General features: G+C 65.5%; 55 protein-coding genes, 1 pseudogene and 1 riboswitch (1 of these 57 only partly in view). Of the genes and pseudogenes, 24 read left to right on the top strand and 32 right to left on the bottom strand.

Annotated features, from left to right (window positions below):
* The 3 genes from FHX47_RS07390 to FHX47_RS07380 all read left to right on the top strand — a co-directional run.
* On the top strand, positions 1-1685 hold the 3' portion of the coding sequence (locus FHX47_RS07390; protein ID WP_183358288.1) for an FAD-binding monooxygenase. 220 nt of this gene lie to the left of the window's left edge; 1685 of the gene's 1905 nt are visible here — the last part of the coding sequence; its start codon lies beyond the left edge, outside the window; it ends in the stop codon at positions 1683-1685.
* Between the two features lie 1777 nt (positions 1686-3462).
* On the top strand, positions 3463-5103 hold the full coding sequence (gene istA, locus FHX47_RS07385; protein ID WP_183358287.1) for an IS21 family transposase: 1641 nt from the start codon (positions 3463-3465) through the stop codon (positions 5101-5103).
* Complete coding sequence (locus FHX47_RS07380; RefSeq protein WP_183358286.1) at positions 5096-5857, top strand: ATP-binding protein; 762 nt, start codon at positions 5096-5098, stop codon at positions 5855-5857. Before istA ends, FHX47_RS07380 begins: the two co-directional genes overlap by 8 nt.
* A gap of 347 nt (positions 5858-6204) precedes the next feature.
* Here the strand turns inward: FHX47_RS07380 and FHX47_RS07375 are convergent, their stop codons facing one another.
* The 4 genes from FHX47_RS07375 to FHX47_RS07360 are packed head-to-tail and all read right to left on the bottom strand — an operon-like array spanning position 6205 to position 9585.
* The gene (locus FHX47_RS07375; RefSeq protein WP_183358285.1) at positions 6205-6645 is read right to left on the bottom strand and encodes a YtoQ family protein; all 441 of its coding nucleotides are present in this window, start codon (positions 6643-6645) and stop codon (positions 6205-6207) included.
* A 20-nt stretch (positions 6646-6665) separates the two neighbouring features.
* Positions 6666-7565, bottom strand: a complete 900-nt coding sequence (locus FHX47_RS07370; RefSeq protein ID WP_183358284.1) for a 3-hydroxyacyl-CoA dehydrogenase family protein — start codon at positions 7563-7565, stop codon at positions 6666-6668.
* A gap of 5 nt (positions 7566-7570) precedes the next feature.
* A complete protein-coding gene (locus tag FHX47_RS07365) occupies positions 7571-8377 on the bottom strand; it encodes an enoyl-CoA hydratase/isomerase family protein (protein WP_183358283.1) in 807 nt (268 codons plus the stop codon).
* Between the two features lie 5 nt (positions 8378-8382).
* The gene (locus tag FHX47_RS07360; protein ID WP_183358282.1) at positions 8383-9585 is read right to left on the bottom strand and encodes an acetyl-CoA C-acyltransferase; all 1203 of its coding nucleotides are present in this window, start codon (positions 9583-9585) and stop codon (positions 8383-8385) included.
* Positions 9586-9721: 136 nt separating this feature from the next.
* On the opposite strand from FHX47_RS07360, the gene FHX47_RS07355 reads away from it, so the two are divergent.
* On the top strand, positions 9722-9976 hold the full coding sequence (locus tag FHX47_RS07355) for a ribbon-helix-helix domain-containing protein (RefSeq protein ID WP_183358281.1): 255 nt from the start codon (positions 9722-9724) through the stop codon (positions 9974-9976).
* Entirely contained in the window at positions 9976-10353 is a 378-nt protein-coding gene (locus FHX47_RS07350; protein WP_183358280.1) for a type II toxin-antitoxin system VapC family toxin, read from the top strand. Before FHX47_RS07355 ends, FHX47_RS07350 begins: the two co-directional genes overlap by 1 nt.
* Before the next feature lie 48 nt (positions 10354-10401).
* Here the strand turns inward: FHX47_RS07350 and FHX47_RS07345 are convergent, their stop codons facing one another.
* The 3 genes from FHX47_RS07345 to pdhA are packed head-to-tail and all read right to left on the bottom strand — an operon-like array spanning position 10402 to position 14169.
* Positions 10402-11856: a dihydrolipoamide acetyltransferase family protein gene (locus FHX47_RS07345; protein WP_183358279.1), complete on the bottom strand. Its 1455-nt coding sequence runs from the start codon at positions 11854-11856 to the stop codon at positions 10402-10404.
* A 1-nt stretch (position 11857) separates the two neighbouring features.
* Positions 11858-12901, bottom strand: a complete 1044-nt coding sequence (locus FHX47_RS07340; protein ID WP_183358278.1) for an alpha-ketoacid dehydrogenase subunit beta — start codon at positions 12899-12901, stop codon at positions 11858-11860.
* Positions 12901-14169: a pyruvate dehydrogenase (acetyl-transferring) E1 component subunit alpha gene (gene pdhA, locus FHX47_RS07335; RefSeq protein ID WP_183358277.1), complete on the bottom strand. Its 1269-nt coding sequence runs from the start codon at positions 14167-14169 to the stop codon at positions 12901-12903. The genes FHX47_RS07340 and pdhA overlap by 1 nt, the downstream gene beginning before the upstream one ends.
* Before the next feature lie 172 nt (positions 14170-14341).
* Between pdhA and FHX47_RS07330 the strand changes: the two genes are divergently transcribed.
* Both FHX47_RS07330 and paaZ read left to right on the top strand, forming a co-directional pair.
* Positions 14342-14878, top strand: coding sequence for an Lrp/AsnC family transcriptional regulator (locus FHX47_RS07330; protein WP_246328097.1), 537 nt, complete (start codon positions 14342-14344; stop codon positions 14876-14878).
* 254 nt (positions 14879-15132) lie between these two features.
* Positions 15133-17268: a phenylacetic acid degradation bifunctional protein PaaZ gene (paaZ, locus tag FHX47_RS07325; RefSeq protein WP_183358276.1), complete on the top strand. Its 2136-nt coding sequence runs from the start codon at positions 15133-15135 to the stop codon at positions 17266-17268.
* Between the two features lie 6 nt (positions 17269-17274).
* On the opposite strand, the gene FHX47_RS07320 is transcribed toward paaZ, so the two are convergent.
* Together FHX47_RS07320 and FHX47_RS07315 are read right to left on the bottom strand one after the other, a co-directional pair.
* Positions 17275-17676 (bottom strand): type II toxin-antitoxin system VapC family toxin, encoded by a 402-nt coding sequence (locus tag FHX47_RS07320; protein WP_221206210.1) that lies wholly within the window; start codon positions 17674-17676, stop codon positions 17275-17277.
* The gene (locus FHX47_RS07315; protein WP_183358274.1) at positions 17673-17903 is read right to left on the bottom strand and encodes a hypothetical protein; all 231 of its coding nucleotides are present in this window, start codon (positions 17901-17903) and stop codon (positions 17673-17675) included. Before FHX47_RS07315 ends, FHX47_RS07320 begins: the two co-directional genes overlap by 4 nt.
* 101 nt (positions 17904-18004) lie before the next feature.
* Between FHX47_RS07315 and FHX47_RS07310 the strand changes: the two genes are divergently transcribed.
* Positions 18005-18484 (top strand): DUF2975 domain-containing protein, encoded by a 480-nt coding sequence (locus FHX47_RS07310; protein WP_183358272.1) that lies wholly within the window; start codon positions 18005-18007, stop codon positions 18482-18484.
* Positions 18484-18711: a helix-turn-helix domain-containing protein gene (locus tag FHX47_RS07305; RefSeq protein WP_183358271.1), complete on the top strand. Its 228-nt coding sequence runs from the start codon at positions 18484-18486 to the stop codon at positions 18709-18711. Before FHX47_RS07310 ends, FHX47_RS07305 begins: the two co-directional genes overlap by 1 nt.
* A gap of 24 nt (positions 18712-18735) precedes the next feature.
* On the opposite strand, the gene FHX47_RS07300 is transcribed toward FHX47_RS07305, so the two are convergent.
* The 16 genes from FHX47_RS07300 to FHX47_RS07225 form a co-directional block, all read right to left on the bottom strand.
* A complete protein-coding gene (locus FHX47_RS07300; protein WP_183358270.1) occupies positions 18736-19122 on the bottom strand; it encodes a hypothetical protein in 387 nt (128 codons plus the stop codon).
* Entirely contained in the window at positions 19119-19742 is a 624-nt protein-coding gene (locus tag FHX47_RS07295) for an ArsR/SmtB family transcription factor (protein WP_183358269.1), read from the bottom strand. Before FHX47_RS07295 ends, FHX47_RS07300 begins: the two co-directional genes overlap by 4 nt.
* Before the next feature lie 111 nt (positions 19743-19853).
* The gene (locus tag FHX47_RS07290) at positions 19854-20162 is read right to left on the bottom strand and encodes a winged helix-turn-helix domain-containing protein (RefSeq protein ID WP_343064335.1); all 309 of its coding nucleotides are present in this window, start codon (positions 20160-20162) and stop codon (positions 19854-19856) included.
* Complete coding sequence (locus tag FHX47_RS07285) at positions 20159-20590, bottom strand: hypothetical protein (protein WP_183358268.1); 432 nt, start codon at positions 20588-20590, stop codon at positions 20159-20161. Before FHX47_RS07285 ends, FHX47_RS07290 begins: the two co-directional genes overlap by 4 nt.
* Before the next feature lie 97 nt (positions 20591-20687).
* Positions 20688-21506 carry an SDR family NAD(P)-dependent oxidoreductase gene (locus FHX47_RS07280; RefSeq protein ID WP_183358267.1) on the bottom strand — a complete coding sequence of 273 codons (819 nt, stop codon included), beginning with the start codon at positions 21504-21506 and terminating at the stop codon, positions 20688-20690.
* Positions 21507-21569: 63 nt separating this feature from the next.
* Positions 21570-22340 carry an enoyl-CoA hydratase/isomerase family protein gene (locus FHX47_RS07275; RefSeq protein ID WP_183358266.1) on the bottom strand — a complete coding sequence of 257 codons (771 nt, stop codon included), beginning with the start codon at positions 22338-22340 and terminating at the stop codon, positions 21570-21572.
* Positions 22341-22367: 27 nt separating this feature from the next.
* Entirely contained in the window at positions 22368-23540 is a 1173-nt protein-coding gene (gene paaE, locus FHX47_RS07270; protein WP_183358265.1) for a 1,2-phenylacetyl-CoA epoxidase subunit PaaE, read from the bottom strand.
* Positions 23540-24076: a 1,2-phenylacetyl-CoA epoxidase subunit PaaD gene (gene paaD / locus FHX47_RS07265; RefSeq protein WP_183358264.1), complete on the bottom strand. Its 537-nt coding sequence runs from the start codon at positions 24074-24076 to the stop codon at positions 23540-23542. Before paaD ends, paaE begins: the two co-directional genes overlap by 1 nt.
* A gap of 28 nt (positions 24077-24104) precedes the next feature.
* A complete protein-coding gene (paaC, locus tag FHX47_RS07260; protein WP_183358333.1) occupies positions 24105-24899 on the bottom strand; it encodes a 1,2-phenylacetyl-CoA epoxidase subunit PaaC in 795 nt (264 codons plus the stop codon).
* Between the two features lie 47 nt (positions 24900-24946).
* On the bottom strand, positions 24947-25303 hold the full coding sequence (gene paaB / locus FHX47_RS07255; RefSeq protein ID WP_183358263.1) for a 1,2-phenylacetyl-CoA epoxidase subunit PaaB: 357 nt from the start codon (positions 25301-25303) through the stop codon (positions 24947-24949).
* 37 nt (positions 25304-25340) lie between these two features.
* The gene (gene paaA / locus FHX47_RS07250; RefSeq protein ID WP_183358262.1) at positions 25341-26375 is read right to left on the bottom strand and encodes a 1,2-phenylacetyl-CoA epoxidase subunit PaaA; all 1035 of its coding nucleotides are present in this window, start codon (positions 26373-26375) and stop codon (positions 25341-25343) included.
* 155 nt (positions 26376-26530) lie between these two features.
* Complete coding sequence (locus FHX47_RS07245; RefSeq protein WP_221206209.1) at positions 26531-27175, bottom strand: hypothetical protein; 645 nt, start codon at positions 27173-27175, stop codon at positions 26531-26533.
* Positions 27136-27774: a TetR/AcrR family transcriptional regulator gene (locus tag FHX47_RS07240; RefSeq protein WP_183358260.1), complete on the bottom strand. Its 639-nt coding sequence runs from the start codon at positions 27772-27774 to the stop codon at positions 27136-27138. The genes FHX47_RS07245 and FHX47_RS07240 overlap by 40 nt, the downstream gene beginning before the upstream one ends.
* A 62-nt stretch (positions 27775-27836) precedes the next feature.
* A complete protein-coding gene (locus FHX47_RS07235; protein WP_183358259.1) occupies positions 27837-29216 on the bottom strand; it encodes a phenylacetate--CoA ligase family protein in 1380 nt (459 codons plus the stop codon).
* Positions 29213-29644 (bottom strand): hotdog fold thioesterase, encoded by a 432-nt coding sequence (locus tag FHX47_RS07230; RefSeq protein WP_183358332.1) that lies wholly within the window; start codon positions 29642-29644, stop codon positions 29213-29215. The genes FHX47_RS07235 and FHX47_RS07230 overlap by 4 nt, the downstream gene beginning before the upstream one ends.
* A gap of 202 nt (positions 29645-29846) precedes the next feature.
* Positions 29847-31058, bottom strand: a complete 1212-nt coding sequence (locus tag FHX47_RS07225; RefSeq protein WP_183358258.1) for an acyl-CoA dehydrogenase family protein — start codon at positions 31056-31058, stop codon at positions 29847-29849.
* Positions 31059-31191: 133 nt separating this feature from the next.
* Here FHX47_RS07225 and FHX47_RS07220 point away from each other — a divergent pair, with 133 nt between their 5' ends.
* Positions 31192-32952: an AMP-binding protein gene (locus FHX47_RS07220; protein ID WP_183358257.1), complete on the top strand. Its 1761-nt coding sequence runs from the start codon at positions 31192-31194 to the stop codon at positions 32950-32952.
* A 64-nt stretch (positions 32953-33016) separates the two neighbouring features.
* The gene (locus FHX47_RS07215; protein WP_183358256.1) at positions 33017-33526 is read left to right on the top strand and encodes a MarR family winged helix-turn-helix transcriptional regulator; all 510 of its coding nucleotides are present in this window, start codon (positions 33017-33019) and stop codon (positions 33524-33526) included.
* Positions 33527-33531: 5 nt separating this feature from the next.
* On the opposite strand, the gene FHX47_RS07210 is transcribed toward FHX47_RS07215, so the two are convergent.
* The 3 genes from FHX47_RS07210 to FHX47_RS07200 all read right to left on the bottom strand — a co-directional run bounded on the left by FHX47_RS07210 (position 33532) and on the right by FHX47_RS07200 (position 36823).
* On the bottom strand, positions 33532-34308 hold the full coding sequence (locus FHX47_RS07210) for an enoyl-CoA hydratase (RefSeq protein ID WP_183358255.1): 777 nt from the start codon (positions 34306-34308) through the stop codon (positions 33532-33534).
* A gap of 3 nt (positions 34309-34311) precedes the next feature.
* Complete coding sequence (gene mmsB, locus FHX47_RS07205) at positions 34312-35247, bottom strand: 3-hydroxyisobutyrate dehydrogenase (protein ID WP_183358254.1); 936 nt, start codon at positions 35245-35247, stop codon at positions 34312-34314.
* 79 nt (positions 35248-35326) lie between these two features.
* Complete coding sequence (locus tag FHX47_RS07200; RefSeq protein ID WP_183358253.1) at positions 35327-36823, bottom strand: CoA-acylating methylmalonate-semialdehyde dehydrogenase; 1497 nt, start codon at positions 36821-36823, stop codon at positions 35327-35329.
* Positions 36824-36981: 158 nt separating this feature from the next.
* Between FHX47_RS07200 and gluQRS the strand changes: the two genes are divergently transcribed.
* The 5 genes from gluQRS to FHX47_RS07175 all read left to right on the top strand — a co-directional run bounded on the left by gluQRS (position 36982) and on the right by FHX47_RS07175 (position 42433).
* A complete protein-coding gene (gene gluQRS / locus FHX47_RS07195) occupies positions 36982-37962 on the top strand; it encodes a tRNA glutamyl-Q(34) synthetase GluQRS (protein WP_183358331.1) in 981 nt (326 codons plus the stop codon).
* A 2-nt stretch (positions 37963-37964) separates the two neighbouring features.
* Positions 37965-39146 carry an acetyl-CoA C-acetyltransferase gene (locus FHX47_RS07190; RefSeq protein ID WP_183358252.1) on the top strand — a complete coding sequence of 394 codons (1182 nt, stop codon included), beginning with the start codon at positions 37965-37967 and terminating at the stop codon, positions 39144-39146.
* Between the two features lie 101 nt (positions 39147-39247).
* Positions 39248-39364: riboswitch (SAM riboswitch) on the top strand.
* 51 nt (positions 39365-39415) lie between these two features.
* Positions 39416-40750, top strand: a complete 1335-nt coding sequence (locus FHX47_RS07185) for a bifunctional o-acetylhomoserine/o-acetylserine sulfhydrylase (RefSeq protein WP_183358251.1) — start codon at positions 39416-39418, stop codon at positions 40748-40750.
* Between the two features lie 9 nt (positions 40751-40759).
* A complete protein-coding gene (gene metX / locus FHX47_RS07180; protein ID WP_183358250.1) occupies positions 40760-41911 on the top strand; it encodes a homoserine O-acetyltransferase MetX in 1152 nt (383 codons plus the stop codon).
* Positions 41912-42202: 291 nt separating this feature from the next.
* Positions 42203-42433 (top strand): hypothetical protein, encoded by a 231-nt coding sequence (locus FHX47_RS07175; RefSeq protein ID WP_183358249.1) that lies wholly within the window; start codon positions 42203-42205, stop codon positions 42431-42433.
* A 23-nt stretch (positions 42434-42456) separates the two neighbouring features.
* Here the strand turns inward: FHX47_RS07175 and FHX47_RS07170 are convergent, their stop codons facing one another.
* Positions 42457-43308, bottom strand: a complete 852-nt coding sequence (locus tag FHX47_RS07170) for an SGNH/GDSL hydrolase family protein (protein ID WP_343064337.1) — start codon at positions 43306-43308, stop codon at positions 42457-42459.
* A gap of 149 nt (positions 43309-43457) precedes the next feature.
* Between FHX47_RS07170 and FHX47_RS07165 the strand changes: the two genes are divergently transcribed.
* Positions 43458-44114 carry an alpha/beta hydrolase gene (locus tag FHX47_RS07165; protein WP_183358248.1) on the top strand — a complete coding sequence of 219 codons (657 nt, stop codon included), beginning with the start codon at positions 43458-43460 and terminating at the stop codon, positions 44112-44114.
* 145 nt (positions 44115-44259) lie between these two features.
* Here FHX47_RS07165 and FHX47_RS07160 read toward each other — a convergent pair whose 3' ends face one another.
* Positions 44260-44508 carry an RNA-binding S4 domain-containing protein gene (locus FHX47_RS07160; protein ID WP_183358247.1) on the bottom strand — a complete coding sequence of 83 codons (249 nt, stop codon included), beginning with the start codon at positions 44506-44508 and terminating at the stop codon, positions 44260-44262.
* A 104-nt stretch (positions 44509-44612) separates the two neighbouring features.
* On the opposite strand from FHX47_RS07160, the gene FHX47_RS07155 reads away from it, so the two are divergent.
* The 5 genes from FHX47_RS07155 to FHX47_RS07135 all read left to right on the top strand — a co-directional run bounded on the left by FHX47_RS07155 (position 44613) and on the right by FHX47_RS07135 (position 50816).
* On the top strand, positions 44613-45617 hold the full coding sequence (locus tag FHX47_RS07155) for a DMT family transporter (protein ID WP_183358246.1): 1005 nt from the start codon (positions 44613-44615) through the stop codon (positions 45615-45617).
* Positions 45618-45668: 51 nt separating this feature from the next.
* Positions 45669-47045 carry a glycine--tRNA ligase gene (locus FHX47_RS07150; RefSeq protein ID WP_183358245.1) on the top strand — a complete coding sequence of 459 codons (1377 nt, stop codon included), beginning with the start codon at positions 45669-45671 and terminating at the stop codon, positions 47043-47045.
* A 74-nt stretch (positions 47046-47119) separates the two neighbouring features.
* Entirely contained in the window at positions 47120-48079 is a 960-nt protein-coding gene (locus FHX47_RS07145) for a GNAT family N-acetyltransferase (protein ID WP_183358244.1), read from the top strand.
* 137 nt (positions 48080-48216) lie between these two features.
* Positions 48217-49398, top strand: coding sequence for a tRNA dihydrouridine synthase DusB (dusB, locus tag FHX47_RS07140; RefSeq protein ID WP_183358329.1), 1182 nt, complete (start codon positions 48217-48219; stop codon positions 49396-49398).
* Positions 49399-49493: 95 nt separating this feature from the next.
* The gene (locus tag FHX47_RS07135) at positions 49494-50816 is read left to right on the top strand and encodes a deoxyguanosinetriphosphate triphosphohydrolase (protein WP_183358243.1); all 1323 of its coding nucleotides are present in this window, start codon (positions 49494-49496) and stop codon (positions 50814-50816) included.
* Between the two features lie 57 nt (positions 50817-50873).
* Here FHX47_RS07135 and FHX47_RS07130 read toward each other — a convergent pair whose 3' ends face one another.
* Complete coding sequence (locus FHX47_RS07130) at positions 50874-51371, bottom strand: aminoacyl-tRNA deacylase (protein ID WP_183358242.1); 498 nt, start codon at positions 51369-51371, stop codon at positions 50874-50876.
* A gap of 95 nt (positions 51372-51466) precedes the next feature.
* Between FHX47_RS07130 and dnaG the strand changes: the two genes are divergently transcribed.
* Complete coding sequence (dnaG, locus tag FHX47_RS07125) at positions 51467-53389, top strand: DNA primase (protein WP_183358241.1); 1923 nt, start codon at positions 51467-51469, stop codon at positions 53387-53389.
* Between the two features lie 52 nt (positions 53390-53441).
* Complete coding sequence (locus tag FHX47_RS07120) at positions 53442-55607, top strand: prolyl oligopeptidase family serine peptidase (protein ID WP_183358240.1); 2166 nt, start codon at positions 53442-53444, stop codon at positions 55605-55607.
* 18 nt (positions 55608-55625) lie between these two features.
* Here FHX47_RS07120 and FHX47_RS07115 read toward each other — a convergent pair.
* Positions 55626-55851 (bottom strand): annotated as a pseudogene (locus tag FHX47_RS07115) (sodium:proline symporter); the annotation flags it as partial.

Here is a 55851-nt window from a genome sequence, read left to right as displayed (position 1 = left end):
CCGACGGCATACAGGCCCGCAGCGTGGAGACCTTCCAGGCGTTCACGTTCGCCAACCAGCTGACCAGCGAGGCGTATCACCTCACGGAGATGGCCTTCTGGAAGCCGGACCCGCAGAACCCGAAGAACATTGTGCGCGCCGCGCAGAAGGTCGATGATCCACAGGGAATCTCCGAGTTCCCCCACCTGATCGTGAACCAGGCCCGCATCCTGGACTACTTCGCGCAGTTCATGCTCAACTCGCCCAGCCGCATGACCCCGGACTACGGCATCGAGTTCCTGAGCCTGACCGACACCGGCGAAGGCGATTACCCGGTGGAGGTGCGGGTGCGCCACACCGCAGCCGAACGCGAAGGCGAGGAGCGGATAATCCGGGTGAAGTACGTCCTGGGTGCTGACGGGGCGCGCAGCGGTGTGCGGGAGTCGATCGGGCTGAAGCTGGACGGCACGCAGGCCAACCACGCCTGGGGCGTGATGGACGTGCTGGCCACCACCGACTTCCCCGACATCCGGCTGAAATCAGCAATCCAGTCGAACTCCGGCGGATCCATCCTGCTGATCCCCCGCGAGGGCGGCCACCTGTTCCGGATGTATGTGGACTTGGGCGAGGTCACCAAGGAACGTGCCGGCGAGATTCGCAAGACCACTCTGGATGAGGTGGTCGAGAGGGCCAACGAGATTCTCCACCCCTACACGGTGGACGTGAAGCACGTCGCGTGGAACAGCGTCTACGAGGTCGGCCACCGGCTGACCGACAGGTTCGACGACGTTCCGGCTGACCTCACCGGTGAGCGGACCCCGCGGGTGTTCATCGCCGGCGACGCCTGCCACACCCACAGCGCCAAGGCCGGCCAGGGCATGAACGTGTCTCTGCAGGACGGGTTCAATCTGGGGTGGAAGCTGGGCCAGGTGGTCTCCGGGCGCAGCCCCGAAGCGCTGCTGAGCACCTACTCGCAGGAGCGTCAGGTGGTGGCCCAAAACCTGATCGACTTCGACAAGGAATGGTCCACTATGATGGCCAAGCGGCCCGAGGACTTTGAGAACCCTGCGGAGCTGGAGGAGTTCTACGACAAGACCTTCGAGTTCCCCGCCGGGTTCATGACCGAATACGAGCCCTCGATGATCACCGGTTCCACCGACCATCAGGATTCGGCCACCGGCTTCCCCATCGGCAAACGGTTCAAATCGGAGCGCGTGGTTCGGGTCTGCGACACCAACCCGCTGCAGCTGGGCCACCAGGCCACGGCGGACGGGCGCTGGCGGATCTATGCCTTCGCCTGCGATTCCACCCCGGACGCGCCGGCGGGGGAGACCTCTGCGATCCGCCGGTGGGCGCAGTGGATGGACGAGTCCGCGGACTCACCGGTGAACCGGTTCACCGCCGCTGATGAGGATCGCAGCGCGCTCTTCGACATCAAAGTCACCTATCAGCGCAAGCACACCGACTTCGAGGTGATGAACGCCCCGAAGATCTTCACCCCGGAAGTGGGCCCCTACCAGGTGGTCGATCTGAACAACGTCTTCAGCATTCATCCGGACTATGACATCTTCGATGAGCGCGGCATCAGCCGCGACGGTGCGGTCGTCATCGTACGTCCGGATCAGTACGTGGCCCACGTGCTGCCGCTGGGGGCCCGGGAAGAACTGACGGACTTCTTCGCCGGCGTCTTCAACGACGCTGACTGAGCCGAGCAGCGCGGGTGGGCAACGTGGGTGGTTAGCGGCATCCGGCGCCGCGGCGTGCCGTGGAAACCGGCTCTTCGCAATCCAGGGTGTACTATATTTAACTGGAGTGCTTATCCAGTAAGTTCAGCTACTCGAGTATTCCAACGGTTAAGGGTACATGGAAATAGGACACTGTCCTATGCATATGAGAAGGGTAATTTCACCTATGCTTTCAAAGCCTTCACATCTTCTTTTGCTGGGCTTAACGTCAAGTCTCCTACTCACCGGAATGGCTGCACCCCCCCCCACCTTCAGAAATAACAGGACCGGCTGATCCGGCCTTCGATTTGGCGCAGTTGGATTTACCTTCATCGCCAAACATAACTCCGGAAAGCGACCCTGGACCTATTCTGTTTACCTCAGATGATTCTGAGGAGACTATCAATTTTCCTCTCGCTACCCCTCAAGGCAGTGATGTATCCCTAGCGGAGGATGGCCGCCTCTTAATCAAAACCTCAGACACAGTTGTGGGAAGCTTTGAACAAGCGTGGGCGCTCGATGCGTCCGGTGATTTCCTAGAGTCGAGCTACGAGTACGTGGATGGGAGTATTCGGCAGACCGTAACGTTTGACGAGAATACTGAGTTTCCGGTCCTCATGGATCCAACGCGGGAGCTGGACACACAGGCGAGCGCGATATCTTCCTCCGGTCTGGGGTCGCCAGGCGGCTCTCTCGGGAATACAGGCGGAAACATGAGCATAGCCGCAGCCCCTATGTATGGAATACCCAGCCACTATATCTACAACCCTTCTCTTGGTAGTCTCCATGATTACTGCACGAGTTCCCCAGATTCTTATTTTGATGCCGACTTCAGGGGTCCGTGCGCAAGTCATGACCTGTGTTATCAGGCTGCCGGCGATAGGTCAGTTGCGTGCGACGACGCACTGTGGGTTCGACTCACGGGAAACTGCATTTCGGCGTATGGTCAATGGAGCCCACAGCGCTATGCCTGCTCGGGAGTAGCTAAGACATATCACGGTGTAGTAACTGCGGTGACGGCGGTTTCTTGATCACAGTGGTATATCAAATACGTGAGCTTTGTATGATCCTGAATTGGAGGTCATCTTGAGGCGCGGACTAGCTAGCCAATTCGGATTTATCCTGGCTCTGATTGTGATTACGGCAGGGTTGTGGTGGGGATGGTTCGCGTGGGACGCTAGCTATCATCGCGACCCTGTGACGGGTGAGATCTCTGGGCCGTATCAACTTTGGCAAGGTATAGGGTGTGGGGTGTGTTGGGTGGCCCTAGTGATACTTGCCGACAAATTTGTCCGCGCATGGGCCATTCTGCTCGTGATGCCATTGTCGTTTACTGTTGCTTACGCGTTCACGGTACTTCCACCCGACCAAACCGGTCTGGCGGGCGTCGGCGTCATAATGGTGGCCGTCGGGACGTTTCTTGGAACCCTTGCGGTAGTTGGGGCAGTTCGGGGAATTCGACGTATAAGGATTCTTCGGGGCAGGGGTGGGCACCGCGCGGAGGATGTTGAGTAGGGTATGAAAAAAGGGCCGGGGGCCTTGATGATGTGCTGCGACCAAATTCCACATCAGCAGAAGAGCCCTGCGCTTGCCCTTCGATGAAGTACAGCTGTTGTGTATAGAAGGGCCTTTCGGTAGCACGCGCGTAACGACCGGGTAGCAGTGCTGTAAGGATCCGGTAGCGTTTCGGGCTGGGCTGTAACAGGATTGCTTTCACCCTCACGGCAACTGGTGTCGTGGGTGAGTGAAAGGATCGATTATGGCCGATTATCGGCTTGTGATGTCCCTGCTGGTGCAGGGCTATTCCTACCGTGAGATCGAAGCGATGGCCGGGTGTTCGCACCGGACTATCGCCAAAGCCCGCAAGGTCGTTGAAGAGCGCGCCCTGACCACCACCGAGCAGGTTGAGGGCCTGGGCGCCGAAGACCTTGATGAACTCTTCACCGATGGCAGGAAAGCCTCCTCGGAGCTGTTCATCGAGGTCGATGTTGACGCGGTGGCCAACGCCCGACTCGGGCGGAAGAAGCCTCCGCTGAAAGTGCTATGGGCCAGATACCTCGACACTGATGCTCCTGCTGGGGTGCGCCATTATGGGTATGAGAGGTTCTGCCAAATCGTGGCCGAGCATGTGCGCACCCATGATCTGACGGCCCCGATCGCTCATGTGCCTGGCCATACGATGCAGGTCGACTGGGCGGGGACGAAAATGAGCATCGTCGATCCGATCACCGGCAAGGTCACCGGGGTCTCGGTGTTTGTGGCCACCCTGCCGTTTTCAGGGATGCTCTTCGCCCGCGGCTATCTGGATGAGAAGCTGGCCTCCTGGCTGGATGCGCACCGTAGGGCCTTTGAATACTTTGACGGCGTGGCCCAAGTCATCATCCCTGACAACGCCTCCACAGCGTCGAATGCGATCAGCCGGTACGACAAGACCCGGGAAGTCAATCGTGCCTACGCTGATTTCTTGGAGTATTACCGCACCGCAGTGGTACCGACCAGATCGTACCGACCCCGCGAGAAAGGCCATGTGGAATCTGGGGTCAAGATCGTCACCAACTGGGTGATCCATCGGTTGGCGGATCGGCGTTTCGCCACTGTCGAGGACCTCAACGAGGCGGTCGCCGATGCTGTGGAAGTCATCAACGATCGCACTCCCTTCCGCGGGGAGAACACCAGCCGCAACCAGTGGCTTGCGACCAGCGAGCATCACCAGCTGCTGGACTTGCCGGCCAAGCCCTGGCAGCCGGTGACCTGGCGCAAAGCCAAAGTCCACCGCGACTGGCACATCCAGCTGGACACCATCAAGTACTCGGTGCCTCATGCCTTCGCCGGCCAAAGTGTGGAGGCTCGCATCAGCGGCTTCGACATCGACATCATGGCCGATGGCGCGATCATCGCCACCCACCGGCAAGGCGCCCAACGCCACGGGTACGTCACCAACCCTGAGCACGCTCCGGCCTACTACGAGGCAGTATCCGGACTGTGGACCCGGGCCTATTTTCTGCGCCAAGCAGCCAAAGTCGGCCCCTACACTGTCGAAGCGCTGACCAGCCTGCTCGACGCTAAGGCCATCGAAGCCCAAGGCTTCCGGGCATGTATGAACATCCTCAGCCTCGGCAAAGGCACCAACCGGCTCCTGCTCGAAGCCGCCTGCCAGCAGCTCTGCGACACCGAAGAACAGCGGCGACGACCGGTCAGCTACACCGCGGTCAAACACCGCCTCACTGCCATACGGGCCCGCGGTGATCAGCGTCCCACAGTCACCGAAGCCCCCGCTGCCTCGGCCTCGGCGCCGCTGGCCCGTGACACCAGCCGAGCGCATCTGGGTGGGGCTGATCAGTTCAGCCTCGACGCCCTGGGCCACACCAACGAGCCAAACACTGGAGTAGACCATGATTGACCAGCACTTAAGCATCGATGACATGCCAATGTTCACCAGACTGCGGATGACCGCCTTCGGCGAAGCCGCCATCGACCTCGCCAATGACCCCGCCTACGACGAATGGACCTTCTCCCAGAAGATCCGCCACGCCCTGGACCAAGAGAACACTGCACGGGCCGAACGCCGGATCCAGAAGCTGCTCAAAGCCTCCCGGTCACCGAACCTCACAGCCTGTGTTGAGGAGATCCACTACTTGCCCGGCCGTAACCTCAACCGCGAGGTCATCGGGCGTCTGGCAGCCTGCCGGTGGATCGAGATGAGCACCAACCTGATCGTGTTGGGCCAATCCAGCGTCGGCAAGAGCTACCTGGCCCAAGCACTGGTCAACGCCGCCTGCCGCAACGACTACACCGCACGCTACTTCCGCCTCGATGACCTGGCCAACCAGCTGGCGGTCTACCACCGCACCGACCCACAGCGGCTGGCGTTCCTGGCCCAGATCCACACCTGTGACGTTCTGGTATTGGATGACTTCCTGACCACGCCGATCACCGGTGAGGCCGCCAGCGAACTGCTCAACATCCTCGCCGCCAGAGAAGGCAGAGGATCCACACTGGTCACCTCCCAGTTCGACCCCCAGGACTGGTACAAGTCCCTGCACGACGCAGTCATCGCTGAATCGATCCTCAACCGCATCGTGTCCACCGGCGAACTCATCCAACTCGACGGCCCCAACATGAGACGCCACACCCACACCCCCGAACAGGACTGAGGAGCAAAACCCCAGCCGAAGCGGGGGCGCGGTCACCACAGCGCTATCCGGTACCCGCGCCCCCGCTACCGGATCACTACACGCCCGCTACCGAAAGCCCCTGCTAAACATGTTGCAGGCGCGGCCGATGTGTGTAGCCAATCGACGCTCGATGGCATCGCGGGAGAGAGCATCGCCACGTGGGCCTGGGACCTGACTCGTGTCACGTTAGTGGCTCATCGCAGATAAGAGCCAAAAGGGGGTTGAAGTCCACTGAGTACCCCAAACTGGTCGGCGCATTCACAGTGTCACCGTATCGGTCGGCCTGAGTCCGGGGCCCCGTGCCTACCCCCTGCTAGGTTGCAAAGCTATTCGTAGACGTATGCCAAGATGTCTACGGCTTGGTCAACTGTTGACACCGTGACGTTGGACTTGCGGGAGAGTTCCTTCAGCGGGTGGATGAAGGCCTCAGGCCTGATCATGATCGTCGACTTGCCCAGGGCGATCGCGGTGCTTAAGTCCATGGCAGTGTTCCACTGCTTGTACTGCTCACCGAATAGGGCGACAACAATGTCAGACTTCTTCAGCAGAACCTCGGTGCGAAAGTTGTTGATGTCTGACGCCGCCAGGTCACGGAAGTACGCGTTGGGCTGGGTGCCCTGAACGTCCTCGCCGATGTTGTCGGAACGCTCGTGCACCAGCTGCGGGGACACAAACTCGAGATCAAGTCCCTTCTGCTGGGCCTTCTCCATCAGATCATCTCGCCAGGCGGTGTGAATTTCACCGGCCAAATACACAGTGAGTCGCATCCAATATTCCAATCATTGGTCTATTCGTAGGTGAAGAAGCCTTGGCCGGTTTTGCGGCCCAGCTCCCCGCGGGCCACCATATCGCGCATCAGCTGTGGTGGCGCGAAGCGTCCCCCCAGCTCGGAGTGCAGGTACTCGGCGATGCCCAGGCGCACATCCAAGCCGACCAGGTCGGTCAGCGCCAGTGGGCCGATGGGGAACTTATAGCCCAGCACCATGGCGTCGTCGATGGCTTTGGGGTCGGCTACGCCGTCTTCGACCATGCGGATGGCTTCTAGGCCGATGGCCACTCCCAGCCGGGAGGAGGCAAAGCCGGGGGAGTCGCTGACCACCACCGGTGTCTTGCCCAGCTGCTGCACCCACTGTGAGGCTTCCTCGGCGAGCTGCTGGCTGGTCTGTTCAGCCAGCACCACCTCCACCAGTTTGGAGGCTGGCACCGGGTTGAAGAAGTGCAGTCCGCAGAAGCGGTCCGGGCGCTGCAGGTTCTTTGCCAGATCAGACACGGAGAGCGATGAGGTGTTGGTGGCCAGGTAGGCGTCGTCGCCCAGCTGCTGCTCCACCCGGGTCAAGGCCGCAACTTTGAGGCCCTGATCTTCGGGGACGGCTTCGACCACCAGGCCGCAGCGGGCGAAGTTCGCGTAGGCGGTGCTCACGGTCAGCCGTTCCGCGAAGTCATTGTGCTCGCCAGTGATCTTCCCACGCTCCAGGGAGGCCTGCAGGTCGGCCTCGATGCGCTGCCGGGCGGCTTCGGCACCGGCCTCGTTGACATCGACGACGACGACCTCCTCAGCCCCGGAGATCAAAAACGCGTGGGCGATGCCAGCACCCATGCGGCCGCCTCCGAGCACCCCCACGCGGGCGGGCACCTCCACGGTGGGCTGTGCGGTCTCAGTGGGCTGGTGATTGGCGGGCTCGCTCATCTGTATCAGGATTCCTTCGTGCCGTTGTTCGTGGGCTGCTCTGCTCGCTTGGCCTTCTTGTCGAGGAAGGCCTGCATCCGGTCGAACTTCGCCTCAGATTCGAAGAGGATGGCCTGGGCGAGGTTGTCCACATGGGGGTGGGCCTCCCGCGGCATGGCGAAGACCCGTTTGGAGACCTGCACGGCCAGCGGATCCTGTCGGCCGATGCGGTCGGCAAGCTCGTGGGCGGCGCCCAGCAGCTCGTCCGCCGCGTGCAGTGAGGAGACCAGCCCGTGGGCCAGCGCCTCGTCCGCGTTCAGGATCCTGCCGGCGAAGAGAATCTCTTTGGCCATGGCCTCACCGGTTAGGTCCTTCAGCCGCCACAGGGCGCCTGCGGCGGGGATGATCCCCAGCCCCGTCTCGGGCTGACCGATCTTCACCTGATCGGTGGCAACCCGGAAGTCCGCGGCCCAGGCCAGTTCGGCGCCGCCGCCCAGGGCGAAGCCGTCCAGCGCGGCGATCACCGGCATCGGCAGCTTGGCCAGCCGGTCGAAGGCGGCGGAGTTGATCCCGCGCAGCGCATCATCACGACGACGCTGACGCAGCTGGCCGATATCGGCTCCGGAGGCGAAGATGCCTTTGCCGCCGGATTCGGTGCCCGAGAGGATCAGGATCTTCGGACAGGCCTCCAGGTGCTCGCAGACGGCGTGCAGCTCCGTGATCATGGTCGAGTCGATCGCATTGCGCACCTCGGGCCGGTTCAGCTGCGCGTGCAGCCGATCCTCGCCCTCAGTGACAGTCAGCGCAGTGAAGTCTTCAGCGTCCAGCTGCATCAGGCTCAGACCTTCTCGATGAGCATGGCCGATCCCTGACCCACACCCACGCACATCGTGGCCAGGCCCCGGGTGAGCCCGTCGTCCTCGAGCCGGCGCAGCAGGGTCAGTACGATGCGGGAGCCCGAGGAGCCCAACGGGTGGCCCAACGCGATGGCGCCGCCGTCGGTGTTGACGATCTCCTCATCCAGACCCAGCCGGCGCATCGAGGCCAGCGACTGGGTGGCGAAGGCTTCGTTGAGCTCCACGGCCTGAAGATCATCCAACTGCCAATCGGCGCGTTCCAGTACCTTCTGCGTCGCCGGGACCGGCCCGATTCCCATCACCTCCGGGGGGACTCCGGCATTGGCGGAGCCGACCACCCGGGCGCGGGCGCTCAGGCCGTACTTCTCCACGGCGCGCTCGGAGGCCACGATCACCGCTGAGGCACCGTCGTTGAGGGAGGAGGAATTGCCGGCGGTGACCACACCGCCGGGGGTGACCACCGAGCGCAGTCCGCTCAGACCCTCCAGGGTGGTCTCGGGCCGGGGCCCCTCATCAGTGTCCACCACGGTGACCGCGCCCTTACGGCCAGCCACCTCCACCGAGGTGATCTCCCGGGCCAGCCGACCGGAGTCAATGGCCGCCGTCGCCCGCTGCTGAGAGCGCAGTGCGAAGGCATCGGCGTCCGCACGGGAGATGCCATCAACCCGGGCGACCTCCTCTGCGGTCTCCGGCATGGAGAAGGTGCGCTTATCGTGCTCCAGGTGCTTGGGGTTCACAAACCGCCACCCGATGGAGGTGTCCACCACCTCTCCGGGACCGGCAAAGGCCTTCTGCGGCTTCGCCATCACCCACGGTGCCCGCGACATGGACTCCACCCCACCGGCGACGACGATATCGGCGGCACCTGCGGCGATCATCTGCTGCGCCGAAGCAATCGCGGACATGCCCGAGGCACACAGCCGGTTCACCGTCATACCGGGGACCGTGTCTTCATAGCCGGCCAGCAGCCAGGCCATGCGGGCCACATTGCGGTTCTCCTCACCGGCGCCGTTGGCGTTGCCCAGAATCACCTCGTCCACCTCAGCAGAGGGAACACCGGACTCCTCCACCACCTGGCGGATCACCAGGGCGGCAAGGTCATCGGGACGCACTGCGGAGAGCGCGCCACCGTACCGGCCCACTGGTGTGCGGGTTCCTGAGACGAGAAAAGCGGGTTGGGACACGGCAGACCTCCGATTAACTGACCGATCGTTCACTAATACCTTGTCATGGGGCGACTATGGCGTCAATCACGGGTCATAGCCTGATATCGATTCTAGTGCAGCACCTTCTGGCAGACACATGATGTATGATTACATCATGATGCGGACTCAGATTTCGCTGACAGTTGAGGAGCGTCGGCTGCTGGACGCGGAGGCAGTGCGGTCGGGCAGGTCGATCTCTGCTCTGATCCGAGATGCCGTCACCAGGACCTACGGGTCCGGGCGCGACGCAGAAGCGGATCTCCAAGCCATTGAGGCTGCGCTTGGGGCTTGGGATGGGCGGGGACCCGAGGGCGCAGCCTATGTTGAGCGCCTTCGCTCCGGCGCGCGTTTGGACGAGGCAGCTGCGTAATGACCGTCGTCGTCGACACCTCCGTTCTCATCGACGTCCTCCGCGGCGACCCAGCGGCCGCTGCGGCTCTGCGGGATGCGCGGGCAGAAGGTCCCCTGCATGCCAGCGAGGTGACCAGGTTGGAAGTATTGGCCGGTATGCGGCCTCGGGAGGAAGAGGCGACCCGGGGCCTGTTCAGCGCCTTCGACTGGCACCCACTGGACGGCAGGATCGCCGAGATCGCGGGCGAACTCGGACGTCAGTGGCTGCCGGGCAACCAGGGCATCGACTCCGCGGACCTGGCGATCGCCGCCACTGCCCGGGCCCTCGATGCGCGGCTGTTCACCCGCAACGTCAAGCACTTTCCGATGTTCAGCAAGCTGGCCGCGCCGTACTGACCATAGTGACCGTACCGAACTGCCCCGTACTGAACCACTCGGGTCGCTTCAGAGATCGGCCAGGGCGGCGGTGGGGTCTCCCATACAGGTCGCCACGAAGTTGAGGAAGCCTCCGGCCGCACCGCCGTCGCAGACCCGGTGGTCGAAGGCCAGCGTCAGGGTCGTCACCTTCCGCACCGCCAGCTCGCCGCCCACGGCCCAGGGCCGGTCGATGATGCGGCCGATGCCCAAGATGGCGGCCTCGGGGTGGTTGATGATCGGGGTGGCGCCGTCGGAGCCGAAGACGCCGTAGTTGTTGACCGTGAAGGTGCCGCCGGACATCTCCTTGCTGCTGATCTGGCCGTCGCGCGCCGATTCCGCCAGCCGGCGGATCTCGGTGTTCAACCCCCGTGCGGAGAGCCGCTGGGCCTCGCGCACCACGGGCACCACCAGGCCGGTCTCGGTCTGGGCGGCGAAGCCCAGGTTGATGCCGGCGAAGTGCACGATCTGATCCCCGGCGTCGGTGTGTTCGATCCGCGCGGCCAGCTCCGGGTAGCGCTGCAGACCGGCGACGACGAAGCGGGACAACAATGCCAGCACCGAGGGTGCTTCCTGGCCGCTGTCCTTCAGCTGCGCGCGCATGTCCAACAGTGCGGTGACGTCGACGTCCTGCCACACCGTGGCCTCGGGAATCTCCCGGCGCGACTGCGACATCTTCGCCGCGATCGCCTTACGCATGCCGGTGACCGCCACGCGCTCGCGGACGGCCAGGCCAGTGCGGGAATCCACAGCACCAGCGGCTGCCGCAGCATCCTGCTGGGCGGCATCTCGGGCGGGCTCACGCTGCGGTGCCCCGGCCCCAGCCGCCGCAGGCTGTTCGCCGGCTGCGAGTACATCGCGGCGCATGATGAGGCCTTCAGGACCCGAACCGCTGATCGAGTGCAGCTCCACGCCCTGCCGGCGGGCCATGCGACGCACCAAGGGAGAAGAGACCCGCGGAGCCTGTGCCGGTCCAGGAGAGGTCGTCGAACGCTGTGCCGCCGAACCCTGTGCCGCCGCATCTGTGGGCCGTTGCGTGTCCGCGCGTGGGGCACCGGAGCGCTTACGCCGACGTCGTGCGCTGCTGGCCTGGGAAGTGCCGTAGCCGATCAGCACGTTCCCTGATCCCTCGGTCTCCTCATCTGTGTCCTGGGATTCGGGAGCTGCAGTCCCGGCCCGCTCCTCCTCGCGGTAGGACAGGGCGCCTGCCCGGCCGTCGGTGGAGGAGTCAGCGGGGGAGTCGGCGTCGTCCTCGGTGGTGACGGTGATCAGCGGGTTGCCGACCTCCAGGGTGTCGCCGGTGCTGCCGTGCAGGGTGTGCACGGTGCCGGCGTAGGGGCTGGGCACCTCGATGGAGGACTTGGCGGTTTCGACCTCAGCGATCGGCTGGTCGACGTGCACGGTCTCGCCCTCAGCGACCAGCCAGCTCAGCAGTGTGGCCTCGGTCAGGCCTTCGCCCAGATCGGGCAGGTTGAAGATGGTCATCTCAGTCCTCCCACTGCAGTTCGTCGAGGGCGTCGAGGATCCGGTCGACGTCGGGCAGGTGGTGGGTCTCCAGCTTCGGGGACGGATAGGGGATGTCGAAGCCGGTCACCCGCAGCACCGGTGAGGCCAGCGAGTGGAAGCAGCGTTCCTGCACCCGTGCGACGATCTCACTGGCCACCGAGACGAATCCCTGGGCCTCAGCGACCACGACGGCCCGTCCGGTCTTGGTCACGGTGCGCTGCAGCGCCTCATCGTCGAAGGGCACGATGCTGCGCAGGTCCAGAACCTCGGCGGAGATGCCTTCCTCGGCGGCGGCCTCGGCGGCCTTGAGCACAGTGGAGACCGAGGGTCCGTAGCTGATCAGTGAGACGTCGGTCCCTTCGCGGACCACCCGCGCCCGGCCCTGCGGACCCACGCTGTGGTCCTGGCCGGAGGCGCCGCTCTCATACTGCTCACGCAGTGCCGAGAGGTCCTCCTCCGCCTTGGACCAGTAGAGCTTCTTGGGCTCGAAGAAGACCACCGGGTCATCGGTGTCGATGGCTTCGCGCAGCATCCGGTAGCCGTCGTCGACGCTGGCGGGGGTGAAGACCTTCAGCCCCGCGGTGTGCGCGTAGTAGGCCTCGGAGGAGTCGCAGTGATGCTCCACCCCGCCGACGCCGCCGCCGTAAGGGATGCGGATGACGATCGGAAGCCTGACCCGGCCTCGGGTCCGGTTGGCCATCTTGGCGATGTGGCTGAAGACCTGCTCCAAGGAGGGGTAGGCGAAGGCGTCGAACTGCATCTCGATGACCGGGCGCATCCCGTTGATCGCCATGCCGACGGCCATTCCTGCGATCCCGGACTCGGCCAGGGGAGTGTCGAAGCAGCGGTCGGTGCCGAAGCGTTTGGTCAGCCCGTCGGTGATGCGGAAGACCCCGCCCAGGGGGCCGACGTCCTCACCGAAGACGACGACGGAGGGGTCGCGCTCCATGGCGTCAGACATGGCAGTGTTCAGCGCCGAGGCGAAGGTGGTGGTGGCGGTCTTCGCCGCCGTTGCGGTGCTCATCAATTGGCCCCCTGATCGGTGGTGGAGCGCTGCAGCTCGTCGGCGAGCTTCTCACGCTGTTCGCGCAGCTGCGCAGTCGGTGCCGAATAGACGTGTTCGAACAGTTCCAGCGGGTCATTGGACGCTTCTGCGGTCATCGCTTGCCGCAGTGAGGCGGCGACCTCCTCGGCCGCAGCTGCGATTCTGCTCTCGGCGTCGTCGTCGAGTGCGCCCTTGGCGGTGAGGTACTTGCCCAGCCGCACCAGCGGATCGGCGCGCTGCCAGTGCTCCACCTCATCGGCGTCCCGGTAGCGAGAGTCGTCGTCGGCGTTGGTGTGGGCCTGCATGCGGTAGGTCATCGCCTCCACCAGCAGCGGCATGGAGTTCTCCCGGGCCAGTCGAACCGCCCGGCGCAGGGTGGCGAGCACGGCGACCATATCGTTGCCGTCGACCCGTTCGCCGGCCATACCGTAGCCGATGGCCTTATGGGCCAGCGAGGGCGCGGCGGTCTGGCTCGACAGCGGCACCGAGATGGCATAGCCATTGTTCTGGATGAAGAACACCACCGGAACCTCGAAGACGGCGGCGAAGTTCAGGGCCTCGTGGAAGTCTCCCTCACTGGTGGCGCCGTCGCCGCACATGGCCAGCACCACCGTGTCCTCGCCCCGCAGCTTCGCGGCATGGGCGACGCCCACTGCGTGCAGCAGCTGAGTGGTCAGCGGAGTGGACTGGGGGCCGACCTTGTACTGGTGCGGATCGTAGCCGCAGTGCCAGTCTCCGCGGAAGGAGACCATCACTTCCAACGGGTCCACACCGCGGGCGATCGCGGCCACGGTGTCCCGGTAGGTGGGGAAGAGCCAGTCAGCCTCGCCCAGGGCGAGGGCCGCGCCGACCTGGCAGGCTTCCTGGCCGTGTGAGGAGGGGTAGACCGCCAGCCGGCCCTGGCGCACCAGGGCGTAGTTCTGATCGTTGACCCGGCGGCCGGCGACCAGGGCCTCGTAGGCCTGCAGCAGCGTCTCGTCCTCCGGGATCGGGTACTCGTGGCCCGGGCCGGTGCCCTGCTGGTCCTCCGGCACCAGCTCGCCCTCTGGGTCCAGCAGGCGGATCTGCTGGGCGGCCGGCAGCATGTACTGTTCGGCGCTGATGCCGAAGGACCGGCTGGCCTCCTGGATCCTGGCGGCCTGCTCGGCCTTCTCGTGGCCCGGCTCGTGGTCGACCGCCTGGTGCGGCGTGGCGGGGCCGGCTGCTGTCTTCTCGGGTGCTGTGTTCTTGGTGCTGCTGTCGGTCATGAGGCTCTCCCGTATACAGATGTGACCTGAACCATATTTCCTTCAAGTGTGAACGGTTCGCCAATGTGTCCGCTACCCACAGGCGGAATCGCAGACTTGTTCTTGTCTCAGCCGACGAACAGTGGACGAATTGTGTTCAGATCGCACTTCAGCACTGGTATTGTCCGAAACTATGAATCGGATGGTGGACGATCAGGAATCCACGGCGCCCCAGGCGTTGGGGCAGCGACGATCAGTGCGGCCCCGGCGTGTGGATGCCACGGACCAGGCGATCCTCACTGCGCTGAGCAGAGACGCCCGGCAGTCGGTGTCCAGCATCGCAGAGCAGCTGCACCTTTCCCGGGCCAATACCTACGAGCGCATCGCCCGGCTGCGCTCCTCCGGTGTGCTGAGGGGGTACACGGCCGTCATCGACCCGCGTGCGGCCGGCTTGGAGACTGCAGCCTACGTCTTTGTGACGCTGAAGCAGGACGATTGGGAGGTGCTGCGCCGGGCCCTGGCCGACGATCCGGCGGTGCGCCATCTGGCACTGGTCGGCGGTCAGTACGACGCGGTGCTGCTGGTGCGCACCAGCACTGTGGAGGAGCTTCGCCGGGTGATCTTCGAGCGGATCCAGTCGCTGAACTGTGTCCAGGCCACGCAGACGGCACTGATCTTCGATGACCACACCCAGCAGGTCCACATGAGCCCCGACGACGACGGCCCCTGACCACCCGCCCGATGTTGCGTTGCCTCGCTCCCGCCGGCCTCAAACGCAACGGGACGTGGGACCGGGGAGCGACTTGGAATGATCACCCGGTGGATGTTGCGCTGCGAGCCTCGCCGGCCCCTGCAGGGTCAGCAGGAACCGGGCACTCGTCATGTGATCGGTGGCACGATAGACTGCACAGAAATACCGACCGATCGGTCAGTTGAAGTGTGCTGGTGCACCGCACCGCACCGCAATCGCATGAGAGGACTCCTATGACTGCGACGAGCCCCGATACATCCGCCGCGGCGGTCCAGATTCTGCCCAGCTTCGTTGATGGAAGCTGGTGGACCCCGCAGAACCCGGAGAAGATCACCGACGTTCTTGACGCCTCCACCGGGGAACTGGTCAGCCGCGTCTCCACCGACGGGCTGAACACCAAGGCGGCGGTCGACTACGCCCGCTCAGCAGGTCAACGGAGCCTGAGCGAACTGACCTTTCACCAGCGAGCCCTGACCCTGAAGAAGCTCGCCCTGCACCTGGGAGAGCACAAGGAGCTGCTCTATGAGCTCTCCGACCGCACCGGTGCCACCCGGAAAGACCACCTGGTCGACGTCGACGGCGGCATCGGCACACTCTTCGCGCTCTCCTCCATCGGCCGCAAAGAGCTGCCCAACTCCAACGTGATCATTGATGGCAACATCGAGCAGCTCTCCCGCGACGGCAGCTTCATCGGCGAGCACATCTACACCCGCCTGCCTGGTGCGGCGGTGCAGATCAACGCCTTCAACTTCCCCGTGTGGGGCATGCTGGAGAAGTTTGCCCCCAGCTTCATTGCAGGGGTGCCCACCATCGTGAAGCCCGCCACCCAGACCGCCTATGTCACCGAAGCCTGCGTGCGGCTGATGGTCGACTCCGGGCTGCTGCCCGAGGGCTCCATCCAGCTGATCTCCGGTTCCGCCCGAGACCTGCTGGACCACCTGGACTACCGCGACCACGTCGCCTTCACCGGCTCGGCGCAGACTGCCTCGATCCTGCGCAGCCACCACAACGTCCAGCACGAAGGGGTGCGCTTCACCGCAGAGACCGACTCGCTCAACGCCGCGATCCTCGGCCCCGACGCCACGCCGGGGACCCCGGAGTTCGAAGCCTTCATCAAGGCCGTGGTGGCGGAGATGACATCCAAGGCCGGCCAGAAGTGCACTGCGATCCGCCGCGCCATCGTGCCCAGCCAGCACGTTGACGCCGTCGTCGATGCCCTGCGCGCCCGGGTGGAGTCCCGTGCCGTGCTGGGTGACCCGCGCGACGCCGACACCACCGTGGGCGCCCTGGCCTCGAAAGACCAGCAGGCCGAGGTGACCAAGGCCGTTCAGCAGCTTGTCGACGCCGGGGGAGAGGTCTGCTTCGGCGGGCCGTCGTCCTTCGAGGAACTGAAGACCGGCACCGGCAGCGCCGATGCCGAAGCAGGCGCCTTCTACCCGGTGACCACCCTGAAGTTCACCAACGCGCGCACCCCGGAGGTGCACCAGGTGGAGGCATTTGGCCCGGTGGCCTCAGTGCTGGGCTACTCAGACATCGACGACGCCGTCGAGCTGGCCGCACTGGGCGGCGGCTCCCTGGTAGCGACCGTGGCCACCCACGACCCGCAGATCGCCGCCGAGTTTGTCCGCGGCATCGGCTCCCACCACGGGCGGGTGCACCTGCTGGACCGCGACGACGCCAAGACCTCCACCGGTCACGGCTCCCCGCTGCCGCACCTGGTGCACGGCGGCCCCGGCCGCGCAGGCGGCGGTGAGGAGCTGGGCGGAATGCGCGGGGTGAAGCACTACATGCAGCGCACCGCCATCCAGGGCACCCCCGATCTGCTCACCGGCATCACCGGAGTGTGGCACCAGGGTGCGAAGGCCAACACCGCCACCCCAGAGTCCATTGCCGCAGGCAGTGCGGTGCACCCGTTCCGCAAGCCGCTGGCTGAGCTTGAGATCGGCGACCAGCTGGCCTCCGGACTGCGCAAGGTGCACCTGGAGGACATCCTGGAGTTCGCCGAATCCACCGGGGACAAGTTCTACGCCCACACCAATGAGGAGGCCGCCACGGCCAACCCCTTCTTCCCACGCCGGGTGGCCCACGGCTACCTGCTGGTGGCCTGGGCGGCAGGACTCTTCGTGGAGGCTGCTCCCGGACCGGTGCTGGCCAACACCGGCCTGGAGAACTTAAGCTTCATGACCCCGGTGACCTATGACGACTCCATCCGCGTGACTCTGACTGCCAAGGAGATCACTCCGCGGGAGACCGATGACTACGGTCAGGTCCGCTGGGACACCGTGCTCCACAATCAGCACGATGAGCTGGTGGCCACCTACGATGTGCTGACCCGCGTGGCCAAGGAGATGCCCGACTGGGCCGAATAGCCACGCTTAGGCGATGAGGTCGATGGTGCAGCGGCTTTCAGCAGCTGCGGCCAGTTTGCCGTCACAGGTGATGAGGGGGCTGTCGAGGCGCTCGGCCAGAGCAACGTAGGCCGCGTCGTAGGGGGTGATGTTCTGGTGCAGTTCCCAGATGCGCGGCAACATCGGTGCCAGCGGCATGCGTCGAATGGGAAAGCCCGCGAGATGTTTCAAAGCACCCGGTACTGCCGTGCTGAGCGCCGGATGGCGACGGGAGAGGCCGCGCAAGGCAGACACGACCTCAACGTCCATGTGAGCGGGAGCAAATAAGGCGTCGCCAGCGCTCAGGCGTGCCGAAACCGCTGCATGACGCGGGTCGTCGGCGGCATAGAAGGCGGTCAGCACAGAAGCGTCGACGACGGCCAGGCTCACGAAGCTTCCCGCACCTCACGCACCGCAGCAGCGGAGTCTTCAAGGCTCACGCCACTTTCGTGCAGTGGCGTGTACGAGGCAACATAGTCATTCAACCGAGTCATCTGGGAAATCTCGGTCAGCCTGTCAACGGCGAATGCGCTCAATGACTGTCGGTTCGCTCGGGCGGCTTCGGCTAATGCCGTATACACATCATCGGGCACGTCCCGCAGGTTCATCCGTTTCATGGTGCCATTATGGCACCAAGAGGCCCGGAACTCTACCCTGGCCCGTAGGCCCGATGGTAGAGCTATCGACATTCGATCGATACTCAACTACCGTCGATGGCATGAGCAATCACTTGGCTGTCACTGCCCTGCGAACCATGCTGGTGGCTGCCCTGGTCGTCATCGCCGCGGTCCAGATAGTGGGTCTGCCGTGGCTGTCTGGGGTGGTGGCGGCTGATCTGCCGGATGCGGCCCATATGCGCTGGCCCATCCTGACGCTGGCGATCCTGGGCCTGCTCTGTGTTCAGGTCGGCATTATCTGCACCCTGCGGCTGCTGGGGTTCGCGCGCAGCGGTGAGGTGTTCTCCTCCCGCGCCTTCGGCTGGGTCGACGGAATTATTGGGGCCTTCCTGGGTGGCAGCCTCGTCTGTGTGGCCACGATCGGCTACCAGTCAGCGGTTGCGGCGGCCCCGCCGGGGTGGATGCTGATGCTGCTCGGTGGTGTTGTGACCGGCTTGGCGCTTGCCCTGCTGATGACGGTGATGCGCACGCTTCTGGTCCGTGCCACCACGCTGAAGAGCGAGATGGATGTGGTCATCTGATGGCCATCGTCGTTCGCATCGATGTTGAACTGGCCAAGAAGAAGATGCCGGTGGGCGAGTTCGCCGAACGCGTGGGGATCACCCCGGCGAACATTGCGGTGCTGAAGAACGGCCGGGCCAAGGCGATCCGCTTCAGCACCCTGGAGGCGATGTGCGAGGTACTCGACTGCCAACCGGGAGACCTCCTGGAGTGGGCGCCCGACGGCGCCCCTGACTGGGCTGAGTAGTCGGTTGGCCTAGCACGGTAGAGATCAGCGGACGAGAGTCGGGGTCCTTGCAGCGTTGCTGAGGCTCGTGGTGAAGCTGCGCGCGGGCAGCTGCTCCTGCGGTGCCGAGGGGAAGCGCTGCGCCACTGCCTCCTGGATCGCCTCGACGACGTCGCGGGCGGGCTCTGAGCCGTCGGTCCAACAGGTGATATGGACCCGGACTGCGTCGCTGCCGGCAGGACGGTCAGGCTCAGCCTGGCGTGGAGCCGACCGGTGGCCGAGCGCAAAGCGCCGGAGACGTTGGGATATCGTCTGCCAGAGCCGTCCTGTGACGCCATCAGCGGTTCTGGGGGTCCCACTGGGCCAACTGCGTCTGGCCTGCTCGAGCCGATAGTCGGCCTCGGCTCGCATCGCTTCGTAGTGCAGTGTCATGATGCTCCGTCATCGGAGGGTTCAGAATCGTCAGCACCTTGGATCAGCTCGTCGAGGTCCGGATTCAAGGTGGAGAAGAGCCGGCCCTTCACTGCCCCTTCGGGGCGGTTGGCAGGATCCCTGCGGTCTTCGAAGCGATCGAGCAGGGTGGCGAGTTCCTGGGCGACCTCGGCCATCTCCTCTGCAGTGGCCCAAAAAGTAGCGGTGCTGACCGTGACCGCCGGGATCCATTCACCGCTGCGCAGGTGGGCCGGCGCCGCTCGTAGGAAAGCAGCCATGCGGGCGGCCTCGCGCTGGACGACCAATGCTCCCAATTCGGAGGATTCTGCGATGGAGGAGGGATCATCAGGGTCGGGGCGCAGGTTACGACCGCGGTGTTTGCTCCGCCAGGGCTTTTCCCGGCCCCGAGGCTCGGCACGTTCGATGAAGCCCGCCGAAGCCAGCAGCCGCAGGTGAAAGGAGGCGTTCGCCACGCTTTGGTCCAGACGCTCGGCAATCTCACTGGCAGTTGCCTCGCCGAGCTCATCCATAGCTTCCATGATCTCGATCCGCAGCGGATGGGCCAGGGCCCGCATCACTGCCGGATCGGAGGTCTGCATCTGAGGGGGGTCATGTGCCATCTGCCTGGTCCTTTCGAGAGTGCCGCACTGCCTGCTGTTATGCAAGAGTACTTGCGAAACATGTGTTGCGCAATAGGGATTGCGAAAGGAGTGTTGATGATGGCGACACAGTCACGGGGAAGGGGTGGTTTCCTCGACAATCTCCCGCAGGGTGGCGAGGTACGTGTCGAAGGCCTGCTTGCCTCGGCTGGTCAGGGAGAACCAGGTGCGCGGCCGCTTGCCCGCATAGCCTTTGGTGACCTCGACGTAACCGACCGCTTCCAAGGTCGCGATGTGCTTGGACAGCAGGGAATCACTGACCTCCAGTGTGTCGCGCAGAAGCGCGAAATGCACTTGGTCAGCCGCCCGTAAGGCCGACATCACTGAAAGCCGCACAGGAGAATGGATCATGTCATCGATCCGGTTGCGCGGATGGGTCACGAACGGCTCACCCGGAACGCCAGTACCACGTAGGGAACGCCGGGAAGCAGGCCCGCCAGCACCAACCACAGCGAAAAACCCTCCGGCAGCAGGAATCGGTAGAGCGGCAGGCACACCAGTACCAGGCCGAGACTGATCCACAGCGTCCGATCCTGCCACCTCTGGGCCGGCGTGGGCAGGCTCTTGCGATGCCGCTGCAGCAGAACCAAGAGTCCGACGACGACGATCAGGCCGGTCAGAAACCAGGTGTCGACAAGGTCTGGCCACGCGTGGATAGCAATGTAGAAGACGGTCAGGCTGGCCGCCATCACCAAAGACTCGGCGACGAACCACCATCGCCGTCCGCGGATCCGCTCACCCACCCGGGCGGCCTCACGCAGAGCCTCCCGGGGCTCGGGAGGGTGATCAGAGTAGGAGTACGACGACACGGCAACCACCTTCTGCTATCCGGGGTGACTGTCGTCACTCTAGTGATCAGTTTACGATCCTTCAAGTGGTCAACTCTGTGTCATGTCAGCGACCTGTCTACAGGCTGGTGCCGGTCAGCTCTTGACTCAGCTGCCACAGGCGCTGTTGAGTTTCCGGGTTGTAGGCCTCGGGGTGCGCCTCAGCCCGCTCGGTGCCGGAGAAGTACTGCCCAGAGACCCCGGCGACGGCGTCAGACTCGATCAGATGCCGGCTCGCGGCGACCCCCGAGGACAGATCATCGACGGTGTAGCCGTAGCCCTCCTGGACCATCCGGGTGGGCATCAGGGTCGCAGGATGCAGGCTGTTGAGCGTGGTCACCTCTGCCGGGAGATGCTCGGCGAGCATGAATCCTGTGGCCACCATGGCCAGCTTGGACTGCGCGTAGGCGCGCGAGCCCGAATAGCCGTATTCCATGTGCGGATCGTCGAGGTCGAGAGGCTGCTGTGCCCCGGAGGCGACGTGGACGATGCGACTGGGTGCGCCCGCCTCCAGCAGCGGCAGCAGCCCCAGCGACAGTGCGAAGGGCGCCAGGTGATTGACGGCGAGGCGCAGTTCGAAGCCGTCCGGTGACACCTGGCGGGTGTCATCGCTTCCTTTGCCTAGGCCAGCGTTGTTGACCAGGACGCTGAGGTGGTCAGTCAGCTCAGCGACGTCCGCTGCCAGGCTGCGCACCTGGGCCAGGTCGGAGAGATCGGCGGCAACGGTGTCGATCACGGCACTCGACGCCGCCAGCTCGGTGCGCAGGGAGTCGAGCTTCTCAGGATCCCGGCCGTGCAGGATGAGTCGACCCCCAGCAGTGCTCAGTGTGCGGGCGAGCTCACGGCCCAGACCGCTGGTGGCCCCGGTGATGAGGATGGTCCGGTCACGGTGGGTCATATCCGTCCTTCCCTGTCGGTGACACTCGCCGCAGAGTCTACGGCCCTGGGTCGGACGGCTGGCCTATGCGCCGCGGAAGGTGGGGGTTCGCTTGGCCTGGAAGGCGGCGAAACCCTCAGCGTAGTCCTCGGTGTCACAGAGCAGGCCCTGGGCCCGGTTCTCATCGGTGACCGACTCCCACAGCCCCACGCGCTGGTCGCGGATCTGGGCGACCAGCTTCTTGGACTCGCGGAAGGCCCGGGTCGCGCCCTTCGCCGCAGTCTGCGTCTTCTGGCGGGTGAACTCCTGCAGCTCCTCAGCCGGCAGCACCCGGGAAAACAGCCCGGAGGCCACCGCGTCGGCTCCGCTGATCAGTTCGGCGGTGTAGATCAGATCCAGGGTGCGGTGGGCGCCGAGGCGCTCCACGAACAGGGCGTGACCGCCGGAGTCCAACGTCGCCCCCAGAGAGGCGAAGGGGGATCCGACCTTGGCGTCCTCAGCGATGTAAACCACGTCAGTGGCGATCGCCAGCCCCAGTCCGACTCCTAAGCAGGCGCCCTGCACCGCGGCGAAGGTCGGAGCGGGGAACTGTGCCATCCGCTTCAGCACCGGGGTCACCGTCTCAGCTAAGAAGGCGTGGGCGTCGTCGTCGGCGGGGTCGACGTCGGAGATATCGCGACCGGCGCAGAAGCCGCGGCCCTCGCCGCGCAGCAGCAGGGCGCGAACCCCTGCCGCTTCGGCTTCCTGGTAGGCCCGATCGAGTTCGCTTAAGGCCGCCGGATCCAACGAGTTGAGCTTCTTGGGTGCGTTGAGCACCACCTCGGCGACGTCGTCCTCAATGCTCAGTTCGATCATGTTCGCATCTCCGCTCAGATTGTGGGGTCAGGAGTCGTAGTCGACCACGAGCTTGTCCGAGGTCGGACGGGTCTGGCAGGTGAGCACGTAGCCGGCCTCGATCTCGTCGGACTCCAGGGCGAAGTTCTCCTGCATTTCGAAGTCGCCGGAGACCACTTTGGCCCGGCAGGTGCCGCAGACCCCGCCGGCGCAGGCGAAGGGCACGTCTGAGCGCTGGCGCAGGGCGGCGTTGAGCACGGTCTCGCCCGATTCCTTCGGCGTATCGACCTGGCCGGTGAGCCCGTCCAGGGTGAATTCGATCTGCCGCGTCTCCTCGCCGGCCTTGACCTGCACTTTGCGGCCCTGCTGGCCGGAGGGCCGGTCGGGCTTTCCGGTGCTGAACAGTTCGAAGCGCACCTTCTCTGCGGGGATGCTGCGGGAGTCCAGCTCATCGCGGACCAGCTGGACCAGTTCGAAGGGTCCGCACAGGAACCATTCGTCGGTGTCCTGGGTGCGCAGCACATGATCCAGCAGGGCGCTGAGCTTCTCACCCTCAATCCGGCCGGTCAGCAGCGGGTTGAGGCGCTGTTCTCGGGAGAGCACATGGTGGACGGCGAATCGTGCGGGGTAGCGGTCCTTGAGGTCGCCGAGCTCTTCGGCGAACATCACATCGGAGGCGGACCGGTTGGCATAGACCAGGTCGAAGGTGGACTGCGGGGAGGCGGCCAGCACCGAGCGGGCGATCGACATGATCGGTGTGATCCCCGAGCCGGCGGCGAAGGCGACCAGGCTGGTGTCGGTGCGCTTGGATACGGCCTCCGCGGCCAGCTCATCCGGGTTGTTCATCGAGGTGATCGCGGTCTTGGAGACGAACGCGCCGGAGGGGTTCATCACATCCAGGGTGTCACCGGGGGCCAGCTGCTCATTGGCCCAGGTGGAGAACAGTCCGCCGATATCACGCTTGATCGCTACCCGGATCTCTCCGGGAACCGGCACTGTGCAGATCGAATAGGAGCGCCGCAGCTCCTGGCCCTCGATCTCGGCCCGCAGGGCCACATACTGGCCGGGCGCGTAGTCGAAGTCGTCCTGCAGGTGCTCGGGAATCTCGAAGGTCACCTCCACGGAGTCTTCGGTCAGCCGGCGGACCGCCCCGACCCGCAGGGTGTTGAACTGGGCGCGGCGCTTGGCGGCAGGGGCGGCCTGAGTCGGATCAGCAGTCATTAAAGCACCTTGAAGTAGTCGAAGGGTTCCAAGCAGGAGCTGCACTGGTACAGCGCTTTGCATGCGGTGGAGCCGAACCGAGTCAGCTCACGGGTGTTCAGCGAGTCGCAGCGCGGGCACTTCACGCTCAGCCCCACGCTCACCGGGCCGCCGCGCACCGGCGCATTGCCGCTGGGCGGGGTGATCCCGTATTCGCGCAGCTTGCGCCGGCCGTCCTCGCTCATCCAGTCAGTGGTCCAGGAAGGCTTCAGCACAGTCTGGACCTTCACATCCGCAAAGCCGGCCTCGCGCAGGGCAAAGGCAATATCAGCGGTGATCGTATCCATCGCCGGGCAGCCCGAGTAGGTGGGGGTGATGACGACGACGGCGCCGTCCGGGGTCGCTGCTGCGGCACGCAGAATCCCGAGGTCCTCGATGGTCAGCACCGGAATCTCCGGGTCGGTGACTTGTGCGGCCGCGTCCCAGACGGCGGCGTCGGCCTCGCCGGCAGGACGGATGCCGTTGGGGGTCAGTTCTGGGGTTTGTGTGGTCACCATGGGTGCTCCTTTGTTCACCAGGTTCTGTTCACCAGGTTGCGCCGGGGTGCTCACGGGCCAGCACCTGCATCTCAGCCAGAATGAAGCCGCGGTGCTCCGAGTACCGGCCGCTGCGGTCGGCGCCGAAGGCGCCTTTGGCCTGCGGAACGCGCAGCCCAGCCTCTTCGATGATGGTGCTCAGCTGAGTGAGCACCTCATCGCGCAGCGCCGATGGAAGGACGGCGACGCCGGCCTCAGCAAGCTGGGTGGTGGGCTCCACGTCGATGAACAGCTCTTCGATGTAGGTCCAGACGGTGTCCAGCCCGGTCTGCATGCGGCGGTGGGACTCCTCGGTGCCGCCGCCGAGCCGCATCAGCCACTGGGCGGCGTGGTCCCGGTGGTAGTCGACTTCCTTCAGGGCCTTATCAGCGATGGCGGACAGGGTCTCGTCGGTGGAGGCCAGCAGGCGGGAGTAGAGCGCATAGGCGTAGAAGCTGAAGATCAGCTGCCGGGCGATGGTCTGGCCGAAGTCGCCGTTCTCATGCTCCACCAGGCGGGCGGAGCGGAACTCCTCCTCATCGCGGAAATAGGCGAGGTCGTCTTCGGTCTTGTCCCAGGCGGAGCCGGCGTAGGTGAGCAGGAAGCGGGCATGGCCCAGCAGGTCCAGGGCGATGTTGGCCAGCGCCACATCCTCTTCCAGCTCCGGTGCACGCGAGATCCAATGCCCCAGCCGCTGGGCCAGCATCAGCGAGTCGTCGCCGAGGATCAGGGCGTAGCGGGCGACCTCCTCACTCGCGCGGTCTTCGCGGGAGGCAAGCTCCTCAGCGGTGATGGCGTTGCCCATGGAGATCCGTGTCGCGGAGTCCTGGGAGGTGAATCCTACGGTGTCGCTCACAGGTGCTTCACCCCTTCGGACTGCGTGTAGTAGGTGGCATGCCGGTAGTTCTTGCCCTGCGCAGATTCGAAGAACCCGCCCTTGGAGTCCGGGTCGGAGGCGGTGATTCCCTCTGAGGGAACCACCCAGATGGAGGTTCCTTCGTTGCGTCGGGTGTAGAGGTCGCGCGCATTGCGCAGCGCCATCGTTCCGTCCGGTGCGTGCAGCGAGCCTGCGTGCACGTGGGACAGACCGCGGGATGAGCGAACAAAGATCTCCCAGAGCGGCCAGATGCTCTCAGTGGCCGGATCGGTGGCGATCACGCCGCCTGCTGGGACCTGTTCGGACTCTGTCGTGGTGTCGTTCTGAGTCATGCCTGGCCTTTCTCGCCGAATGTCAGTGCGGTGCGCCTCAGGCGCTGAGCAGGGCTGCGTCCTGCTGGGCTGCGGCCTGCTTGTCCGCGTAGGCCGCAGCGGCCTCACGCACCCAGGCGCCGTTGTCGCGGGCTGCTCGGTAGTGGGCCAGCCGCTGATGGTTCAGCGGGCCGTCGCCCTTGACGACGCTGAAGAACTCATCCCAGTCCAGCTCGCCGTAGTCGTAGTGGCCGCGCTCTTCGTTCCACTTCAGGTCCGGATCAGGCAGGGTGAGCCCGAGGGCCTCCGCCTGGGGGACGATCATGTCGACGAAGCGCTGGCGCAGCACATCGTTGGAGAAGCGTTTGATGTTCCAGGCCATCGACTGCTGGGAGTTGGGGGACTCCGCGTCGGGGGGACCGAACATCTGAAGCGCAGGTCCGTAGAAGCGGTCCACGGCGTCCTGGGCCATCTGCTTCTGCGCCTGGGTGCCGTGGGAGAGGGTGTAGAGAATCTCCCACCCCTGGCGCTGGTGGAAGGACTCTTCCTTGCACACCCGCACCATGGCGCGGCCATAGGGTCCGTAGGAGGCTCGGCACAGCGGAACCTGGTTGGTGATGGCGGCTCCGTCGACCAGCCACCCGACGGCGCCGACGTCGGCCCAGGTGCGGGCCGGGTAGTTGAAGATCGAGGAGTACTTCGCCTTGCCGGTGTAGAGCTGCTCGTAGGTCTCATCGCGGGAGGTGCCCAGTGTCTCGGCGGCGGAGTAGAGGTAGAGTCCGTGGCCGGCCTCATCCTGGACCTTGGCCATGAGCACGGATTTGCGCTTCAGTGAGGGCGCCCGGCTGATCCAGTTGCCTTCGGGCTGCATGCCGATGATCTCCGAATGTGCGTGCTGGGAGACCTGGCGCACCAGGGTCTTGCGGTAGTCGTCGGGCATCCAGTCACGAGGCTCGATGCGCTTATCGTCGGCGATGATCTCCTGGAAGCGCTCCCAGCCTACTCGTGCCTGATCGGCGGCGACTCGGGCGTCTTCGGTGACCTGCGCGGCGTCGGGCTCGACTGCCTGCAGATGGGGCTTCTGAGCGGACATTTCGGTACCTCCTGAATTACTGACCGTTCGTTCAGTATACCTGGGCATGTGAGATGTGCAATACCCACATGCATGGGGCTGCGGCAGTGGCTGCGCATGCGGGCCTCAGCCAGCTCTCGCGGTGCCCGGGTGGGCTGTCTCGCCCAGATGAGCAGTCACTCTGGCCGCGGCTTGCCCTCATTGCCGCGGTTCAAGGCATCAAACTCATCGTTCCAGCGGTTGCTGTCATGGTCGCCGCCCTGCTCGGCAATAGCCCTGGCCTGCTCCACATAGGTTTTGGTGAGCTTGTCCACCCGGGCCTCGTTCTCCTTCAGCAGCTTCTGATGGGTCTCGACTCGGACCCGGTGAGAGGTCTTCTGCTCAACCAGCTCGGCGTAGCGCTGGTGGACGAACCGCCACTCGTCGTCGGTGAGCTCATCGGCGTAGGGGCCCTGGTGGAACCCTTCGTGGAAGGTGAGCCGCTTCCAGTCGCCGGCCTGGTTCAGTGTGGAGTCGCGGTTGAGGAGGTCCAGGACAGATACCGACTGGTCTCTGATCTTGAGGTGCTTGGCTTGTTCGATGCGGTAGCTGGTGCCGGTGGCGGCGATATCGACATTATGGTCCGCCAAGGTGTTCAAACTGGTCTCCAGGGCCTTGAGCCTGCCCCGGGGCTTTCCCACCCGAGCGTCGTAGACGTACCAGCCGGCTGACGCCAGTGCCACTGCCAGCACGATCAGCAGCGGTATCAGCCAGTCGAACATCACCTGCACCTGCCTCGTGGTCAGCGGGCCGGGGTGCGCAGCCCAGCCAGCAGCAGACACACTACGGTATCGGCCAGGGGAGCGGCAGCGTCGGCGCGGTCGGGGCGGTACCAGTCCACGATCGAGTTGACCGTGCCCATCGCCAGCCGGGATGCGGTGCGGGCGTCGAGGTCCTGGCGGAGGTCGCCGTCGTCCTGGGCCTGATGGATCAGGTCGGCGATGCGGCGGGTGATCTCGCGCCGGCGGGCCAGGGCGGCGGTCTCCAGCTCCGAGTTGCCCCGAAGCCGCAGCAGCAGGGTCACATAGGGCAGCGACCGGGTCAGCACATTGACCGACTCAGCGATGATGGTCTCCAGCTCCGCCACCGCAGCGACCTCCAAGGCCTCGGCGTCGGCGACGACCCGCTCCAGCTCAGCCAACGAATGGCTCAGGGCGGCGTCGAGGATCTCTTCCTTGGACTTCACGTGGTGGTAGATGGCCGACTTGGAGATGCCCAGCTCCTGGGCCAGGGCCCCCATCGACGTCGCTTCGTAGCCGCGGCGGTTGAAGACCTCCACGCACACTCGGATCAGCGAGTCACGGTCGTATCCGGGGCGGCCCCGCTTGACAGCGGTGCGCGGGCCAGTACCGGCGGCCTGCTCTGACTGGTCCAATGGCATGCGGTGAGCGGCCTTCCCTGTCGATAGTTCCATCGGTCCTCAGACTAGCCGCCGCAGACTGCTCATCGGCGCTTGTCGTAGATGCGTCGCAGCTTGCCGGAGGAGCGGGCGAGAGTTTCCGGTTCGGCCACGCTGACCACGCAGCTGGAACCGACCTTGATCTTGATCTGGCGGGCCAGCTCCTTGCCGGCGGTCTCAGCGTCCTGCAGCGAGCACTCTTCGCGGCGTTCGATGTGCACCGTCATCTGATCCATGTGGTCCGGACGGGTCAGCTCCAGCTGGAAGTGCGGAGAGAGCCCCTCGATGGTCAGTGCGATCTCTTCGATCTGGGTGGGGAAGAGGTTGACCCCGCGCAGGATGATCATGTCGTCGCTGCGGCCGCTGATGCGGCCCATGCGCCGGTGACCGGGCCGGTCGGTGCCCGGCAGCAGCCGAGTCAGATCGTGGGTGCGGTAGCGGATGATCGGCAGCGCCTCGCGGGTCAGCGTGGTGAAGACCAGCTCGCCGTGATGGCCCGGTTCCAGGACGTCTTCGGTCATCGGGTCGATGATCTCCGGGCGGAAGTGGTCTTCCCAGATGGTGGAGCCGTCCTGCCTGTCGAAGGACTCGCCGGCGACTCCGGGGCCCATGACTTCGGAGAGGCCGTAGATGTCGCAGGCTTTGATGTTGAACGCCTGCTCGATCTCGTGGCGCATCTCTTCGGTCCAGGGTTCGGCGCCGAGCACGCCGATCTCCAGGGATGTGTCCCGTGGGTCCAGGCCGGCCTTGCGGAAGCCGTCGGCCAGCGCCAGCAGGTAGGTGGGGGTGCACAGGATCGCCCGCGGCTTGAAGTCGGTGATGAGCTGGATCTGCTTCTCCGTCTGGCCCCCGGACATCGGAATGACGGTTGCGCCGAGCTTCTCCACCCCGTAGTGGGCGCCCAGACCGCCGGTGAACAGCCCGTAGCCGTAGGCGTTGTGGACGATGTCTCCGGGTGCGACGCCGGAGAACCGCAGGCACCGGGAGAACAGTGTGGCCCACCGGTCGATGTCGCCGTCGGTGTAGCCCACCACTGTGGGCAGTCCTGTGGTGCCGGAGGAGGCGTGGATGCGGCGGACCTGATTCATCGGTACGGCGAAGGACTTGAACGGATAGGCCGCGCGCAGGAACTCTTTGTCGGTGAAGGGGAACTTGGCCAGGTCTTCAAGAGTCTGCAGGTCACTGGGCTTCACCCCGTGCGCGTCATAGAGCTCACGGTAGGCACTGACGTTCTCGTAGGCGTGCTTGATGGTGGCCTTCAGCCGGGTCAGCTGCAGCTGGTCCATCTCTTCGCGGCCGATCAGCTCGGCGGCGTCCGGAGTGCCCACCGGGGTCGGGTCAGCCTCGGTCTCTGCGATGGCTGCGGCAAGTTCGTTGGGCGCGCCGTCGGCGGCGAAGGAGTCGGGGGCGGGTGCAAGGCTCATTCGGGCGTCACCTCTTGGGTTGGGACGGGAACAGTGCGGGAGCGGCCGCGGAAGACTGCGATGGTGTCCTCACCGCGGCTGACCACGACGTCGTAGACGCCGCTGCGTCCGGTCTGGGCGACCCGGACGGCCTCGGCGGTGATCTCTTCGCCGAGCTTGGCGGACTTCAAAAAATTGATGTCGACCCCCGAGGCGACGGTGATCGTCGCGTCGTCGCCGGCAGGGTCGTTGCACGCCATGGCAAAGCAGGTGTCGGCCAGGGTGAAGACCATCCCGCCGTGGACAATGTCGAAGCCGTTGGTCATCTCTTCGCGGATGCGCATGCGCAGCTTCGCATGACCCGGCTCGGCGAGGAGCACCTCGGCGCCGAGCCAGCGGGTGCACCCGTCGTTCTCCAGCATCTTGTGGTGCGGCCCGCCGGCAGGCATCGACGGGCCCCGGTGGGTATCGGCGGCCGGGGCCGCAGTGCTGGCATCGGGCATGGGTGCTCCTTGTGAGTTCTACAGACCAGGCAGTATTTCCAGACCAATCGGTCAGTAAGTCAACTCAAGCACTGCGCAGCCTGTGATGTCAAGCACAGGCCGGCGGGGGCGGCGATCACCTCTGCAGCGGGGTGTGCTGGCTGAGCACTCAGGCGAAGGCGGAGATGCCGGTGATCGCACGGCCGGCGATGAGCAGGTTGATCGAATGGCTGCCCTCGTAGGTGTAGAGAGCTTCGATGTCCCCGGCCACTTTGGCCACCTCATAGTCGCTGACTATCCCGTTTCCGCCGAACACCTCCCGGGCCAGGGCGCCGGACTCACGGGCGGTTCTGGTCAGTGTCGCTTTGGTCAGGGAGGCGTGCATCATGGTCAGCTCACCGCGGGCCTGGATATCTGCTGTGTCGGCCATCATGGATGCCGAGAGGGCGAGGTTGCCGGCCACGGTGACCAGAGCGGACTGGACGAGCTGGAACGAGCCGATGGGCACTCCGAACTGCTTGCGCTGCCGGGCGTAGCTGCTGATCAGGTCGAAGAGTGCCTGCTGGGCCCCCACTGCCTGCCATCCCACCCAGGCGCGGGAGGCCATCAGCAGTCGGCTGGCCGCGGAGAACGAGGTGGCCCCGGGCAGCAGCGCTGAGTCGGCAACGACGACGTCGTCGAACTCCAGGTCCGCGTTCTGCATAATGCGCAGGCCGGTCTTGTTGCGGATGGCGCTGGCCCGGTAGCCGGCCGTGTCAGTGGGAACCAGGAAGCCCTTGACCTGACCGTCGGAGGTGTCGCGGGCCCAGATCAGGGCGATGTCGGCGATGGTGCCGGCCCCGATCCAGCGCTTGCGACCACGGATCACCCAGCCCTGGTCGGTGCGGGTGGCCGAGGTTTCCAATCCGCCAGCAATGTCTGAGCCGTGGTCCGGCTCCGTGAGGCAGAAGGCCCCCAGCGCCTCCAGGCGGCGCAGCCGGGGCAGCCAGGTCTGCTTCTGCTCGGCAGAGCCGAGCTCGGCGATGGTGCCGACGATGAGCTCGTTGTGGATCCCCAGCAGTGCCGACATGGAGACGTCGGCTCGGGCGGCGCAGGCGTGCACCAGCCCCTGGAACAGCTGTGAGGAGCCGTCCAGGTAGGTCTCTCCCAGGCCGAGGTCGGCCAGCGCCGGCAGCAGCTGATGCGGAAACTCCTCCCGGTTCCAGGGGTCGATGCTGGCAGGTCGCAGGGTCTGCTGGAGGCTGCGGTCAGTCGAGAGCAGCCGCTGGCGCTCATCTGAGGAGAGGTGCCGAGCCGCATCGAGGAAGTTCACGGCTGGGGACGTATCGGCGTCGTCGGTGTGGTCGGCGCGCTCAGCGGCCGGGGAGGTCCTTGGCGTCATCGTCGGTTCCTTCGTGGTGGGTCGCGGGCAGAGTTGGAAACGTCCTTTACCAACTATAGGACGTCCAAGTATATTAGGTGATAGCAATCACATTCGATACATTTCTGCCACCAGATCTACAAAGGAGGCGCCCGTGTCAGTCGCCGAAGAGCTGCGAGCCGCCCGAGACGGCCTGATCGCCCACCAGAATGATTGGGCCAAAGCCAGAGAAACGTTTGAATGGCCGCGGTTCGAGCACTTCAACTTCGGACATGACTGGTTCGACCACCTGGCGGCCTCTGCCGAGCGGGCTGATCAGAACGCGCTGGTCATTGTTGAGGAGAACGGCGACCGGGTGGCACGCACCTTCCGCGAGCTCAGCGAGGCCTCCAACCGGGTGGCGAATTGGCTGAGCGACCTGGGGGTGCGCCGCAATCAGCGGATCATTCTGATGCTGGACAACCAGGTGGAGCTCTGGGAGTCGATGCTGGCTGCCATCAAGCTCGGCGCAGTGCTGGTGCCCACCACCACGCAGATGGGTGCCCGTGACCTCCAAGATCGGGTGACGCGCGCTGAGGCGCGCTGGGTCATCGGGACCACCTCAGCAGTGCAGAGGTTCGCCGACGTCGAGGGCGACTTCACGCTCATCCACGTGCCGGGGGCCCATGCCGCCGCGGCGCAGAGGACAGCTCCTCAGGTGCCGTCCCGGACCGTCCGCTCCTACGACGACGCCTACTCAGCATCAGCTCAGCCGCCTCAGGTGGAACCGACTGGGGCAGATGAGACCATGCTGCTCTACTTCACCTCGGGGACCACCTCTCAGCCCAAGCTGGTCGAACATACGCATGCCTCCTACCCGGTGGGGCATCTGTCCACTCTGTACTGGATCGGCCTGGAACCGGGGGACGTGCACCTCAATGTCTCCTCACCGGGTTGGGCAAAACATGCCTGGTCCAACTTCTTCGCTCCGTGGCTGGCGGAGGCGACGATCTTCCTCTACAACTTCACCAAATTCGACCCCCAAGCACTGATGAAGGCCATGGAACGCGATGGCGTCAGCAGCTTCTGCGCACCCCCGACCGTCTGGCGGATGCTGATCAAGGCCGATCTGACGCAGCTGACCAGCCCGCCGAAGAAGCTGATCTCTGCCGGAGAGCCGCTCAACGCCGAAGTGATCGAACAGGTCCAGAAGGTCTGGAACTCCACTATCCGCGATGGGTTCGGTCAGACCGAAACCACCCTGCAGGTGGCCAACACTCCCGGTCGGCCCGTCACCCTGGGTGCCATGGGGGTCCCGCTGCCGGGCTACGAGGTGGTCCTCATTGACCAGGTCACCGAGGAGGAGTCCGACGAGGGGGAGCTGTGCCTGCGACTGGACCCGCGCCCGGTGGGACTGATGAAGGGCTACTACGGCGACGAGGAGAAGAACCGCGAGGTCTTCCGCAACGGTCTCTATCACACCGGAGATGTGGCCTCCCGCGACGAAAATGGGGTCTTCACCTATGTGGGCCGGGCAGATGATGTGTTCAAGTCCAGCGACTACAAGATCTCGCCCTTCGAGCTGGAGTCAGTGCTGGTGGAGCATCCGGCCGTCGTGGAGGCCGCCATCGTCCCGGCCCCGGATGACATTCGCCTCTCGGTGCCCAAGGCGTTCGTCACCCTGGCCACAGGGTGGGAGCCCACTGAGGAGACCGCCGCCACGGTGCTGCAGCACAGCCTGAACAGGCTCTCGCCCTATAAGCGCATCCGCCGGATCGAGTTCAAGGAGCTCCCGAAGACGATCTCCGGCAAGATCCGCCGCGTGGAGCTGCGCGGCATCGAGGAGCAACGTGCTGCCGAGGAGGCTGGGCCGGGCCGCTACGGGGTGGAATTCCGGGAGGAAGACCTTCCGCAGCTCACACGTCCCAAGGCGTGAGACCGACTGCCGCTGCGCCCCGTGATGGCCGAGACCGTACCTGAAGAGATCCAGGAGACGAACAATGCGCCCCCCGTTGGCCAAGGACCCGATCGCTGAGATTCAGAACAACTGGAAGAAGCAGGGGTGGGACTCGGCGGCAGCACCGGCTGCGGCGGTCACCGCGATTATGCGCACCCAGCAGATTCTGCTGGGACGGGCCCAGGAGATCCTGAAGCCCTACCGGCTCACCTTCGCCCGGTATGAGGTGATCTCACTGCTGAGCCACTCCCGGGAGAAGCGCATGCTGATGAACAAGGCCTCCGCGCTGCTCCAAGTACATCCGACGTCCATCACCAACGCGGTGGACAGGCTGCAGGACGCTGGCCTGGTGCAGCGCCAGCCCCATGAGTCCGACCGGCGGGCGATGCTGCTGGTGCTCACCGCCCAGGGCAGGAAGACAGCTGAGCAGGCCACAGCGGCGCTCAATGAGCAGCTGTTTGAACGGACCGGCTTCACACCCGGCCAGGTCGAGGACCTCAATCGGATCCTGGCGGACTTCCGCCGGGTCTCAGGCGACTTCCTCGGACCCTGACCAGATCACCGGTGACGCCACACCGGGTCGCGCTTCTGGGCAAAAGCACTCATGCCCTCTGCCTGATCCTCGGTGGCGAAGAGGGAGTGGAACATGCGACGCTCAAACAGCAGTCCTTGCCCAAGCGTGGACTCGAAGGCGGAGCCGACAGCCTCCTTGGCCATCTGCGTGGAGGGTTTGGACTTCGACGCGATCAGTTCGGCCACTGTGGTGGCCTCCGCTAGGACCTGATCATCGGCCACCACCCGTGAGACCAGTCCAATGCGCTCAGCCTCCGCGGCATCAATGCGCCGGCCGGTGAGGATCATATCCATGGCCTTCGCCTTGCCCACCGCGCGGGTCAGTCGCTGACTGCCGCCCATGCCGGGGATCACTCCAAGATTGATCTCAGGCTGACCGAACTTCGCGCCTTCGGCGGCAATGATGATGTCGCTCATCATAGCGAGCTCGCAGCCGCCGCCCAGGGCGAATCCGCTCACTGCTGAGACTATGGGGGTGCGCAGCCGAGTGAGGTCGTCCCACCGGCGGAACCAGTCATCGGCGTACATATCCGCGTAGCCCCGGTCGGCCATCTGTTTGATGTCGGCACCGGCGGCAAACGCCTTCTGGGAGCCGGTGATGAGGATCGTGCCGACGCCGGGGTCCGCGTCGAAGCCCATCGCTGCGGTGACGATCTCTTCCATCATTTCGGCATTGAGCGCGTTGAGCGCCTCGGGCCGGTTCAGCTGGATCGTGGCCACCCGGGATTCGGTGGAGACGACGATCGTGGAGTATTCGCTCATGCTCTACGCTCCTGGTGATTGGGAGTTGGCGCGGATGGTGCTGATGATGGCGGAGAAGTCCTGCGTGGCTCCCTCGCCCTCAGCAAACTCAGAATAGATGGCTGCGGCCAGCCGGCCCATCTGCCCGTCCACGCCCTTCTCATCGAGCGCGTTGGTGGCAAGTCCGAGGTCCTTTGCCATCAGGGCGCCGGCGAACCCGGGGGCAAAATCGCGGTTGGCCGGCGATGTCGGCACCGGGCCGGGCACCGGGCAATTGGTGGTCAGGGCCCAAGACTGCCCGGAGGCCTTGGACGCCACATCGTAGAGCGCCTGATGAGTCAGGCCGAGCTGCTCGCCGAGCACGAAGGCCTCACCGACGGCGATCTGGCTGACAGCTAGGATCATGTTGTTGCAGATCTTGGCCGCCTGACCCAGGCCGCTGGCTCCGCAGTGGACGACGCGAGCCCCCATGATCTCCAGCAGCGGGCGCAGCTGCCCGAAGACGTCGTCGTCGGCCCCGACCATGAACGCCAAAGTGCCTGCCTCGGCCCCGACCACCCCGCCGGAGACCGGGGCATCGGCCGCCTGAAATCCAGCCTGCTTCGCCAACTCGGCGGCTTCCTGGGCCTCTGAGATATTGATCGTGGAGCAGTCCAGGAACGTGGCACCCGGCTTGGCCGCCGCCAACAGCCCGGGGGAGTGCTGGTAGGCCGCCAACACGTGCTCACCGGAGGGCAGCATGGTCAGCACCACATCGGCCTCAGCCACCGCGTCCAAGGGGTCGGCGACCACCTCCACGCCGTTCTGCTGCGCGGTGTCCATGGCTTCGGCGACGACGTCGTACGCCTGCACGGGCACCCCGGCGGCCACCAAATTGGCGGCCATCGGCCCGCCCATGTTGCCCAGCCCGATGAACGCCACCTTGGGCTGGGCGGATGACTCTGCTGCAGTCTGACTCATCAGTGTCTCTCCTCGTGTTGTGCAGCGTGGCACGGCATTTTGCAGGGCTGGATTGTGCAGGGCTGGACGGCGCGGGTGATCAGCTGCCTTCGGGCATGATGAAGCTTGCGCCCTCTTTGGTGCCCGAGGGCCAGCGGGTGCTGACCGTCTTGGTCTTGGTGTAGAACTTGAAGCCGTCGGCCCCGTGCTGGTTGAGGTCGCCGAAGGCCGAGGCCTTCCATCCGCCGAAGGTGTAGTAGGAGATGGGCACCGGGATCGGCACGTTGACTCCGACCATGCCGACTTCTACCCGGGCGGTGAAGTCTCGGGCGGCGTCGCCGTCGCGGGTGAAGATGGCCACACCGTTGCCCATGTCATGCTCGGTGGGCAGCCGCAGTGCCTCCTCATAGTCGGCCGCGCGGACGATGGAGAGCACCGGTCCGAAGATCTCCTCCTGGTGGATGCGCATATTCGGGGTGACCCGGTCGAACAGGGTGGCCCCGACCCAGTAGCCGTCAGGATGACCTTCGACGACGGCGCCGCGGCCGTCGACGACCAGTTCGGCTCCCTCATCCACTCCGATGCCGATGTAGTCTTCGATCCGCGCCTTGGCATCAGCTCCGACCACCGGGCCGAAGTCGCTCTTCGGGTCCAGGGAGGGGCCCAGGGTGAGGTTGTTCATCCGCTCCAGCAGCTTCTCGCGCAGCACCTCGGCGGTGGCCTCGCCCACCGGCACGGCCACCGAGATCGCCATGCAGCGCTCCCCGGCGGAGCCGAAGCCGGCACCGATCAGGGCGTCGGCGGCCTGGTCCATATCGGCGTCGGGCATGATGATCATGTGGTTCTTCGCCCCGCCGAAGCACTGGGCGCGCTTGCCCTGGGCAGCCGCGGCGCTGTAGAGCGACTGGGCGATCGGCGTCGATCCGACGAACCCGATGGCCTTGACCCGCGGTTCCTCCACCAGGGCGTCGACCGCCTCCTTGTCCCCATTGACGACGTTGAGGGTGCCAGCAGGCATACCGGCCTCCAGGGCGAGCTCGGCCAGGCGCAGCGGCACCGACGGGTTGCGCTCAGAGGGTTTGAGTATGAAGCTGTTGCCCGCCGCCAAGGCGATCCCGGCCTTCCACAGCGGGATCATGGCCGGAAAGTTGAACGGGGTGATGCCGGCGACCACGCCCAGCGGCTGGCTGAGACTGTGGACGTCCATCCCCGTGGCGACGTTGTGCGAGAACTCGCCCTTGAGCATGTGCGGCGCTCCGGCGCCGAACTCCACCACTTCGACGCCGCGCTGGATGTCGCCCATGGCGTCGCTGAAGATTTTTCCGTGCTCGTTGGAGAGCGTCTCAGCGAGCTCATCGCGGTGGGTCTGAATCAGATCCACCCACTTCAGCAGGATGCGTGCGCGCCGCTGCGGGTTCAGCCGCGACCACTCGCCGAAGGCCTGCTCAGCGGAATCAACTGCGGTGCGCACCTCATCGGCAGAGGCCAGTGCCACTTGGGCGGTGACTTCGCCGCGCACCGGGTTGTAGACACCCTTGGTGCGCCCGGAGACGCCGCTGACATGTTTGCCATGGATGAAGTGGGTCAGTTCCGTCATGGGTTGATGCTCCTTAGGCGGTGGGCCGCGGTGGAAATGTGAATGTGACGCATCTCTCAGGTGCCCAGCCTACTGCCCAGGTGATTGGACGTGCAACTATCTCGGCCGCCTGCGCAGCCGCCCAGTCGATGCTGCCGCCGGGTCGATACGATGGGCGCATGTCGGCCGGACGGTATGCGCCCAGTCCCTCGGGGGATCTGCATGTGGGAAACCTGCGCACCGCGATGCTCGCATGGCTCTTCGCCGCCGGCAGCGGGCGCAGGCTGCTGCTGCGCTATGAGGACCTCGACGCTTCCCGCACGGTGGAGGGGTCTGCCCAGCGTCAGTTGGCCGATATGACAGCGTTGGGGATCACCTTCGACGCCGAGCCGCTGCGACAGTCCCAGCGACAGACGATCTACGACGACGCCGTGGCGCAGCTGGCCGATCGCGGCCTGGTCTACGAATGCTACTGCACCCGCCGGGAGATCCAGGACGCTCCCCGTGCCCCGCACGCGCCCCCCGGTGCGTACCCGGGCACCTGCCGCACCCTGAGTGCGGCCGAACGTGAGCAGCGGCGAGCCCACCGTGCCCCGGCGCTGCGGCTGCGCTCCGCCGTTGATGAGGGCGCCGTCTACGACCATCTGCTGGGTGAGGTGCGGGCGGCGGTGGATGACCTGGTGCTGGTGCGCAACGACGGTGCGGCCGCCTACCATCTTGCCGTCGTCGTCGATGATCACCTCACCGGGGTGGACCAGGTGGTCCGCGCCGAGGACCTGGCTGACTCCGCCCCTCGTCAGGCGTATCTGCGCCGGCTGCTGTATGGGGCTCAGGCGGCGGAGCAGGTGCAGTACGCCCATGTTCCGCTGGTGGTCAACGCGGCCGGAAAGCGGCTGGCCAAACGTGACGGCGCTGTCACGCTCAGTGAGCTGGCGGGGCAGGGGGTCAGCGCTGAGCAGGTCCGCGATGTGCTGCTGGAGTCTCTCGGACTTCCCGCCGACACCCTGGAACAGGCCCTGGCTCGCTTCGACCCGGCCGGGCTTCCGCGTGCTCCCTGGGTGTGGAATCCTGAGGTGGCGGCACACTCGCTGAATCAGGGGTCTATGATGTCATTGGATTTCACCCGGCAGAGCAGATCACAGCAGAGCAAAGGAGCTTGACCATGAGCGAAACGGTCATCGTGGCAGGAGCACGCACGCCCATCGGGAAGCTGATGGGCGGGTTGTCCAGCCTATCGGCGGCCCAGCTCGGCTCCCGCGCGATCGAAGGGGCCCTGCAGAAGTCAGCCGTTGAGGCGACCGCGGTGGACTACGTCATCATGGGACATGTGATCCAGGCAGGAGCCGGTCAGAACCCCGCCCGCACCGCCGCCTTGGGGGCCGGCATTCCCGCCTCAATCCCCTCCATCACCGTCAACAAGGTCTGCCTGTCCGGGCTCAACGCCGTCGCCACAGCCGACCAGATGATTCGCGCCGGCGAGTGCGAGGTGGTGGTGGCAGGCGGCATGGAGTCGATGTCTCAGGCGCCGCACCTGCTGCCCGGATCCCGCAAGGGGTTCACCTACGGCGACACCTCCCTGGTGGACTCCATGGCCTACGACGCCCTCTTCGACCAGGCCACCGACCAGCCCATGGGCGCGCTGACCGAATCCTGCAACACCGGAGACGCCGAGGTCTCCCGCGAGGAGCAGGACAGTCTTGCCGCCGCCTCCCACCAGCGCGCCGAAGCCGCCTGGAACAACGGCCTGTTCGACGACGAAGTGGTGCCGGTTGATGTGCCCCAGCGCAAGGGGGAGCCGGTCACCGTCAGCCGGGACGAGGGCATCCGGGAAGGTGCCACCGCCGAGTCGCTGTCCGGTCTGCGCCCCGCTTTCGCCAAGGACGGCACCATCACCGCCGCCAGCTCCTCGCAGATCTCCGACGGCGCCTGTGCCCTGGTGGTGATGTCCAAGGAGAAGGCTCAGTCGCTGGGTCTGGAGTGGATCGCGGAGATCGGTGCCCACGGCATGGTCGCCGGACCCGACTCCAGCCTTCAGCTGCAGCCGGCCAACGCCATCGCCGCAGCCTGTCGCAAGCAGGGTACCGAGGTCGACTCCCTGGACCTGGTGGAGATCAATGAGGCCTTCGCAGCTGTGGGCCTCGCCTCCGCCCGCGAACTGGGGATCAGCACCGATAAGGTCAATGTCAACGGCGGTGCCATCGCCATGGGCCACCCGGTGGGCATGTCAGGGGCGCGAATCGTGCTGCACCTGGCCCACGAGCTGGCCCGGCGCGGCGGCGGCACCGGAGCGGCGGGTCTGTGCGGCGGCGGCGGTCAGGGAGACGCGCTCATCCTCAAAGTCTGAGGGCATTCCGTCTGCGGCTCGGCACACTCAAGCCGTCCACATGACGAAATTCGGCCGCACCGACTTGCACCGACGCGGCGGATCCAGCAGACTCGTATACAGGTCAAGAGTGCCACTGCAAAACCCCGGTTTAGTGGCCGGCAACCCTCCAGTTCGCGGTGGGGTGCCCCGGGTGAGGACCTGGCCGGATGGAGAACCCATCTCGGCAAGCGCGGACCTCATACTCCCAAAGTCTGAGGTCTCCGAAAGACTGTAAAAGGGAGATTCTCATGAGCGAATACACCTGGCAGCCCGAGGCGGCCAACTTCGAGACCCGTCAGATTCACGCTGGAGTTGCCCCGGACCCGGCGACCGGTGCGCGTGCGCTGCCGATCCACCAGACCACCAGCTACGTCTTTCCCGACGCAGAGACCGCCGGCAACCGATTCGCGCTCTCCGAACTGGGCCCGATCTACTCCCGCATCACCAACCCCACCGTGGAGGCCGTGGAGAATAAGATCGCTGCCCTGGAGGGCGGAGTAGGGGCGCTGGCTCTGGGCTCGGGTCAGGCCGCCACCACGCTGGCGCTGCTGAACATCGCCCACTCCGGAAACCACATCGTGGCCTCAGCCTCCCTCTACGGGGGGACGCAGAACCTGTTCAAGCACACCCTGCCCAAATTCGGCATCGAGGTCAGCTTCGTCGAGGACAGCGACGACCTCGACTCCTGGCGCGCGGCGATCAGGGACAATACGGTCGCATTCTTCGGTGAGGCGCTGCCCAACCCCCAGGGCGATGTGCTGGACATCGAAGCTGTGGCCGGACTGGCCCACGAATTCGGCGCACCGCTGATCGTGGACAACACCCTGCCCAGCCCCTACCTGCTGCGGCCCATTGAGCACGGAGCCGACGTCGTCGTCCATTCGGCCACCAAGTTCCTCGGCGGCCACGGCACGGCGATGGCCGGGGTCATCGTCGACTCCGGAAAGTTCGACTACAGCGCCTACCCCGAGCGCTACCCGGGCTTCAACACCCCCGACGAGAGCTACAACGGTATGGTCTTCGCCCGCGACCTGGGGCCCGAGGGTGTGTTCGGAGTCAACCTCGCCTACATCATGAAGGCGCGGGTGCAGCTGCTGCGCGACATCGGCCCGGCGCTCTCGCCGCACAACGCCTTCGAGATCAACCTGGGCCTGGAGACCCTGAGCCTGCGCATGGAGCGCCACGTGCAGAACGCTGAGCGGGTGGCCGAATATCTGGAGAACCACGACGCCGTCGCGCGGGTCACCTATTCCGGCCTGGCCTCCAGCCCCTACTACCAGCGCGCGCAGAAGTACCTGCCCAAAGGCGCCGGATCCATCATCTCCTTCGAACTCCACGGCGGAGCCGAGGACGGCCGAGCCCTGGTCGATGCGCTGCAGTTGCACTCGATGGTGGCCAACGTGGGCGATGTGCGCTCGCTGGTCATCCACCCGGCCTCCACCACCCACAGCCAGCTCACCGAGGCCGAGCAGCGGGCTGCCGGTGTGAGTCCCTCGCTGGTGCGGCTCTCAGTGGGCTTGGAGCACATCGACGACATCCTGGCCGACCTGGAGCAGGGGCTGGCCAAGGCACCCAGAGGCTAGGGTAGCACAATGGCTGCCTCAGACCTACTCCACGATCTGGCCCCCACTGTGGACAACGACTTCGGCGACCGGCCCGCCGGTGCGCTGAAGACCTTCCACGCCGGGCCCTTCACGTGCGAGACCGGTGGACACCTTCCCGAAGTGCAGCTGGCCTATGAGACCTGGGGGGAGCTCAACGAGGCCGGAGACAACGCTGTACTGGTCGCCCATGCGCTCACCGGCGACACCCATGTGGCCTCCAGCCCGGCTGATCCGGACATCGGCTGGTGGGAGGGCCTGCTGGGTCCGGGACGACCCATCGACACCGACAGGTGGTTCGTCATCGCCCCGGCCATGGTCGGCAGCTGCTACGGATCCACCGGCCCAGCATCGGCGGACCCCGACGGAGTGCCCTGGGGGTCCCGGTTCCCATATGTGACCATCCGCGATGCCGTCCAGCTGGAGAAGCGGCTGCTGGATCACCTGGGGATCACCCGGCTGCGCACTGTGATCGGCGGCTCCATGGGTGGTGCCCGGGCACTGGAGTGGGCGGTGACCTACCCCGAGTTCGTCGACGGCCTGGGCGTCTTCTCCTGCGGAGCCGCCTCCACCGCAGAGCAGATCGCCTTCGGTCAGGCCCAGGTGCTGGCCATCCGCAACGACGCGAACTTCCGCGGAGGCGACTACTACGACGGCCCCCGACCTGAGGCGGGGCTGGGACTGGCCCGGCGGATCGCCCACATCACCTACCGTGCCGAGGCTGAGCTGCAGGTGCGGTTCGGCCGAGCGGCCCAGGGCGCCGAGGACCCCTTCGCTCCGCGAACCGCAGGGGAGCCGCGCGGCCGCTATCAGGTGGAGTCCTACCTGGATCACCAGGCGTCAAAACTGGCCGAGCGCTTCGACCCCAACGCCTACATGGTGCTGGCCGAAGCGCTGATGAGCCACGACGTCGGGCGCGGACGCGGCGGAGCCGAGGCCGCCCTGGCACGGGTGCAGGCGACGCCGTTCATAGCCGCCGTCGACACCGACCGGCTCTACTTCCCCGAACAGTCCCACCAGCTGGCTGAGCTGATCCCGGGCAGCCACACGGTGCACATGATCACCTCACCGATCGGCCATGACGGCTTCCTCACCAGCGCAGAGCAGCTCGGCGAGGCCATGCGCACCACCCTCAAACTCTGATGCCCGGTGCAGAGCCCACCGCCCGGCGCAGAGCCCACCGCACGGTGCAGGCCCCACCGCGACGCCTAGTGGGCGTTTAGCGCCGCAATAACGCGGTGAGGCGCCAACAAACCGGCACATATCGCCCATCAGAGCCGAGAGCCAGGCAGCGCAGGCCAACGGGCAGCACTCGGCGGTCCAGCGCTGGTGGCGCAGCGCTCAGTGGGCCAGCGCCCCGCAGTTGGGCGTAGAGTATGTTGTCGAACCCGTCACGGATCCGTCCGAAGCACCAGAAGCACCCAAGGAGTCTCTATGAGCAGCGACCGTCCGCGCACTGAACCCGGTGAGACACCGGAACCCGCTGTGGCACCGGAGTCCGCTCTGGCACCGGAGTCCACTGGCGCCGGTGAGCACACCTCAGCCGAGGCCGAGGCCGACGCCGCAGAGACAGCACCGCGCAAGGTTCATCCTCCGCAGGCGCCCGCCGCACTGGGCGGTATGGGATCCACCGGTCCGATCACGATCGTGTCCAAGCGGCGCTGACCGCCCCGGCACCTCGCAGCAGATCAGCTCTGCTCCGGCGCGCCCTCTGCGGAGTCTGCGTCTGCGTCCACCGCTCCCGGAGGCATGGATCCTCCGAACAGCGGCTCAATGTTGGGGCGCTTAGGGATAACTCCGTCTCCGGAGGAGCGGCCGCGCAGCCGCCGAATCACCCAGGGGAACAGGTGGTGTCGGGCCCAGACAGCATCGTCGACCCGGGCCTCCCGCCACGTCCGCTCAGGTGCGGTGCGCGGCTGCACTGGGTTGAGGTCATGGTCCACATTCAAAGTGTCCAGCACCATCGCCGCGATCGTGTGGTGGCCCAGCGGGGAGAAGTGCAGCCGATCCTCGTCCCACATCTCAGGCCGGGTCAGCTCACGCAGGCTCCACATATCGGCGACGACGGCGTCGTGCCGCTGGGCAATGGTGCGCACGTTCTCGTTGAAGATGGCTACTTTGCCCCGAATGGAGCCCATCACCGGGGTCTCACGCACGTCCGGGCCGTTGAACAGCACGATGGTGGCCCCGGTGGTCGCTAGAATCTGGACCAGCGTGTCGAGGATCCGTGCGGTTTCGTCCGGATCAGTGCCCGGGCGGATCACATCGTTTCCGCCTGCGCAGAGGGTGATCAGATCCGGCTTCAGCGCCAAAGCCGGGGCCACCTGCTCGTCGCGGATCTGCTCAATAAGCCTGCCGCGCACTGCGAGATTGGCATAGGCGAAATTCGGTGTGGCGGTGGCCAGCTCATCGGCCACCCGGTCAGCCCAGCCGCGGTGATAGCCCGGCCGGGAGCTGTGCGGGTCGCCGATGCCTTCGGTGAAGGAATCGCCCAGTGCGACGAATCGCGTCCACGGGTGCTGCGGCGTGGACTGCGGCACTTTCTGCGGTGCCTCCCCAGGCTGCTTCTCGACGCTTGAGGAGTCTGGGGCTGCTGAAGAATTATCGGCTGCTGTGCTCACGAAGATCATTGTGCCAAACGCGGCCGCCCTCGTCCTCACCTGCGGCGGATCCTTCGTAGAATGGGGCTATGGCAACTGACTACGAGGTCATCTGGACCCGCGAGGAAGACGAACGCGCCGGCACCCCACTGGTGGTGCTGCTGCACGGATACGGATCACACGAGCGAGACCTGCTCGGACTGGTTCCCGGACTGCCGCAGGAGTTCACCTACGCCTCACTGCGGGCGCCGGTGGAGATGGGCCCCGGCGCCTACACCTGGTTCGACCTCGACGTGGAGCGGATGGCCTACTCCTCGTCGGCGGCCCACGACGCCGTGGAGGATCTGTGGAGTTGGATCGCCTCCGTCAAGGACCAGCACAGTTCGGTCACCCTGCTCGGCTTCTCCATGGGCATGGCGATGGCCACCAGCCTGCTGCGGACCAGGCCGGATGCGTTCGCCGCCGTCGTCGGGCTCTCCGGCTTTGCCGTGGACTCCAGCACCGGAGGTGAGCTGCAGGGCTATTTCGACGACCAGGGCCTGGCCGCGCGCCGGGTGCCCTTCTTCTGGGGTCGGGACCAGGAGGACCCGATCATCACCTCAGATCGCACCGAATACACCCACCAGTGGGCCAACCAGACGGTCAAACTGACCAAAGTGCTCTACCCCGGTGCTGGCCACGGCGTGGTGCCGCAGGAGATCGGTCACGTCAACGAGTTCCTCACCTATACCGTGCTGGGGCGGTGACCTGGTCGTCGTCGCGGGGCGCCTGGCCGATTATCACCGTCCTATCGGATTATCACCCTCGTCTGCGACAGTGATGAAGCGCTAAGACGGCGATGAAGCAGGTGGGGGCAAGGTGGGGCGGCAGTGCAGGCAGGGCGGAGACTGTTCAGTCCTCACGCACCGGAACGAGGGTGAGATTCGGCAGACCGAACTCCTCACCGCTGAAGCGCACGCGCTGACCCAGCGCCACCCGGGCGCCGCGGCGATCCTCCGGCGCGCCGTCCACCGAAACCGCGCCGGCAGCTATGACCTCGCGGGCCACCACCCCAGACTCCACGGCACCGGCCAACTTCAGCAGCTGGCCCAATCGGATGGATTCGTCTCTGATCGGCACCTCAACGGTCTCATCACTCATGGTCCCCAGTCTGCCACCCGGTCCCAGTTTGCCGCCTGAGGTAGCAGGCGAGGCAGGGCAGGCCCAGATCGATCACAGCCGTCGGCATGCATAGAGTGGTCCGTATGAGTCCCCACGGTTCCGCCCCGCAGCGCTCGCCGCTGGTGGTGGCCGGGCTGCTGCTGCTGATGGTGATCACCGGAATGGCTATCCCCGGGCAGGGGAGAATCAACGCGGCACTCTCAGCCCAGACCGGTGATCCCTTCCTGGCCGGGCTCATCAGCTTCTTCACCGGGCTGCTGCTCATTGCGGCGATCACCTTCGCCGCACCGCGCGGGCGGCGGGCCATGCGTGAGATCAGGCCGGCTCTGCGCAGCGGTGCGGTCAAATGGTGGTATCTGTTGGCCGGCTGCGTGGGTGCCTACTTCGTACTGACCCAGACACTGACGATCGGGCTGATCGGTGTGGCAGTGTTCACCGTGGCTGTGGTCACCGGGCAGACCGTCGGAGGTCTGCTCTGGGACCGGGTGGGGTTGGGCCCCGCCGGGCGAATCCGGATCAGCCCGCTGCGGGTGATCGGGGCGGCGCTGACCGTGGTGTCGGTCTTCTGGGCCGTCTCCCCGCAGCTGAGCGGCGCTGATAAGGAACTCATCTGGCTGCTGGTGATCCTGCCCTTCTCCGCCGGCCTGCTCAACGCTGGCCAGCAGGCGCTCAACGGCAGACAGTCGGTCGCCTACGGAAGTGCGCTGCCGGCCACACTGTTCAACTTCGTCTCCGGCACAGTCCTGCTGCTGCTGGTCTGGGGCATCAAACTTCTGATCAACGGCCCCGGCGCCGGTGACCTGCCCACTGAATGGTGGTACTACATCGGCGGGCTGCTGGGCTGCGTGTTCATCGGCGTCGGGGCGGTGCTGGTCACCAAGGTCGGTGTGCTGCTGGCTGCCATGGGCATGATCGCGGGCCAGCTGCTGGGCTCCCTCGCGCTGGATCTGCTGGTGCCGGCACCGGGTTCGATCGTGACCACTGCCACGGTGCTGGGTACTGTGATGACTCTGGTCGCCGTCGTCCTGGCCTCTCTGCCGGACTTCTTCCGAGGCGGCGGCAAGAAAGGTCTCCCCCCTGAGGGGTAAGCTGGCCTGCGAATCAGATCTGAGCTAAGAAGCAGGAGCAATCACCTCACCATGGCAGAGTCCACGCTCGACAAAGTCATCAACCTGGCCAAGCGCCGCGGCTTCGTCTACCAGGCCGGCGAGATCTACGGCGGGTCCCGCTCCGCCTGGGACTACGGGCCCCTGGGCACGGAGCTGAAGGAGAACATCAAGGCTGAGTGGTGGCAGACCTTCGTGCGCGGACGCGGCGACATGGTGGGCTTGGACTCATCGATCATCCTGCCGTCGGCCGTATGGCAAGCTTCGGGGCACCTGGAGACCTTCACCGACCCGCTGGTGGAATGCCTGCAGTGCCATAAGCGTCACCGGGAGGACCACCTCATTGAGGCGTTTGAGGACAAGAAGGGCCGCGCACCGGCCGACGGGCTGAGCGAGGTGGCCTGCCCCGACTGTGGCACCAAGGGCAAGTTCACCGAGCCGCGCGCCTTCTCCGGGCTGGTGAAGTCCTACCTGGGCCCCGTCGACGACGAAACCGGCCTGCACTACCTGCGGCCGGAGACCGCTCAAGGCATCTTCGTGAACTTCTCCAATGTGGTCACCTCCGCGAGGCGCAAGCCGCCCTTCGGCATCGGCCAGATCGGCAAGGCATTCCGCAACGAGATCACCCCGGGCAACTTCATCTTCCGCACCCGGGAGTTCGAACAGATGGAGATCGAGTTCTTCGTGCCCCCGGCTGAGGCCGACGCGTGGTACCAGCGCTGGGTGGAGGACTCCGAGCGCTGGTTCACCGACCTGGGTCTCAACCCGGAGCACCTGCGCCGCTTCGACGTCCCCGACGAGGAGCGTGCGCACTACTCGGCAGCCACCATTGACCTGGAGTACCGGTTCAACTTCCCCGGCTCCGAATGGGGCGAGCTGATGGGCATCGCCAACCGCACCGACTATGACCTGGGCACCCACATCAAGCACTCCGGCAAGGAGCTCAGCTACTTCGACCAGGCCACCGGGGAGCGCTACGTGCCCTTCGTGATCGAACCGTCCTTCGGCCTGACACGGGCGATGATGGCCTTCCTGGTGGACTCCTACGCAGAGGACGAGGCGCCCAACACCAAGGGCGGGGTCGACACCCGCACAGTGCTGAAGCTGCACCCGAAGCTCGCACCGGTCAAGGCCGCGGTCCTGCCGCTGTCGAAGAAGGCTGAGCTCGCCGAACCCTCGCAGAAGCTGGCTGCCACCCTGCGCAAACACTGGAACGTCGACTACGACGACGCCGGAGCGATCGGACGCCGGTACCGGCGTCAGGATGAGATCGGCACCCCGTTCTGCATCACCGTGGACTTTGACACGCTCGAAGACAACGCTGCGACCGTTCGGGACCGCGATCAGATGAACCAGGAGCGCGTGCCCCTGGAGGCGATCGAGAGCTACCTGTTCGACCGTCTGCGCTGACCAGGTGTGACCGGGCACACCGCCCGGCACCAGGGGCTTTGCGGAACGTCAGGTTCGGGTCTAGACTCGCGCAGGTGCTTGACTCTGCCGATAACAACGGTACCCCCACACTCACCCTGGACTCCGGACTCACTGTCCGCCCCTGGGCTGATGGCGATGACCTGAAGCTTCTTGAAATCTGGGGCGACCCGGAGAGCCCCATGCATCACTATGACCGGGGGCTGCTGCGCCCCTCGTCGAACGACCCGTGGGCACGGTGCATTGTGGCGGAGGCCAACGGTGTTCCGGTGGCGGCGGCCACCATCTTCCGCTCCTCCCTGCACCCGGACCGGCTCTCGCTCTACATCGAAGTGGCCCCCGAGCACCGGCGTAAGCGGGTCGCCTCCCAGCTGCTGCAGATCCTGGAGGCTGAGGTCCCCAACTGCGACGTGCAGTCGCTGAAGGCCCGCTGCGGCAAAGGGTCGGCTGCCCAGAGCTTCCTGAAGGACAGCGGCTTCCACAAGGTCCAGCACTCCCGCCAGGTGGTCGTCCAGCCCGGTGCCCTGCCGGTGCCCGATGTGGAGAACCTCCCCATCGACCTGGACGAACTGGCCACCGGATCGGTGGAGCTGACGCGTGTGGTCGCAGACTTCTACAACGACGTCCACGAATGGGACCCGGCCGAGATGACCATCGGACGTGCCCAGCGCATGCTGCTCAGCCCGGAGGCTGGTGCCACCGGTGCCGTGGTGCTGCGCCGAGACGACTCCGACTCGACGACCGACAGCCCCATCCTGGCCTTCGCCATCAGCTACACCGGCGAGCGCACCGATGAGCCGGCCGATGTGCTGCTGGGATGGGAACCGAAGCTGACCCAGGAGCAGGCCGATGCCGCCATCCGTCAGCTGCTGGCCCTGGTGGCGGCCCGGCACCCGGTCTCCTTGGAGGTCGACGACGCGATGGTGCCGCTGAGGGCCGTCGCCGTGGAGCTGGCCGCCGGCGACCACGCAGAGATCAACTTCGAAGCCCTGATCTACGCCCGCGACGTCGGCTGAGCCCCTTCCGCACCGTTCTTCGTAGGGCTTCTGCCTGATCGTAGACCTCTAGGGATGCGCAGAGACAGAACCCCTACGATAACGTGACCAGGTCTGCGCTGACTTGACCAGAGACGGATAATAGAGCTGTGACTGACATTCTCGACCGCCCCGCAGCCAGTGCTGCCCAGGCGTTGCTGCCTGCCCTGCAGCTGGGACCGATCACTGTGGACACCCCGGTGGTGCTGGCGCCCATGGCGGGAATCACCAATACCGCCTTCCGCAGGCTCTGCCGCGAGTACGGCGGCGGGCTCTACGTCAATGAGATGGTCACCGCACGTGCCCTGGTGGAGCGCCGGCCGGAGTCGCTGCGCATCATCAAGCATGAGCCCGATGAAGTGCCGCGCTCCGTGCAGCTGTACTCCGTGGACCCGGTGACCACCGGCCATGCGGTGCGCATGCTGGTGGAGGAGGACCGCTGCGACCACATCGACCTGAACTTCGGCTGCCCGGTGCCCAAAGTCACCCGCAAGGGAGGCGGAGCGGCGCTGCCCTGGAAGATTCGGCTGTTCGAGTCGATTGTCGCCACCACGGTGCGTGAAGCCTCCAAGGCGAACATCCCGGTGACGGTGAAGATGCGCAGGGGAGTGGACGAGGACCACCTGACCTATGTGGAGGCGGGCCGGGTCGCCCGCGACGCCGGCGTGGCTGCTGTGGCCCTGCACGGTCGCACCGCCAGGCAGCACTACTCCGGCACGGCCGACTGGGACTCCATCAAACGGCTGCGCGATTCGCTGCCGGACATCCCGGTGCTCGGCAACGGCGATATCTGGTCTGCTGAGGATGCCCTGGACATGGTGGAGCGCACCGGGGTCGACGGCGTCGTCGTCGGGCGTGGGTGCCAGGGCAGGCCGTGGCTCTTCGGTGACCTGCAGGCCGCCTTCGAAGGACGGGACGAGCGGTACCGGCCCGATCTGCCGATGGTGATCAGCACGCTGCTGCGGCACGCCGAAATGCTGATCCCCTATTTCGACGGCGACGAACGCAAGGCGATGCAGGACATCCGCAAGCATGTGGCCTGGTACTTCAAGGGTTACCCCATCGGAGGGTCGCTGCGCTCCCAGCTGGTCACCGTGGAGACCATGGCTCAGCTGCAGGACCTGTTGGGCGAACTGGACCAGAGCATCGGCTACCCCGGTGAGCCCGCCGAGGGCCCGCGTGGTCGGGCCGGATCAGCGAAGAAGGTGCACCTGCCCCAGGACTGGCTGGCCTCCCAGGAGCTGAACGCGCAGCAGCGTGAGATGATCCAGGCCGCCGAGGTCGACACCTCCGGCGGCTGATGCGCGCTTGTTCCCACCGGTATCCGCGCGTCCCCGCGAAATAACGTAGGGAAGCGGGAATCGGCCGGGGACGTGTGCCCGATAGAGTGAGCACTATGAGCGTGCGCAATGTAGAGCGTCTTGAGGGGCAGTACGCCGCCCTGGCGCCTGGTTACACCGAAGCTGATGAGGACCGCTGGGTGCCGGAGCACGGCAAGTCGGTCTACCGCTCCAGCTTCGAACGTGACCGGGCCAGGCTGCTGCACTCCTCGTCGCTGCGCAGACTCGGGGCAAAGACTCAGGTCGTCTCCCCGGACATGGATGACTTCTCCCGCACCCGCCTGACGCATTCCCTGGAGGTCGCACAGGTGGGGCGCGAACTGGGTCGGCTGCTGGGCTGTGACCCCGACGTCGTCGACGGTGCCTGCCTCTCCCATGACCTGGGTCACCCGCCCTTCGGCCACAACGGCGAAAGTGTGCTCAATGAGCTGTCTTCCGAGATCGGCGGCTTCGAGGGCAACGCCCAGACCCTGCGCATTCTCACCCGGTTGGAGTCCAAGCGTTTCCACCCCGATGGCCGCTCGGCCGGGCTGAACCTCACCCGCGCCTCACTGGACGCGGCGGTGAAGTACCCGTGGAGAGCTGAGGAAGCGCAGCTGAAGCCTGATGGGACGCTCAGCCCGAAGTTCGGCGTCTACCAGGACGATATGGAGGTCTTCGACTGGCTGCGCCGCGGCACCGTAGGCCGTCGCCAGCCCATGGAGGCCCAGGTGATGGACGCTGCCGACGACATCGCCTACTCCGTCCACGATGTGGAGGACGGCATCGTCAACGGTCGGTTTCAGCTGAAGTTCCTCAACGACGAGGTGCAGCGCGCCCGGGTCGTGCAGACCACCCAGGAATGGTATCTGCCGGAATCGGATCCGGGCCGCATCGAAGCCGCTCTAAGTCGTCTGGAGGCCAGCGACAGCTGGATGCTGGAGTCCGACAGCTCCCGCCGGGCGCTGGCCGGGCTGAAGAACATGACCAGCGAACTCATCGGCCGATTCTGCTCAGCCATCTACGCCGCCACGCGCCGGGCCCACGGCGACCACCCGCTGGTGCGCCACGAGGCAGACCTGGTGGTCCCCACTGACACCTTTGAAGAGATCTGCGTGATGAAGGGGATCGCCGCCAACTACATCATGGCCTCCCGGGAGCAGATGCCGGTCTACACCAGGCAGCGGGAGGTGATCAGTGGACTGCACGCTCTGCTTATGGACACTGGAGACCGCTTCCTGGACCCGCAGTTCCAAGCCGACTACCGCATCGCCGACGACGACGCTGGGCGCCAGCGGGCCATCGTGGACCAGATCGCCTCGATGACCGACGGCGCATGTTTGGAGTGGTACGCCACTCTGGTGAAGGGACAGCCGGTCACCAACCGGCTCTTCGCCTGAGCAGCTGCTTCCACCAGTCCGAGAGGTCGTAGGCATTGCTGGAGGGGGCCGGCCAGCTTACTTGCTGATATCGCCGGTGATGATTCCGTAGGCGCTCACGAGCTCGCCGGCGTCGACGAAGAGACTCAGATCGGGCTCTCCGGCGCCCATGGAGATCCGGCCGGTGATGGACTCATCAGCGTATATCGGCCACTGGGCGCCGTCGTCGGCAGCTGCGCCGAAGGGGGTGATCGTCCCGGGGTAGTAGCCGGTGGCTGCAAAGCCGTCGTCGGGGGAGGCCATGGAGAGCTTCTTCATCCCGGCCAGCTTGCGCAGCTTGGCCCAATCGACCTGCTTATCCCCCGGGATGAGGGCGATGACGTAGCTGTGCTCGGTCGCCGTCTGGGTCAGTTTGGCCTTGGCCACCAGGGTCTTGACGATATCTCTGGGTTCGATCCCCAGGTTTGCTGCTGCCTCTTCCAACGATGACGCCTGACCGCGTGGGGCGAATTCTATGCTCACGCCGCGGGCTTCGGCATCGGCGGCCACGCGCTGGCGTCCGGTCATCTCACTCATGGGTCCCAGCCTACCGAGGCAGCAGGCCGGCGGGGTGGGAGCGGACAGTTTTCCCCAGGGAGGCTGAGTCGCCGCTGCGGGGGTAGATTGGGGGTATGGCAGGCCTGATCAGACGCGAGGATATCGATGCGGTGCGGGAGCGTGCTGACCTGCGTGAGGTCGTCGAACAGTATGTGACGCTGAAGAAGGCCGGCATCGGCTCCTATAAGGGGCTGTGCCCGTTCCACGACGAGCGCACCCCGAGCTTCCACATCCGTCCGCATGTGGGCAGCTATCACTGCTTCGGCTGCGAAGAGTCCGGCGATGTGATCGCGTTCCTGCAGGCGATGGAGCACACCACCTTCCAGGAGACTGTGGAGCGGCTGGCCCAGAAGTACGGCATCGAGCTGCGCTACGAGGACGGCGGCTCCGGACCGGACAAGCAGGAAGCCTCCCGCCGCCAGCGGCTGCTGGACGCCCACAAGGTCGCTGACGAATTCTTCCAGCGCGCGCTGCAGTCCTCCGAAGCCCAGATCGGACGGGACATGCTCACCGGGCGCGGCTTCTCCCGTGAGCACGCTGAGCAGTTCGGCGTCGGCTACGCACCCCAGGGCTGGAACAACCTGCTGGCCCACCTGCGCAACAGGGGATTCCGCGACGACGAGCTGAAGGTGACCGGACTGTTCTCCGAGGGTCGCCGCGGCCTCTATGACCGTTTCCGGGGCAGGCTGATGTGGCCCATCCGAGACATGACCGGCAGCACTGTGGGATTCGGGGGCCGCCGACTCTACGAGGAGGACCAGGGGCCCAAGTACCTCAATTCACCGGAGACCCCGATCTATAAGAAGTCTCAGGTGCTCTACGGCATCGAGAGTGCCAAGCGCCATATCGCCAAACGCCGTCAACTGGTGGTGGTGGAGGGCTACACCGACGTGATGGCCTGCCACATCGCAGGAGTGGAGACCGCGGTAGCCACCTGCGGCACAGCGTTCGGCGAGGGCCACATCAAAATCGCCCGGCGGCTGCTCTCCGACGACGGCACCCCCGCGGAGGTGATCTTCACCTTCGACGGCGACGAGGCGGGCCAGCAGGCGGCAGTGAAGGCGTTCAACGAGGCCCACCAGTTCAACGCACAGACTTTCATCGCCGTGGGGCCCGATGGCATGGACCCCTGCGATGTGCGCCAGCACCGCGGTGATGAAGCGGTCCGGTCCGTCATCGAGTCCAAAACACCCTTGGTGGAGTTTGTGCTGCGCCGCAGGCTGCGCGAATGGGACTTAGCAACGGTCGACGGCCGAGTAGGGGCGATGCGGGCTGCCGCACCGATCGTGGCGGCAATCCGCGACCCCTCGCTGCGGGCGGCCTATGCCCGCGAGCTGGCCGGCTGGTTGGGAGCTGAAGTCCACGAGGTCGAATCAGCGGTGCGGAACGCCGCACGCACCGCCTCCCCGCGCGGCTCTGACCAACGCAGCTCTGCCTCACGTCGGCAGGACGGTCCGGACCGCGCTCGCCACGGAGACGGGCAGCAGAGTCAGCGCCCAGGGGCACCGGCATCCCACGGCTTTCAGCGCCCGAACACCGGCGACCCGGCGGTGATGATGGAACGGCAGGCGCTGGAGGTCATCCTGCAGCACCCCACACGGCTGACCGCGGAGCAGTGGGAAGAGATCTTCAGCGTCCGCTTCACCGCAGCCGCCCATCAGGCGCTGCATGACGGAATCCGCATCGCCGCCGCCAACGCCACTGACCCGCGCACCTGGGTGGAGACGGTGCGCCAGGAAGTGCCGGAACCGCTGCGAGCACTGGTCTCGGAGCTGGCCGTCACCAACCTGCCGGCGAAGACCGAAGAACACCTGGACCGCTACTGCCAGGAGATTCTCAACCGGTTGGTGGAGCTGAAGATCCAACATGAGAAGGCCAACCTGCTGGGCCGTCTGCAGCGGATGGACCCGACCCAGACCACCGAAGAGTACCGTCAGGTCAATGCTGAGCTGATGGAGTTGGAACACCGGCGGCGGGCGCTGAAGCAGGTCGAATAGGCGCACGGCACGTTCCTCACCACGATGCGTGCAGGGCCGTAGACTGGCGGCCATGTCTGCGCGCTTCATCGACCCGAACCATGACCCGTTCCTCTGGCTGGAGGACATCGACGGCGAACAGCCCCTGAGCTGGGTTGCCGAAAGAAACCGGCACGCTGAGCACCAGCTGCAGGATGAACAGTTCGGCCCGCTGCAGGAGTCGCTGCGCGACATCCTCGACGCCTCCGACCGCATCCCCGGGGTCACCAAGCGCGGCGACTGGCTCTACAACTTCTGGACCGATGCCCAGCATCCGCAGGGACTGTGGCGGCGCACCACCTTGGAGTCCTACAGGAGCCAGGAGCCGCAGTGGCAGACGCTGCTGGATCTGGATGCGCTCTCTGCCGAAGAGGGCACCACCTGGGTGTGGCACGGCGCTTCGCTGCTGCGCCCCGAACAGACCGACGACGACGTCCCAGGCTTCAGCCGTGCGCTGCTTGACCTCTCTCCAGGAGGAAGTGACGCCGATGTGACCCGGGAGTTCGACCTGCTGAGCGGCCAGTTCATCTCCTCCGAGGACGGCGGCTTCTACCGGCCCCAGGGCAAGGGAAGCCTCAGCTGGATCGACGTGAACACGGTGTACCTCTCCACGGACCAGCCCACTACTGACCAGCCCACTGATGATCAGCCGACGGCGGTGACCAGCGCGGGCTATCCGCGTGTGGCGCGCAGGTGGCGCCGAGGCACGGCACTGGCCGATGCTGAGCCGATCATCTCGGTCACCGAGGACGATCTGGTCGCCGCAGCCGCCTATGACTCCACACCCGGCTACGAACGCCACATCGGCCAGCGCGTCCTAGGCTTCTACGACGCCGAAACCTACCTCATCGACTATGACCAGGCAGACGAGCCCACCCTGCGGCGCATCGAGGTGCCCACCGACGTGGCAGTGGGGTTCCACCGTGACCTGATCTTCTTCTCACCGCGCACCGACACCGTCGTCGCCGGAACTCGGGTGGTCGGCGGAAGCCTGTGGGTGGCGCAGGCTGAGCAGTTCCTCACCGGTGCCGCAGAGCTCACCGCGCTGTTCACCCCCACCGAGTCCACCTCGCTGCAGGGCATCAGCGCCACCAAGAACATCTTCACACTGACCATCATGGAGGACGTGGTGGAGCATGTGGAGGCGCACTGGCGCGACGGCGGCCGGTGGAGGTCCCGCCGGGTGCTGGCCGATATCACCGGTTCGCTGGCAGTCGGCGCCTACGACTCTCGCCAGAGTGACGACGTCTGGATCACCGCCAACGACTTCCTGGTCCCGACCACCAGGTACCTGGGCTCACTCGCTCCGCTGCTTCATGGCGAGGTGGAGACCGTCGAAGTGGTCAAACAGGCCCCCGAGCGGTTCGAAGCCGACGGGCTGGCGACGGTCCAACGCTTCACCACCAGCGAGGATGGCACCCGCGTTCCGTACTTTTTGGTGGGCCCGGCCGAAGCCGTGCAGGCAGCCACCGAGGGCCCGCCGCGCGAATCTATCGCAGGAGAACAAACGAGCCCCACCATTCTCTACGGCTACGGCGGCTTCGAGATATCGCAGACGCCGAGTTACCTGTCATTAACAGGCAAAGCATGGTTGGAGGCTGGCGGCGTCTTCGCCCTGGCCAATATTCGCGGCGGCGGAGAGTACGGCCCCAGCTGGCACCGGGCGGCGCTGCAGCAGCATAGACACAAGTCCTTTGAAGACTTTGCCGCCGTCGCCCGCGACCTGGTCTCAACCGGAGTCACCACAGTGGGACAGCTGGCCTGCCGCGGAGGGTCAAACGGCGGGCTGCTGACCGGCAACATGCTCACCCGATACCCAGAGCTGTTCGGAGCCGTGGTCATCCAGGTCCCCCTGCTGGACATGAAGCGCTACGCGCAGCTGTTGGCCGGAGCCAGCTGGCGGGCTGAGTATGGTGATCCGGAGACCGCCGACTGGGAGTTCATCCAGAAGTTCTCCCCGTACCACCTGCTCAGCGCCGATGCTCAGTACCCACCGGTGCTGCTGACCACCAGCACCAAAGATGACCGCGTCCACCCCGGGCATGCGCGGAAGATGACGGCGGCGCTGGAGGCGGTGGGAGCTGATGTGACGTACTGGGAGAACACCCAGGGCGGCCACGGTGGGGCAGCCAACCCTGATCAGCAGGCTACGATGAACGCTCTCATCTACCGGTACCTGTGGATAAGGCTGCGGCGCTGATCAGGGTCCTCTGCGAGGTCAGACTCGCTCTTTGGCTGTGGCCAGCCCAACTGCATGATCGAACTCGCTTTCGAGCTCCGGGTTGTGCTGGTAAGTCAGCTTGCTGACCACCACGGCCACCACCACGTTGATCAGGAAGCCCGGCACGATCTCGTACAGGCTCTGGCCGAAGATCTCGGGGCCGTAGGAGCTCCAGATGAAGACAGTCGCCGCCCCGGAGACCATCCCCGCCAGTGCGCCCCAG

Source organism: Garicola koreensis (genome assembly GCF_014195445.1).
GTDB lineage: Bacteria > Actinomycetota > Actinomycetes > Actinomycetales > Micrococcaceae > Nesterenkonia > Nesterenkonia koreensis.
Note: the sequence above shows the minus strand (reverse complement) of the source record. Positions and strands in the feature narration are given on the sequence as shown.

Bases quoted from the DNA above. Each gene is read 5' to 3' on its own strand.
- istA (WP_183358287.1), top strand. From the start codon at position 3,463: ATGGCCGATTATCGGCTTGTGATGTCCCTGCTGGTGCAGGGCTATTCC.
- FHX47_RS07380 (WP_183358286.1), top strand. From the start codon at position 5,096: ATGATTGACCAGCACTTAAGCATCGATGACATGCCAATGTTCACCAGA.
- FHX47_RS07375 (WP_183358285.1), bottom strand. From the start codon at position 6,645: ATGCGACTCACTGTGTATTTGGCCGGTGAAATTCACACCGCCTGGCGA.
- FHX47_RS07370 (WP_183358284.1), bottom strand. From the start codon at position 7,565: ATGAGCGAGCCCGCCAATCACCAGCCCACTGAGACCGCACAGCCCACC.
- FHX47_RS07365 (WP_183358283.1), bottom strand. From the start codon at position 8,377: ATGCAGCTGGACGCTGAAGACTTCACTGCGCTGACTGTCACTGAGGGC.
- FHX47_RS07355 (WP_183358281.1), top strand. From the start codon at position 9,722: ATGATGCGGACTCAGATTTCGCTGACAGTTGAGGAGCGTCGGCTGCTG.
- FHX47_RS07350 (WP_183358280.1), top strand. From the start codon at position 9,976: ATGACCGTCGTCGTCGACACCTCCGTTCTCATCGACGTCCTCCGCGGC.
- FHX47_RS07345 (WP_183358279.1), bottom strand. From the start codon at position 11,856: ATGACCATCTTCAACCTGCCCGATCTGGGCGAAGGCCTGACCGAGGCC.
- FHX47_RS07340 (WP_183358278.1), bottom strand. From the start codon at position 12,901: ATGAGCACCGCAACGGCGGCGAAGACCGCCACCACCACCTTCGCCTCG.
- pdhA (WP_183358277.1), bottom strand. From the start codon at position 14,169: ATGACCGACAGCAGCACCAAGAACACAGCACCCGAGAAGACAGCAGCC.
- FHX47_RS07330 (WP_246328097.1), top strand. From the start codon at position 14,342: ATGAATCGGATGGTGGACGATCAGGAATCCACGGCGCCCCAGGCGTTG.
- paaZ (WP_183358276.1), top strand. From the start codon at position 15,133: ATGACTGCGACGAGCCCCGATACATCCGCCGCGGCGGTCCAGATTCTG.
- FHX47_RS07315 (WP_183358274.1), bottom strand. From the start codon at position 17,903: ATGAAACGGATGAACCTGCGGGACGTGCCCGATGATGTGTATACGGCA.
- FHX47_RS07310 (WP_183358272.1), top strand. From the start codon at position 18,005: ATGAGCAATCACTTGGCTGTCACTGCCCTGCGAACCATGCTGGTGGCT.
- FHX47_RS07305 (WP_183358271.1), top strand. From the start codon at position 18,484: ATGGCCATCGTCGTTCGCATCGATGTTGAACTGGCCAAGAAGAAGATG.
- FHX47_RS07300 (WP_183358270.1), bottom strand. From the start codon at position 19,122: ATGACACTGCACTACGAAGCGATGCGAGCCGAGGCCGACTATCGGCTC.
- FHX47_RS07295 (WP_183358269.1), bottom strand. From the start codon at position 19,742: ATGGCACATGACCCCCCTCAGATGCAGACCTCCGATCCGGCAGTGATG.
- FHX47_RS07280 (WP_183358267.1), bottom strand. From the start codon at position 21,506: ATGACCCACCGTGACCGGACCATCCTCATCACCGGGGCCACCAGCGGT.
- FHX47_RS07275 (WP_183358266.1), bottom strand. From the start codon at position 22,340: ATGATCGAACTGAGCATTGAGGACGACGTCGCCGAGGTGGTGCTCAAC.
- paaE (WP_183358265.1), bottom strand. From the start codon at position 23,540: ATGACTGCTGATCCGACTCAGGCCGCCCCTGCCGCCAAGCGCCGCGCC.
- paaD (WP_183358264.1), bottom strand. From the start codon at position 24,076: ATGGTGACCACACAAACCCCAGAACTGACCCCCAACGGCATCCGTCCT.
- paaC (WP_183358333.1), bottom strand. From the start codon at position 24,899: ATGGGCAACGCCATCACCGCTGAGGAGCTTGCCTCCCGCGAAGACCGC.
- paaB (WP_183358263.1), bottom strand. From the start codon at position 25,303: ATGACTCAGAACGACACCACGACAGAGTCCGAACAGGTCCCAGCAGGC.
- paaA (WP_183358262.1), bottom strand. From the start codon at position 26,375: ATGTCCGCTCAGAAGCCCCATCTGCAGGCAGTCGAGCCCGACGCCGCG.
- FHX47_RS07240 (WP_183358260.1), bottom strand. From the start codon at position 27,774: ATGCCATTGGACCAGTCAGAGCAGGCCGCCGGTACTGGCCCGCGCACC.
- FHX47_RS07235 (WP_183358259.1), bottom strand. From the start codon at position 29,216: ATGAGCCTTGCACCCGCCCCCGACTCCTTCGCCGCCGACGGCGCGCCC.
- FHX47_RS07230 (WP_183358332.1), bottom strand. From the start codon at position 29,644: ATGCCTGCCGGCGGGCCGCACCACAAGATGCTGGAGAACGACGGGTGC.
- FHX47_RS07225 (WP_183358258.1), bottom strand. From the start codon at position 31,058: ATGACGCCAAGGACCTCCCCGGCCGCTGAGCGCGCCGACCACACCGAC.
- FHX47_RS07215 (WP_183358256.1), top strand. From the start codon at position 33,017: ATGCGCCCCCCGTTGGCCAAGGACCCGATCGCTGAGATTCAGAACAAC.
- FHX47_RS07210 (WP_183358255.1), bottom strand. From the start codon at position 34,308: ATGAGCGAATACTCCACGATCGTCGTCTCCACCGAATCCCGGGTGGCC.
- mmsB (WP_183358254.1), bottom strand. From the start codon at position 35,247: ATGAGTCAGACTGCAGCAGAGTCATCCGCCCAGCCCAAGGTGGCGTTC.
- FHX47_RS07200 (WP_183358253.1), bottom strand. From the start codon at position 36,823: ATGACGGAACTGACCCACTTCATCCATGGCAAACATGTCAGCGGCGTC.
- gluQRS (WP_183358331.1), top strand. From the start codon at position 36,982: ATGTCGGCCGGACGGTATGCGCCCAGTCCCTCGGGGGATCTGCATGTG.
- FHX47_RS07190 (WP_183358252.1), top strand. From the start codon at position 37,965: ATGAGCGAAACGGTCATCGTGGCAGGAGCACGCACGCCCATCGGGAAG.
- FHX47_RS07185 (WP_183358251.1), top strand. From the start codon at position 39,416: ATGAGCGAATACACCTGGCAGCCCGAGGCGGCCAACTTCGAGACCCGT.
- metX (WP_183358250.1), top strand. From the start codon at position 40,760: ATGGCTGCCTCAGACCTACTCCACGATCTGGCCCCCACTGTGGACAAC.
- FHX47_RS07175 (WP_183358249.1), top strand. From the start codon at position 42,203: ATGAGCAGCGACCGTCCGCGCACTGAACCCGGTGAGACACCGGAACCC.
- FHX47_RS07165 (WP_183358248.1), top strand. From the start codon at position 43,458: ATGGCAACTGACTACGAGGTCATCTGGACCCGCGAGGAAGACGAACGC.
- FHX47_RS07160 (WP_183358247.1), bottom strand. From the start codon at position 44,508: ATGAGTGATGAGACCGTTGAGGTGCCGATCAGAGACGAATCCATCCGA.
- FHX47_RS07155 (WP_183358246.1), top strand. From the start codon at position 44,613: ATGAGTCCCCACGGTTCCGCCCCGCAGCGCTCGCCGCTGGTGGTGGCC.
- FHX47_RS07150 (WP_183358245.1), top strand. From the start codon at position 45,669: ATGGCAGAGTCCACGCTCGACAAAGTCATCAACCTGGCCAAGCGCCGC.
- FHX47_RS07135 (WP_183358243.1), top strand. From the start codon at position 49,494: ATGAGCGTGCGCAATGTAGAGCGTCTTGAGGGGCAGTACGCCGCCCTG.
- FHX47_RS07130 (WP_183358242.1), bottom strand. From the start codon at position 51,371: ATGAGTGAGATGACCGGACGCCAGCGCGTGGCCGCCGATGCCGAAGCC.
- dnaG (WP_183358241.1), top strand. From the start codon at position 51,467: ATGGCAGGCCTGATCAGACGCGAGGATATCGATGCGGTGCGGGAGCGT.
- FHX47_RS07120 (WP_183358240.1), top strand. From the start codon at position 53,442: ATGTCTGCGCGCTTCATCGACCCGAACCATGACCCGTTCCTCTGGCTG.